33 protein-coding genes and 4 pseudogenes are annotated in these 42,595 nt (G+C 69.7%); 19 read left to right on the top strand and 18 right to left on the bottom strand.

The annotated features are described in order from the left end of the window. Positions 1 to 22 precede the first annotated feature (22 nt). Positions 23 to 1,447 (bottom strand): MFS transporter, encoded by a 1,425-nt coding sequence (locus tag BXA10_RS28640; protein ID WP_084753460.1) that lies wholly within the window; start codon positions 1,445 to 1,447, stop codon positions 23 to 25. 488 nt (positions 1,448 to 1,935) lie between these two features. On the opposite strand from BXA10_RS28640, the gene BXA10_RS28635 reads away from it, so the two are divergent. Beyond that, the gene (locus BXA10_RS28635; RefSeq protein WP_076473958.1) at positions 1,936 to 2,655 is read left to right on the top strand and encodes a hypothetical protein; all 720 of its coding nucleotides are present in this window, start codon (positions 1,936 to 1,938) and stop codon (positions 2,653 to 2,655) included. Positions 2,656 to 2,667: 12 nt separating this feature from the next. Continuing rightward, on the top strand, positions 2,668 to 3,369 hold the full coding sequence (locus tag BXA10_RS28630; RefSeq protein WP_076473957.1) for a cytidylate kinase family protein: 702 nt from the start codon (positions 2,668 to 2,670) through the stop codon (positions 3,367 to 3,369). On the opposite strand, the pseudogene BXA10_RS28625 reads toward BXA10_RS28630, so the two are convergent. Next, a pseudogene (locus BXA10_RS28625) lies at positions 3,366 to 4,068 on the bottom strand (oxidoreductase). The gene BXA10_RS28630 and the pseudogene BXA10_RS28625 overlap by 4 nt on opposite strands. A gap of 5 nt (positions 4,069 to 4,073) precedes the next feature. On the opposite strand from BXA10_RS28625, the pseudogene BXA10_RS28620 reads away from it, so the two are divergent. Further along, positions 4,074 to 4,370 (top strand): annotated as a pseudogene (locus BXA10_RS28620) (winged helix-turn-helix transcriptional regulator); the annotation flags it as partial. A 46-nt stretch (positions 4,371 to 4,416) separates the two neighbouring features. Here the strand turns inward: BXA10_RS28620 and BXA10_RS28615 are convergent. Next, positions 4,417 to 5,310, bottom strand: coding sequence for a hypothetical protein (locus BXA10_RS28615; RefSeq protein WP_217696880.1), 894 nt, complete (start codon positions 5,308 to 5,310; stop codon positions 4,417 to 4,419). A 547-nt stretch (positions 5,311 to 5,857) separates the two neighbouring features. On the opposite strand from BXA10_RS28615, the gene BXA10_RS28610 reads away from it, so the two are divergent. Together BXA10_RS28610 and BXA10_RS28605 are read left to right on the top strand one after the other, a co-directional pair. After that, on the top strand, positions 5,858 to 6,382 hold the full coding sequence (locus BXA10_RS28610; RefSeq protein ID WP_076473956.1) for a YfbM family protein: 525 nt from the start codon (positions 5,858 to 5,860) through the stop codon (positions 6,380 to 6,382). A 198-nt stretch (positions 6,383 to 6,580) separates the two neighbouring features. Next, the gene (locus tag BXA10_RS28605) at positions 6,581 to 7,117 is read left to right on the top strand and encodes a GNAT family N-acetyltransferase (RefSeq protein WP_076473955.1); all 537 of its coding nucleotides are present in this window, start codon (positions 6,581 to 6,583) and stop codon (positions 7,115 to 7,117) included. A 199-nt stretch (positions 7,118 to 7,316) separates the two neighbouring features. On the opposite strand, the gene BXA10_RS28600 is transcribed toward BXA10_RS28605, so the two are convergent. Continuing rightward, complete coding sequence (locus tag BXA10_RS28600) at positions 7,317 to 8,327, bottom strand: glycoside hydrolase family 113 protein (RefSeq protein WP_076473954.1); 1,011 nt, start codon at positions 8,325 to 8,327, stop codon at positions 7,317 to 7,319. A 66-nt stretch (positions 8,328 to 8,393) separates the two neighbouring features. Between BXA10_RS28600 and BXA10_RS28595 the strand changes: the two genes are divergently transcribed. Beyond that, entirely contained in the window at positions 8,394 to 8,975 is a 582-nt protein-coding gene (locus tag BXA10_RS28595; RefSeq protein ID WP_076473953.1) for a TetR/AcrR family transcriptional regulator, read from the top strand. Between the two features lie 425 nt (positions 8,976 to 9,400). On the opposite strand, the gene BXA10_RS28590 is transcribed toward BXA10_RS28595, so the two are convergent. Further along, positions 9,401 to 12,541, bottom strand: coding sequence for a discoidin domain-containing protein (locus BXA10_RS28590; RefSeq protein WP_076473952.1), 3,141 nt, complete (start codon positions 12,539 to 12,541; stop codon positions 9,401 to 9,403). A gap of 96 nt (positions 12,542 to 12,637) precedes the next feature. On the opposite strand from BXA10_RS28590, the pseudogene BXA10_RS28585 reads away from it, so the two are divergent. The 6 genes and pseudogenes from BXA10_RS28585 to BXA10_RS28560 all read left to right on the top strand — a co-directional run. Next, positions 12,638 to 13,132, top strand: a pseudogene (locus BXA10_RS28585) (Rrf2 family transcriptional regulator); the annotation flags it as partial. A gap of 107 nt (positions 13,133 to 13,239) precedes the next feature. Beyond that, complete coding sequence (locus tag BXA10_RS28580) at positions 13,240 to 13,443, top strand: SH3 domain-containing protein (protein ID WP_139338212.1); 204 nt, start codon at positions 13,240 to 13,242, stop codon at positions 13,441 to 13,443. A gap of 350 nt (positions 13,444 to 13,793) precedes the next feature. Continuing rightward, on the top strand, positions 13,794 to 14,081 hold the full coding sequence (locus tag BXA10_RS32780; RefSeq protein ID WP_425436133.1) for a hypothetical protein: 288 nt from the start codon (positions 13,794 to 13,796) through the stop codon (positions 14,079 to 14,081). A gap of 246 nt (positions 14,082 to 14,327) precedes the next feature. After that, positions 14,328 to 14,636: a dihydrofolate reductase family protein gene (locus BXA10_RS31165; protein ID WP_245828611.1), complete on the top strand. Its 309-nt coding sequence runs from the start codon at positions 14,328 to 14,330 to the stop codon at positions 14,634 to 14,636. Between the two features lie 638 nt (positions 14,637 to 15,274). Beyond that, the gene (locus BXA10_RS28565) at positions 15,275 to 15,946 is read left to right on the top strand and encodes a hypothetical protein (RefSeq protein ID WP_076473949.1); all 672 of its coding nucleotides are present in this window, start codon (positions 15,275 to 15,277) and stop codon (positions 15,944 to 15,946) included. 91 nt (positions 15,947 to 16,037) lie between these two features. Next, positions 16,038 to 16,742, top strand: coding sequence for a class F sortase (locus BXA10_RS28560; protein ID WP_425436132.1), 705 nt, complete (start codon positions 16,038 to 16,040; stop codon positions 16,740 to 16,742). 477 nt (positions 16,743 to 17,219) lie between these two features. Here the strand turns inward: BXA10_RS28560 and BXA10_RS28555 are convergent, their stop codons facing one another. Continuing rightward, positions 17,220 to 18,248: a CHRD domain-containing protein gene (locus BXA10_RS28555; protein ID WP_076473947.1), complete on the bottom strand. Its 1,029-nt coding sequence runs from the start codon at positions 18,246 to 18,248 to the stop codon at positions 17,220 to 17,222. A gap of 178 nt (positions 18,249 to 18,426) precedes the next feature. Here BXA10_RS28555 and BXA10_RS28550 point away from each other — a divergent pair, with 178 nt between their 5' ends. The 3 genes from BXA10_RS28550 (at position 18,427) to BXA10_RS28540 (ending at position 20,834) form a co-directional block, all read left to right on the top strand. Continuing rightward, the gene (locus tag BXA10_RS28550; protein WP_076473946.1) at positions 18,427 to 18,912 is read left to right on the top strand and encodes a COG4315 family predicted lipoprotein; all 486 of its coding nucleotides are present in this window, start codon (positions 18,427 to 18,429) and stop codon (positions 18,910 to 18,912) included. 190 nt (positions 18,913 to 19,102) lie between these two features. Beyond that, positions 19,103 to 19,459, top strand: a complete 357-nt coding sequence (locus BXA10_RS28545; RefSeq protein WP_076473945.1) for a YciI family protein — start codon at positions 19,103 to 19,105, stop codon at positions 19,457 to 19,459. Positions 19,460 to 19,589: 130 nt separating this feature from the next. Next, positions 19,590 to 20,834, top strand: a complete 1,245-nt coding sequence (locus BXA10_RS28540; RefSeq protein ID WP_076473961.1) for an RNA polymerase sigma factor — start codon at positions 19,590 to 19,592, stop codon at positions 20,832 to 20,834. 65 nt (positions 20,835 to 20,899) lie between these two features. Here the strand turns inward: BXA10_RS28540 and BXA10_RS28535 are convergent, their stop codons facing one another. Continuing rightward, the gene (locus BXA10_RS28535) at positions 20,900 to 21,583 is read right to left on the bottom strand and encodes an alpha/beta fold hydrolase (protein ID WP_076473944.1); all 684 of its coding nucleotides are present in this window, start codon (positions 21,581 to 21,583) and stop codon (positions 20,900 to 20,902) included. Between the two features lie 54 nt (positions 21,584 to 21,637). On the opposite strand from BXA10_RS28535, the gene BXA10_RS28530 reads away from it, so the two are divergent. Together BXA10_RS28530 and BXA10_RS28525 are read left to right on the top strand one after the other, a co-directional pair. Next, positions 21,638 to 22,615, top strand: coding sequence for a helix-turn-helix transcriptional regulator (locus tag BXA10_RS28530; RefSeq protein WP_076473943.1), 978 nt, complete (start codon positions 21,638 to 21,640; stop codon positions 22,613 to 22,615). An 82-nt stretch (positions 22,616 to 22,697) separates the two neighbouring features. Continuing rightward, positions 22,698 to 23,642 carry an alpha/beta fold hydrolase gene (locus tag BXA10_RS28525; protein WP_245828609.1) on the top strand — a complete coding sequence of 315 codons (945 nt, stop codon included), beginning with the start codon at positions 22,698 to 22,700 and terminating at the stop codon, positions 23,640 to 23,642. A gap of 27 nt (positions 23,643 to 23,669) precedes the next feature. On the opposite strand, the gene fxsT is transcribed toward BXA10_RS28525, so the two are convergent. The 7 genes from fxsT to BXA10_RS28495 all read right to left on the bottom strand — a co-directional run bounded on the left by fxsT (position 23,670) and on the right by BXA10_RS28495 (position 36,212). Beyond that, on the bottom strand, positions 23,670 to 27,593 hold the full coding sequence (gene fxsT, locus BXA10_RS28520; protein WP_076473942.1) for an FxSxx-COOH system tetratricopeptide repeat protein: 3,924 nt from the start codon (positions 27,591 to 27,593) through the stop codon (positions 23,670 to 23,672). A 5-nt stretch (positions 27,594 to 27,598) separates the two neighbouring features. Next, positions 27,599 to 28,762, bottom strand: a complete 1,164-nt coding sequence (locus BXA10_RS28515; protein WP_076473941.1) for a hypothetical protein — start codon at positions 28,760 to 28,762, stop codon at positions 27,599 to 27,601. Positions 28,763 to 28,882: 120 nt separating this feature from the next. Further along, positions 28,883 to 29,695, bottom strand: coding sequence for an AAC(3) family N-acetyltransferase (locus tag BXA10_RS28510; protein ID WP_076473940.1), 813 nt, complete (start codon positions 29,693 to 29,695; stop codon positions 28,883 to 28,885). Beyond that, on the bottom strand, positions 29,692 to 32,046 hold the full coding sequence (locus BXA10_RS28505; RefSeq protein ID WP_076473939.1) for an FxsB family cyclophane-forming radical SAM/SPASM peptide maturase: 2,355 nt from the start codon (positions 32,044 to 32,046) through the stop codon (positions 29,692 to 29,694). The genes BXA10_RS28510 and BXA10_RS28505 overlap by 4 nt, the downstream gene beginning before the upstream one ends. Positions 32,047 to 32,061: 15 nt before the next feature. Further along, a complete protein-coding gene (locus BXA10_RS31155; RefSeq protein ID WP_217696879.1) occupies positions 32,062 to 32,238 on the bottom strand; it encodes a hypothetical protein in 177 nt (58 codons plus the stop codon). Positions 32,239 to 32,476: 238 nt separating this feature from the next. Further along, complete coding sequence (locus BXA10_RS28500; RefSeq protein ID WP_076473938.1) at positions 32,477 to 35,899, bottom strand: tetratricopeptide repeat protein; 3,423 nt, start codon at positions 35,897 to 35,899, stop codon at positions 32,477 to 32,479. A 16-nt stretch (positions 35,900 to 35,915) separates the two neighbouring features. Next, the gene (locus tag BXA10_RS28495) at positions 35,916 to 36,212 is read right to left on the bottom strand and encodes a CU044_2847 family protein (RefSeq protein WP_139338208.1); all 297 of its coding nucleotides are present in this window, start codon (positions 36,210 to 36,212) and stop codon (positions 35,916 to 35,918) included. Between the two features lie 171 nt (positions 36,213 to 36,383). Here BXA10_RS28495 and BXA10_RS28490 point away from each other — a divergent pair, with 171 nt between their 5' ends. Beyond that, complete coding sequence (locus tag BXA10_RS28490; RefSeq protein WP_076473936.1) at positions 36,384 to 36,995, top strand: YdeI/OmpD-associated family protein; 612 nt, start codon at positions 36,384 to 36,386, stop codon at positions 36,993 to 36,995. A gap of 85 nt (positions 36,996 to 37,080) precedes the next feature. Here the strand turns inward: BXA10_RS28490 and argS are convergent, their stop codons facing one another. Then, complete coding sequence (gene argS, locus BXA10_RS28485; RefSeq protein WP_076473959.1) at positions 37,081 to 38,799, bottom strand: arginine--tRNA ligase; 1,719 nt, start codon at positions 38,797 to 38,799, stop codon at positions 37,081 to 37,083. 416 nt (positions 38,800 to 39,215) lie between these two features. Further along, the gene (locus BXA10_RS28480; RefSeq protein ID WP_076473935.1) at positions 39,216 to 40,079 is read right to left on the bottom strand and encodes a helix-turn-helix transcriptional regulator; all 864 of its coding nucleotides are present in this window, start codon (positions 40,077 to 40,079) and stop codon (positions 39,216 to 39,218) included. 191 nt (positions 40,080 to 40,270) lie between these two features. Here BXA10_RS28480 and BXA10_RS28475 point away from each other — a divergent pair, with 191 nt between their 5' ends. Then, positions 40,271 to 41,143, top strand: a complete 873-nt coding sequence (locus BXA10_RS28475; protein WP_076473934.1) for an SDR family NAD(P)-dependent oxidoreductase — start codon at positions 40,271 to 40,273, stop codon at positions 41,141 to 41,143. A gap of 262 nt (positions 41,144 to 41,405) precedes the next feature. Here BXA10_RS28475 and BXA10_RS28470 read toward each other — a convergent pair. Next, a pseudogene (locus BXA10_RS28470) lies at positions 41,406 to 41,688 on the bottom strand (transposase family protein); the annotation flags it as partial. 220 nt (positions 41,689 to 41,908) lie between these two features. Then, complete coding sequence (locus tag BXA10_RS28465; protein WP_076473933.1) at positions 41,909 to 42,430, bottom strand: hypothetical protein; 522 nt, start codon at positions 42,428 to 42,430, stop codon at positions 41,909 to 41,911. Positions 42,431 to 42,595 lie beyond the last annotated feature (165 nt).

The raw sequence follows: 42,595 nt of genomic DNA, 5'->3' as shown, positions 1-42,595 counted from the left end.
CCCAGCCGGCTCTTCGGAGAAGTCACTTCCCGGACCCGCCGAGACCCAGGATAGAACCCTCCTCCCGGCGGTGTCTTGACACAGAGGGGAGCCATCGCCGGACACTCCGAGGGCGGCTGGATGGTCGCGCGCTCCGCAGCGTTCGGATCGCGGCTACCGGATGCCGTGCCGGAGATGTCTTGCCTGAGCACCCGGCCCCGAACACCGGGATAACGCTGCTCGGGGCCGGGTGGGGTTGTTCGGCGGTTGTTTCGCGCAACCGGCGCCAGGCGAGGGTGGTGACCGCTGTCATCATCACGGCCGCGATCCAAAACGGGGTGGTGATCTCCCAGACGCTGGCGAACAGACCGCCGAGGAGGGAGCCCAGCGCGGCTCCGCCGAAGTCCAGCAGTGCGTATGCGCTGCCTACCCGACCGCGCAGATGTTCGGGCACCGCCCGCTGCCGGACGGAGGCGACGGTGATGCCCCAGACCATGGCGTGGATGCTGAATACGACCAGGATGAGCGCGGCCACCCAGGGGGTCGTCGTGGTCGCCAGGGTCACGTGCGTGACGACCTCGATGACCAGGCCGGCACGTAGCACCGTCGTGTTCCCGAAGGCTCGCGTGAGCTTGGCGGCGACTGTCGTACCGAACAGGCCGCCGACCGCGAAGGCGGTCAGCAGGAAGCCGTAGCCGACGTCGGACAGGTCCAGTCGCTGCCGGCAGTAGAGGACGAACACCGCGAACGCGGCGCCGAACGCGATGTTGCCCAGGCCCATGGTGACGGCGAGGGTCCGCAGCAGCCGGTGCCGCCACAACCACCGCACACCGGCGGCGATCTCGTCGCGCAACGAGGCCTGCGGCTGGGGTTGCTGCTCCGGCGCGGGAACCGGTCGGATGCCGGCTATCAGCGCCGCAGCCACAGCGAACGTGAATGCGTCGAGCCCGAATGGTGTGGCGGCGGAGATGGCGAACAACCACGCGCCCAACGGTTTGGCGATGAACTGGTTGCCGATGGTGAAGCTCGCGTAGAGCCGGGCATTGGCGCTGGGCAGCTTCTCGGGTGCGACCACCGACGGGAGTAAGGCGCCCATGCCGGTGTCCGCGAGGGATTCTCCGGTACCGAGGAGGAAGAGCACCGTGTAGATGATGGGCACGGTGACGGTCTCGGTCGCGATGGTGGCCGCCAACCCGGCTAGGGCGACAGCGCGTACCAGGTTGACGGCAACGACCAGCTGGCGCCGGTCGAGCCGGTCGACGTAGGCGCCGCTGATCAGAGCGAACAGCAGCCAGGGCAGCTGCTGGGCGAAGGCGGCTCCGGCAATAAGAGCCGGATTATCGCTGACGGAAGCGACCAGCAACGGGCCGGCGGCCATGGTGACACCGTCGCCGATGTTGGACACCGCCGAAGCGGTCCACAGTTTGGTGAAATCCGCGCCCAGACGCGCGGATACAAGGGCACGCAAAAGAGCTCCTCGAGCCAAGAAGGGGAAACGGTCGTAGGACCGCCCCGCGGCGAGGAGCACTGCACCGCCGGCTAGTTCTTCCGGCGGCGGACGATCAGTGCGCGGTGTGCTCTCGCGGCGAAGCGGGGACCGTGACCATGGCGAGGCGCATCTCAACTCCTAACTGTGGATCAACAACCCAAGCAGGGTAGCCAGGTCGCCGTTGCGGCTCAATTGGATACAGGCATGACCGGACAGGCGACGGCGGGCCCTGTCGCAGTGACCCGTACGCGAACGACTACCTCGCCGTGCCCACCGCATGGTGTGGCAGGAGACGGATGGCTTCTCGTGCTACGCCGCCCATCAGTCCGCCTCCGCATCGGGTCACGCCCGGCGCTGTCCGGCCATGGAGCGCGGACCGCTGGTGTGCGACTTGCGGATAGCACGGGCGGGGTGTCCGGGAATCCTACGTGCCCGCCGCTCGCGGATGATTGCCTACGCTCTACGCCATGACGTCGGACGAGATGGGGCCACACGGGGAGACGCTCAGCCGGCTGGGCCGAGAGGCCAATCATCGAGACGTGGAACGAGCGTTTGTCGCGGCGGGATGGACCGCGTGCGGCGCCGGCGACTGGGCGATCGCGCTGCGCTCGCCGGACGGCACGGCGGCCGCGCGCATCAGCCCGTTCGACCCAACCGGCCCATATTCCGCTGCCCTGTACCGGAAGGCCGCGCACACTCGCCAGGTCCCAGCACTGTTCGCGCACCGCCGTCTGACCGGCGGCGGCGATGTTCAGGTTCTGGAATGGCTTCAACCCGTCCCCGTGGACGAAGCCGTCGCATTCCACCGGGCGGTGGCCGAGAGGGCCCCGGAAGTTGCCGATCTCGTTGATGTCGTGCGCCGTGTCCACGAACAGGCTCGGCGGGAGCTCCCGTGGTGCGGACCGCTGGACCACAATCCGGCCAACGTCATGCGCGCCGCGGATGGGCGACTCGTCGTCGTCGACCTGTTCTACGCTGACGGCCCGAACCTTTACGCGACCGCAGCCACGAATCCTGACCTCGTGGTCGCGCTGATCCCGGAAGCCGAGCGGCGATTCATGACCGAGATCCCGTTGGCCGCCTCCGGGCCGTGGGAGTCGGCGGCACGGGAGTCGATGCGCGCCGGACTCGCGGCAGCCGACGAGCGCAAAGCCGCAGAATCGACACGGCGACCTTCGCGAGACTAGGACGGGCAGGACATGGACCAAGGCACCCGCGACGAGGTGCTCGGCCGCTTGGCTGAGGCAGTCGGGTCCGTCGCAGTCGCACATCCAACCCGGGTTGCCATCGACGGACCGCCCGCTGCAGGCAAGACCACGCTCGCCGACGAACTGGCGGTCGTCCTGCGCGCACAGGGCCGCGACGTCATCCGCGCGACGATCGACGACTTCGTTTTTCCCCGGGCACAGCGTTATCCGCGCGGCGAGTACTCGGCAGAAGGTTGCTACTTCGACGCCCACGACTACGACGCGCTGAACCGGGTTCTGCTCGATCCGCTCGGCCCGGGCGGAGATCGACGCTTCCAACCCGCGGTCTACGACCACACCGCGGATACTGTGCTGTCCCCGCCGGTCACGACCGCCCCGGCCGGCGCCGTGCTGCTCTTCGACGGCGTCTTCCTCATGCGCCCCGAACTGATTGATCGGTGGGACCTGCGCATCTTCGTGTCGACCGCACTAGAAGAGACCGTGAATCGTGCCGTGTTCCGAGAGCATCAGGTGTCATCTCGGGCTGAAGTCGAACGGCGCTGGCGCCAGCGTTACATCCCCTCCCAACAGCTCTACTTCGCTACGGTCCGCCCTACCGATCACGTCGACATCATCGTGCACAACGACGAGCCCCAGCAGCCGGCGTGGGAAACCTCGACACATGGCAAACCCAAGCCGGCGGAGTTCCGCTAACAGCCGATCTTGTCCAGCTCGGCGTGGTCGTCGTCGGAGAGGGAAAGTCCCGCGCCCGCGATGTTCTCGCGCAGGTGTGCCGTGGACGAGGTGCCGGGATCAGCAGGATGTTCGGTGAGCGCTGCAGCAGCCAGGCCAGGGCGACAGACATCGGTGTCGCCTCCAACCGGGCGGCTACGGTCGACAGCGCGAGGACTGCAGCGCGTTGAAGCCGCCGAGCGGGAAGAACGGCACGTAGGCGACGCCCTGGTCAACGAGCGCGTCGATCAGCTCGTCGTCCTGCCGGTACGCGAGGTTGTACATGTTCTGCACGCACACGATCGACGCGATCGTCTGCGCCTCGGCGACCTGTTCCGGCGTCGCGTTGCTCAGTCCGAGGTGCCGGATCAGACCTTGCTGCTGGAGCTCGACGAGCGTCTCGAGCGCCTCGGCGACCGAACCGGGCTGGGGTCCCTCGGCATTGCCGAGCCGGAGGTCGACCAGGTCGAGCACGTGGAGACCGAGGTTGTCGAGGTTCGCGTGCACAGCGCGGCGCAGGCTTTCCGGGTCACGGGCCGGCGGCCAGCCGCGATGCTGGTCGCGGTTCGCGCCGACCTTTGTCACGATGTGCAGCGACTCGGGGTACGGGTGCAGCGCCTCCCGGATCAGCTGGTTGGTGACATGCGGCCCGTAGGCGTCGGCGGTGTCGATGTGGGTGATGCCGAGCTCGACGGCTCGGCGCCGACTGCAACGGTGAACCCCGGCCGATGCGGTACTCGGAGCTGTCGCGCCTGCTCGCCGGCGTCAGCCAGAAGATGCTGACTCAGACGCTGCGCTCCCTGGAACGCGACGGTCTAATCAACCGCACCGTGGTGCCGACCGTGCCCGTCACGGTCACCTACGAGCTGACCGACCTCGGCCTCTCCCTGCACCAGATGCTGCGCGGCATGAAGGACTGGGCCGAAACGCACATGGACGACGTGCTCGCCAACCGCGCGACGTACGACAGCCACGTCGCCTGAGCCCAGCAGACACGACGTCAGCCCAGCCCCGCTGCCTCAAATCGAGTCACTGCATGATGGTGACCGGTGGATGATCCTGCGAGGCGGTGCACCGGTAGACCTGAAGGGTGTAACCACGACCAATTTCGACCTGCGTCGGGGTGTGGTCGACCGACTCGTCCTCAATGAGGGGACGCCAGCTGCGGCTGTCGCCGTCCCATTCGTCGCTGGGGATGGTAAGAAGTGGTTCCAGCGGGGCGCCGCAGCACCGGAGCTCATCAGGGCCCGCCGGGCTCCGGAAGGCAAAGAAGGCGGACCAGCCACCGACCTTCCAGCCGGGAGCGACGGACAGATCGCCCCGGTAACCCGGTTGCTTCTCGTCCGGTGACTGCAGGAGCTTCCGCTCTCGGGAGATGATACGTTCCGCCAGCTCATCATCCAGCTCGTGATAAGCCGGGTATTCGACGACCTGCTCCGGGTACAGAACGCAGGGTTCCGGCACGTAACAGCCCTGACCGGCGAAGGCCGGCTCGGGCGGGTTCATCAGCAGGTTCCGCACGCCCGTGGACCGCCGCCACCGCAGATGTACGGCCGAACGCGCATCCATGATTTCGTCGAACGGGCACCACAGCACTTGAAGCATGTCGGTGCCATCGGGACAGGGCAGATCGGGGACGTCCCGGGCGTAGAGCTGCGCCAGCGGGATGAGCGGCAGCGGCTGCCTCGGCAACAGCGCCGGGTCGTAACCGGCATCGATGCGGTCCACGACCTCCTTCTCGTCGGCGGTGAGCAGATTCGTTCCCGGCAGCCTGGGCCGCTTCCATGCCGCGGCGAGAATGCGTCGACGCGTGCGGACGTCCTCCAACGTCGTCAACTCGTACGGCTCGTGCTCGTCGCTGCATGTCGGCCAGGCCTCGCCTACCGGCCACAGCAAAGGCCCACCCACCGAACTGTCATGCACGGTCGGGTCTCCTGGGCGGGGATGAAGGCGGGTGGCCCTCCTGGACATCCCTGCCAGTTCCGGAAACAACGAGACCACATCCAACGGACGCGGTGGGGTCGTGGGCGTCATGATCCCCCTCTCGATCACCGGCCTGCATCCAACCACGTGGCGCTGACAGGGGAGGATCCGTCACAGAGCCCGCTGGTCATCCCGCCAGACCTTTTGTGACTGCTCTTTAGCGCGACGAGAGGCTCCACCTCTCCGTAGGGGGCGGGTTGCCGCTACCGGCTGCCACCCCCTGGCATCAGGCGCCCATCACCCGTCAGGCGCGGACAAGGCATCCGCTGATCGGCGGGCGGACGTTCACCGAAGGCAGCCGCGCAACGTGTGGGGACGGTGGCGGGGGGCACTCGAATCGGAGCTGTCCAGCCTCGATCAGTTTCAGTTGTCGTCGGCCGAGGTGAATGCCGCGGTGCACCACTTGGCCGGCAGCAGAACAGGTCGCCGCCGGGTCGCCCGCGGTGCGGGGAGTGTCGTAGTCGGTATCTAGGCTGACGCCGTGAGCATGAACGGCAACTGGCTGCGCGTTTCCCCGGACGAACTGGAACGCGCCAGGACCGACCTCGGCTGGGCCTACGAGATCGCCATGACGGCGCGCGACGACAACTCCGGACGCTGGACCGCCACCGACAAGGCATGGAACGGTCTTGATTTCCTACTCGATCGGCTCGGCTTCGAGATTCCGCTGGTGCTGGGAGCAGAGAGCTTCGTGGAGTTGCCGGACGTCGAACCCGACAGCGAGGAGATGTTCGACTTCCTGGAAAACCTCGAAGACGACTGGGGCTACGGGCCGCCCTCCTACCTGACACCGGCCCAGGTAGCCGCCGCGGCGTCGCAACTGGCCACACTCACCGAAGACGACCTCATCCGCGGCGTCGACCCGCAGGAGTTGAACCGGGCCGAGGTCTACCCCGGGACCTGGGAAAAACCCGGCGAGCTGGCTTGGGTGGCCCACTACCTGCCCGACGTCCGAAGCTTCTTCGCCGCATCCGCTAAGGAGGGCGACGCAATCATCTGCTGGCTCGACTGATCCGCACGACGCAGCCCACCGAAGCACTGCGAAATAGGTGGGACGGCGTTCACGGCCAACCCCCCGGACTAGCACTCACACCGGCGGTTCGGAAGTGCCACCAGACCTGAGAAATCAACCGCCGAGCGTGACGCCTACTCACCGAACACGGGAGGACGGCGGCAGGGCCGTGCGTTCGTCCGTGAAAGGATTGCGGTCGTGGCACCTGACGCAACTCCGGACCGCGAGGTTGAACTCGAGACGGAGCGCCTGCTGCTCAGGCCTTGGCGGGTAGCCGAGGCTGTCGTTCAGCGTGAACTCTGGGCCGAACGTGATCCACGAGTGCCGCCGCACCGCCGAATCGACGCGGACGGACACCCCACGGTCGCGGAGCTCGAGGATTCGATCCGCACCAACCAGCTGTGGTCGACCGGGTTGCTGGCGGTCGAGCGGAAGGCCACTCGCGACGTCATCGGCTGCTGCGGGCTAGTCGACAGCGGACGAGGATCGGACGGGGAACCGGAACTGGCGTTCGAGCTGCTACGCCGAGTCTGGCGCCAGGGATACGCAACCGAGGCCTCGTTGGCGGTTCTGGACTGGGCGAGATCCTCCGGGTACGAACGTCTGTGGGCCACGGTCTGGGACTGGAACACCGCTTCTCGCCGTGTACTGGCCAAGATCGGTTTCACCGAGACCGAGAGGAAGGAAGTGGACCCGGTCTACGGTACTACCCTGTTCACCACGAGACGGCTTTGACAAACCCGGCGTTTGGCTTTTGAGGACGGCCCTGAGCAGCGACGGCCATGCCTCAGCAGTCCCCCGCCGAGTTCGTGCGGTGTCTGTCACACAGGCCGGGCGCCTCCGTTGGCGAGATAATCGCCAGGAATGACCGCCGGCCCGGCGTGGGCGTGCTCACGGCCGCGCTGCGCGGTGGGGGCGGGGCGAGATTGCGCGACTACTTCGCGCGGTTCTGGGTGCGCGTGCGGCCGTATTCAGCCAGGGCATGGAACGCGGCCTTCGGCGTCCACGAGCCGTCCGGCAGTACCCGCACGATCCCGCGCGCGGCCAGGTCGTAGTCGTGCTCCGGGTCGCCGGTGGTCGGTAGGTGCCGGTTCGCGAACGTGTATACGAACGCCGCCTCCACCCCACCGGACTCGTAGTCGTGCAGCAGGTCCATGAGGTAGCGGGCCTGGCCCTCCTCGTCACGCTCCAGCTCCGCAGTGAGCTTCGCGGCGCGGCCGCGCTCGTCGTACGTCACCGGCTCCGTCGCGCCCGCGACGTCGGCCGCGCCGCGGAATGTGCAGCAGCCGAACTCGGTCGCGGCATACGGCTTGCCCGCCCCCACCGCGGCCGCCAAGGTTTGCGGGAACGCCGCGGCGTTGGTCGCGTCGCGGTAGCCGGCGTCGCTGGCGATGATGTCGAACAGCGCCCAGTCGACGTCCTCCAGCGGGATCGACGCGTAACCGACGGGGCCGTCGAATCGCTTCCGCACCGCGGGCACCGCCTCGGCGAGGAAGTCGCGTACCGCGGCGCGGGCGGCTGGGACAGCCTCCCGCATCCGCATCGGATCGGTGAACAGCGCCATACGCTCCGCCAGGTCACGGCCGGGCAGGAAACCGTCGGTGAACATGGAGATCTCGGAGCCCGTGAGGTACACGACCGACGCCCCGGCGTGCCGCAACCGCTCGGCCCGCTCGGCGCCGTCGAGCACGAACGCCATGAGCTCGTCGCGGTCCAGGCCGTTGGTGAACGGGCAGTACCACACCTCGAGCCCAGCCTCGGCGGCGAATCGCGAGGCCAGCTCCAGCCGGTCCTGGACACCGCCGGTGATGCGCACCGCGTCGCAGTGCAACTCCTCACGGATGACACGCAGGTCGCGCCGCACGGTCTCGGGGTCGAACGGTTCGTGCGTGGTGGACCCGGCGCTCACGAAGCCGGTGTCGTAGTTCATGCCGAAGATGCGCATGGAGATTCCTCTCGCCTTTAAGGTACGTCGCGTACCCTATAGGGTACGTCGAGTACCCTGCAAGACATGAGCACGAGGCGCCGGGGTGAGGAGCTGGAACGGGCGATCCTGCAGGCGGCGGCAGAGGAACTACGCGAGTCCGGCTACGCGGGGATGACCATGGACCGGGTCGCCGCCCGCGCCGGGACCAACAAGAACGCCATCTACCGCCGGTGGCCGCATCGGGCGGCGCTCGGCATCGCGGCGTACCGCCACCTGTCCGACACCGTGATGCCTAACCCCGACACGGGCACCCTGCGGGGCGACGCCCTCGAGATGCTGCGGCAGGCGAACGAGACATGGTCCTCGCCGCACGGAGCAGTCCTACGCGCCCTGCTGGCGGCTGCGGCGGACGACCCGGCGCTGCTCGCCCTCATGCGCGAACGATCGGGCGCGGACACCATGGACCGCGCCTGGCTGACCATGCTCGAACGCGCCGTAGCACGCGGCGAGGCGCCGCCGACGGCTGCCCATCCGCGCGTCGCAACAACGCCGATGATGCTGCTACGAGCCGAGTACGCGATGCGCGGCATCCCCTCGGTCCCCGACGAGGTACTGATCGAAATCGTCGATGAGGTCTTGCTACCACTCGTACGTGGCCGCGCCTGAACACCCACACGCCGAACGTGGCCGCGCGCCACTCGACGCTCACGGGAAACAGGTTCCGGGCACTCCGGCCCTTGCCTCCGCTCGCCAGAGCCACGATCATCTGCCCTGACATCGGCAGAGCCGAATGCCCGCGCCGGCGAGGCTCGCCACCGGCAGCGACGGGCACACCGGCTGCCCACGGGCTCGACGCGCCATGAGCGCGCGGGACGTGTGCCGGTTCAGGACTTGGGCCGTCGTTCCATCCCCGCCGATTCCCACTCGTGCAGGACCCAACGTAGATCGGCACCGCATCACCTTATTCAGGTCGACCGAGGCCCAACTCGTGGGACGCTCGCTCGTCGGCAGAGCCGAACGTCCGCGGATCCGCGTATGCCCGGTGGACGGCTCCGACACGGACGGCCCCGACGTGGAGTGGAGGTGACGGATCAGGCCGGGAAGACCTCCACGTGGGTCAGCCGCGCGTCGCCGTGCCACCAGTCGGCGACCGCGATCGCCACGTAGCGCCCGGAGGTCCGGACAGCGATGTCGGATTCCGGGCGCGGACGCGCGACGGAGGCGACCTCGACGTAGTCGAGGCCGTCGGCGGAGACCGCCACGGTGACCGGCCGGCGCCGACCGGGGGTCCAGGTCAGGTGGAGCGAGGCGAGGTCCTGGCGCGTTCCGAGGTCGATCACCATCCGGCCGGTCGGACCGGGCTCCCAGGAGGTACCCGGGTCGCCGTCGACGGCCGCCGACGGGTCGGTCATGCCAGCCGGCAGCGGCGACGTCGGGTAGGTCGTCCGGGACCGGGCGAGGTCGCTGGTCGGCGTCACCGGCGCACCGGCGAACTCCACGTCGCGGCTACGACCAGCGGGTACGGTCACCCGACGGGTGGCACCGCTGGCGGCGCACTCCACCTGTACCGACACGATGTCGCCGGCGGGTGCGGTGATCGTGAGGTGGTGGGAGTCGGTGACGTCGAACCGGGTGCCGGCGGGGACCGCCCTCGCGGGCGCTACCGGGGTCGCGGTGAACCGGGGTGGCTCGACGCGGGCGGTGGCGGCGGCGAGGTCGACCTGGTAGTCGGTGGTGCCGGATCCGGTGACCTGGCTCCCGCGGTACAGGCGCGGCGTCGTGGGCTGCGGGAGCGTGACGGTGGCCGTCGTGATGTCCTCGTCGGACAGGTTGAACATGCTGAGGTATCCGTCCGCGTCGCTGACCCGCAACGCCTCCGGCCCGCCGCTCGGCAGTGCACGGGACGCCGCCGCGGCCAGGGCCGAGTGGTTCGCGTCCGCGTACCCCTCGACGATCAGCCGGGTGCTGCCGGCGGCCGGTCCGCTGGAGAGGGTGACGTTGGTGCCGGTCACCGTGATCGGGTTCTGGCCGTTGTGGACCACCAGGCCGGCACGCCCGTCGACGTCCAGCCAGGAGCCGGCGATGGTCGGGCGGTCCGGCACCACCGCCGCGTCGCTCCAGGTGACGCCGTCGAGCGAGGTCTGGATGACGTACCGGGTGCCGTAGGCGGCCTCCCAGTCCAGGCGTACGCCGCTGATGTCCGTCGGCGCGCCGAGGTCGACGGCGAGCCAACTGTCCGGGCGGGCGCGCTCCTCGCGAGCCACCGCCCAGCGGGTTCCGGTGTTGCCATCGGTGGCGTTTCGTGCGGGGTAGGCCGGGTCGGCCGACGAGGCGGTGGTGGGTCGGCCGGTGGCGAGGTCGACGCCGCGGGCGTCGAGCACGGCGAGCGCGAACAGCGAGTAGCCGTACTGGGTGGCGGGGGCCTGGCCGAGCATCCGCACCCACCGGGCTGACCGGGGCGGGAGGTTGACCTGGTCGGTCCCGCCGTCGCCGAGGCCCGATTGTCCGGCCAGGGTGACGGACCCCTGCTCGCCGGTGAAGGTGCGGGTGCCGGTGAGCCCGGGTACGCCGGGCATGTCCAGGTTGAACAGCGTGAGGACGCCCTCGTCTTCCGCGATGCCGGTGGTGGCGTACACGACCGTGCCGGTGGGGAGCGTGGCGTATCCGGCGGTGCCGCCGGCGACCCGCAGGACGGTGGCGGTGGCGTCGACACCGTCGCGCGCCACGGTGTACGCGGCGGAGGTGCGGCCGAGGACGGGCGCGGACTGCCTCGGCAGCAGCGACGCGGCCCGCGTGTCGAACAGCCAGTTGTCGTGGGCGGGGGCCCACAGGAACGACACGAAGCCGGTCTTGCTGACCGCCGCGGCGAAGGCGGTCGCGGTCTGCTGGGCGGTCAGGCCGGCCTGCTCCCCGAAGTCCCTCGTGCCGGCGGCCGCGGTGAAGAACGTGGTGCTGTCGACCGGCTGGACGACACCGCCGTTGGCGGCCCGCCAGGCGTGGAAGAGATAACTGATCGCGACCTCGGCCCGCGCCTCCGGCTCGTACTTCGGTTCGCCGCTGAACTTGGTAAGTCGGTCCTCGGGCGGGTAGTTCAGGTAGGGCATGAGCCGGTCGGCCAGGTCCGCCTCGGCCCGGGCCGCGTGCCGGTCACCCTGGACCTGCGCGAGGAAGGCCAGCGGCAGGACGTCGCGGCCGTACAGGTGGTAGCGGTCCGCGACCATCGGCATGAACGGTTCGCCGGCGTCGCTGGCCATCAGTCGCATGGTCCGCCACAGCTCAGCCCCGTTGGGTTGCCGGGTGAGCGCCTCGGGGAGTGGTTGGCCGGCGGTCAGGAAGTGCGCTGCGGTGCGGCCCGCCGTACGCCAGAGCTCTTCCTGGTAGTGCGGCCCGAAGGAGCCGTGGTTCTCGACCAGGAAGGAGTCGTGGATGTTGTGGGCGGTGTTCCACTGCGCGACCGTCCGCCCGTCGACGACGGCGTGGCTGGCGCGGTCGGCGGGGGGAAGTCCGGTCGCGTTGATCGTCCACGTGAGGAACCGCTCGCGCCACCCGGCGGCGCGGTCGTCGTCCGCCGCCCAGGCCAGGCCGGGCGCGATCGCCTGGGCGTAGACGCCCATCTCTTCGAGCTTGGTGTCACCGATCCAGCCACCGGTCAGGCCGTTCGGCGTCCAGTCGCCACTGAGCGGGTCGTCACCCGTGCCCAGGTCGGAGGCGTACGCGGCCTGTCCGCGGGCGATGCGGTCGACGTTGGTGCGGGTCGCCTCGTCCAGGTCGGCCCAGAGCAGCCGGGCGGCCAGGATGAAGTAGAGCTCGAAGGTGCTGTCCCAGAAGAGTTGCTGGCCCCACTCGGTGCCGCCGGCGAGGCGGTTGGTGGCCGCGTACCGTCGGATGGTGGCGACGGTGCGGCTGTGCAGGGTGTCCCGGTCGACGCCAGCGGCTGCCGCGTCGTATCCGGGCGCGGTGAGCAGGACCGCGTTGCCGAGGACGACCGCGAAGCGGAAGTCCGCGAGACGGTAGGCGTTGAGCGCCGGATCCCACTGCTGCTCCGACCATCGCGTGTGGGCGAGCAGCAGTGCGTGGTAGGTGGCGGCGACCGGGTCGGTGGCCGCGACCGGCGACGTGGGCGCGAGCGGCGCGGCCTGGGCGCTGCCGGCGGGCGAGGCGATGGCGAGGCCGCTGCCGATGGCACCGGCAAGGATGAGGAGCCGCCTGCGGCTCAACGCGAAATCGGACATGGGATGGCCTCGCTTCCCCGTTGACAACGTTGTCTCAGCCCCCAGAGGCTCCGATGATCTTCTCCGGATGTCAAGGGGCGCGAACCCCTTAACCGCGTGCTCGACGCCACGGACACCCGGGCTTGGCGCGCGACGGCCGCCGAACGTAACGGTGATGGCTGCTTTTGCCACACGGGCGGCGAGACTGCCGGGGTGGCGGCCAACAGCGGGATAACGATCGCGGCTCATGCCCTGGCCTGGATGGAACTGGCCAGGCGGCGCGGTCGTGAGGTGCTCACCTCCGAGGAGGTGGCCGCCAGCATCAACACGAACGCGGTCATCGTCCGACGCAGCCTCGGTGACCTGCAGCGGGCCGGCCTGGTGCGGGCACGCCGCGGCAACGGCGCCGGCTACTCCCTCGCGCGGTCGGCGACGGAGATCACGTTGCTGGACGTCTGGCTGGCCGTCTCACCGGAGCCGCTGCTGGCCCTGGACCACGGCAGACCGAACCTGGAGTGCCCGGTCGGACGCGGAATCCGGCCGGTGCTCACCGACCTGTACGACGAGGCGACCGACACCTTCCGGGCGGCGCTCGCGCGCTCGACTGTCGCCGACATTCTGCAAAATAGGGTCCGGTTCCGGCGGCCCCGTCGCGCTGGCGTGGGCGAAACCGCGCCGTATCGGGCATGGCCGGCGGCCACACGGGTAGCCCGCTGGGCATGGAGGCTTCAGTGGCGCACCTGCACGGCGGGCCGCTCGACGGTGTGCAGCGCGAGCTGCCCGACGGTCCCGGCGACCTCGTGGATTTCACCCACGAGACGCGCGACGGGACCTGGTACGTGCAGTACCGCAAGGTTCGTTCGGCCGGCGACGGCTGGCACTACCAGGCCACCGGCGGGATGGAGAAACAGGACGAGGAGTGACATCGGCGGCGCTGGCCTGATCCGGGGTTTCCGTCCCCGGCACGAGGGAAGCCAGCGGCATGGCCGAAACCTTCGCGGATCAGGACCTCAAGACCTTGCGGTCGATCGCGCGCGCAGCGGGAATGCCGGACACGGACCGGATGCCGCACGACGAGCTGGTCGAGATGTTGCGCCGGGCCGGACTGGCCGAGCCGGACGGCGGGCCGGCCGACACCAACCTGGCCGAGCAGGGCGGTGCGCCGACCTCGAGCACGTACCGCGGCGAGGGCGTCGGACGCCGCGAGTCGGCCGGCGGGTCGGGTGCGCAGACGGCCGCCGCCGTCGACCAACCCACACAGGATCCGGCCGGGTTGTCCGGCCTGCCCCGCAGCAGTCTGGACCTGGGTGACGAGAGCACCGGCGGCCGGGCCGCCGAGGAGGCGATCGGGGCCCGGCGGGGCGAGACGGTGGTCGACGACCGCGCCCAGGACGCGCGGGGCGTGCAGGGTGAGGACCAGGACCTGGCCGGGCTGTCGGGCCTGCCCCACAGCAGTCTGGACCTGGGTGACGAGAGCACCGGCGGCCGGGCCGCCGAGGAGGCGATCGGCGCCCGGCCAGGCGAGTCCGGCACGGAGATCGACGACCGCACGCAGCGCTGACACCGCCGGGGGCGGCGGGGCCGGCGCTGGTGATGACGCCGCCACGGTCACCGCTGTAATCCCGCCGAGTGAGGTGAGTCGGACACAGCACCGTTGCCGATGCCCGTCTTTACGGCACGGCATGGTCGGAGCCTGGGATCGGTCGCACCCACGGCGACCCACCGATCCGCCAGGACCGCTGCGACGACAGTACTGCCGGGGGCCAGGGATCGTGCTGGCCGCTCACCCAAGAGCCGCCGCGACGCGGTGGTTTCCCGCACCCTGACCGACACCGACACGCCGGTATGGGCCAAGTCGCAGGTCCTTGACGGCGACCTGGTCGACGCGGTCAAGCGCGAGCGGCGCGACGTGGTCGTCACCGGGAGCCTGAGCGTGGTCCGCCAGCTGATGGCCGCGGACCTGGTCGAGGAGTACCGGCTGCTGACTTTCCCCACCGTCCTCGGCACCGGTCGACGGGTCTTCCCCACCGACGGCCCCCAGCTCGACCTGGAGTGCCTGTCGGCCGCACAGATCGGCGCAGCCGTCCTCACCCGCTGTCGGAGGGCCGCACGATGACCGCGCTTCATCGTCTTGTGCGAGATCCCGACCGAACTCACCGGAGCGGGCCGCGTTGGCCGAACGGGTCGACTGGTACTGGGCCGTTGAGGAGCACCTGCGGGCGGCCGGCCAAGACATCGACCAGGTCCGAAGTGGAACTTCGGCGGCACCGCGATCCTCCTCGGCGCCCGCGTCACTCCAGACGAACTCGCCCGGGTCGTCGCCCTGATGCGCGGCTGACCGCCAGGTAGATCACGGGGCTGGGCGGTGCTGGAAGATCTCCTCGTGGGGTCGTCGCAGGACGTCCAGCCCATTACCTTTTTGATCGTCCCCAAGCCGGTGCCCCTCGGTCGCCCGGCCCGGTATGACTTCCTGCCCCTGTCGTTCGGACGAGCGGCCGGGGGCGGGGTTCACTGACCGTCATCGGTTCGGGCCACCGCGATCCCGTACCTGGCAGCGCCAGTCGTCAACAGCGAGCTGCTACCAGAGCCGGGTGGACATAGCGCCCACTACTGGACAGAAGATGCGAATTAACTTCTTGTGGCATAACGCGGGCTGAATGTTACGGAATCCGGAAGTTCCTCTCGTTAGGCATGAATCCGCCTAACGTTCGACATGGCTCATCGCACTGAGCCCGACCAGAAGGAGTGAGGAACATGTCGACGAGGTTCTTGACCAAGCTCGCCGGCGGGGTGGTGCTGGGCAGTGCTGCCCTGTTGCTCGCCGCGCCCGCCACCGCGCTCGCCGCGGCCAATGAAGAACCCAGTGAGCCCAAGGCCTCGAGCCAGGGGCAGGAGTCGCGGAAGAGGTCAGACGAGAAGCCCAAGACGTTCGACCTGAAGGACAAGGAGGGTAACGGGGTCACCTGCGCGACCACCGAGCAGATCAACGAGCAGAACATCGTCAACATCATCAAGGACAACACCATCAGGAACAGCATCGTCTCGTTCAACCTGCACGCACAGCAGGCGGCGTCGAACTCCATCGGACCTCTGCCCAACACCGTCGTCGTCTGCATCCGTGACATCGACGTGGACGTGGATGTGAAGACCAACCTGCTCAGCGACCTCCTCGAGATGGTCCAGGCCAATCTCGGCGAGGCTGGTTCCCCGGTCAGCGGCGCCCCGGCGCCTGCCGGCGCGTACGCGGGTCCGGACGGAGCCTGGGTGTTGCCGAAGACGGCCGCCGTCGCGGCCGGTGACGGTGGCTCGCTCTCCGACACCAACACCGGTGCCCTGACGGCGATCGGTGCCAGCATGATGGGCGTGGGTGCGCTCGGCGGCCTCGCGCTGCTGCGTCGGCGGTCCGCCAATGGCACTGTCGCCTAAGGCGGCCAGGAGCGCCAGCGGCCGCCACGGATTCCCGTGGCGTGCCGCTGGCATCTTCCTGGTCGTCCTTGTCACGCTCGGCGGAGCAGGATTGATCGGGCTCGCGGCCATGGCTCCCGATCCCGTCCGGCCGCCACAGCCCGACCTCGCCGCCGCACCGCCATCCCTGCCGTCACCGTCGGCGGACGATCCCACCACACCGACCCCGACTCCTACGGCGACGGCGACGGCGAAGCCGAAGCCGAGCAAAGCCAAAGCGTCGCCGACCACCGGGACGACTCAAGGCGAGGCGCGCAGTGTTCGCGGCCTGCAGACGTTGGCCGGGATGCCGCGATCGCAACCCACCCGCATCAAGATCCCGCGAATCGGCGTTGACGCGCCGACGGCTCAGGTCGGGCTGGACAAGAACCAGCAGATCGCGGTCCCGCCGTTGAACCAGCCCAAGACGGCCGGGTGGTACAAGCTGGGACCAAGCCCCGGCGAGGTCGGGACCGCAGTGGTGGTGGGCCACGTCGACTCACGCGCCACCGGTCGGGCAGTCTTCTTCCGCTTGGGCGAGCTGAAGCCGAAGGACACCATCGAAGTGCTCCGCGCAGACGGCAAGAAGGCCCGATTCATCGTCGACGGGGTGGCCCGCTACCCGAAGAAGCAGCTCCCGCTGGAGCTGGTCTACGGCCACACCGGCAAGGCGCAGCTGCGCGTGATCACCTGTGGCGGTGACTACGACAAGGCAGCGCGGTCGTACAAGGACAACATTGTGGTGTTCGCGACTCTAGCCCCCACCCCTGCCAGCTGAGGCCGTGGTCCGCGAGACCCAGGCGGGGTGGCCAACGTTGACTCCGCCACCGACTACCACGCTCGGGCGGCACCGGTGTCAGACTTCGCCGGACGGGGACCAGGTGCAGCGCCCTACCGGCCGGACGACCTGTCTCCGTCCGGCGAAGCTGCTAGCCCTCGTGGCGTCCGGCGACGAGGTCCGCGGCTGCTGGCTGCGTTCGTGGAAGTGACGTACCACTTGCCCTGATGAACGGGTCGCGTAGATGAGGGACGGCCACAGCGCGATCCTTCGAGACGGCCAGGCCGAACGATAGTGCGGCGCGATGGCCGCATATGAGAGCGTGCGCCCTGTTGAACTGCTGTGCGAGCAGATCGCGGGCGCGTCGCCTGATGTGTTGCAGGCGCCGTCTTGCCGGACTGTCGGACGGATTCAGGAAGCGGACGGGCCCGCGGTGGTGTCCGCGGGCCCATCCGGCCCTGATGCCGGCGGTAACGGTCAGCGTCGGTTGAAGAGCTGGCCGCGTACGGCCCCGCCGGGGTGATCGGCGGTGTGCAGGTTGGCGTAGTAGTCCGACGGGTGCTCGGCGATGTCCTTGACGAGCGTGGAGTCGAGGCCGGTGGCGGTACCGGAGATGGCCACGATCGTGGCGGGGACGGCAGTGCCGAACAGCGGGACGACCACAGAGCCGTTGGTGCCGAGTCGCCCCTTGTGGATGTGGCCGAGAGTCGGGTTGATACCTACCCAGGCGAACGAGTAATCGACCTGGGTGTTGCGGGCCTTGACGAAGGCGACCGCTCGTCCGGTCGGATCAGCGACGGCGGGCCCGTCGGCGACCGGGACCTCCTGGTCGCCGGAGAGGAACGCCTTCTCCATTCCCCCGTTCTTCAGCAGACCGAGCAGGTCGGCGGGCCGAGCGAGCTTGCGCAGCTGGCCGCGTACGGCGCCGGCGGGGAACTCCTCGGTGTGCAGGTTGAGGTAGAAGTTGCTCGGATCGGCGCGGATCGCGTCGGCGGTGGCCCGATCGTCGACGGTCACCACACCGGAGGCCGCAGTCGCCGTGTCCGGCATCGGCGTGGCGAACAGCGATAGTTTGATCGGACCGTTGACCTCGGCGCTCCCCTCGTGGATGTGACCCACCGTCGGGGCGCTGATGCCCGTCCAGGAGAAGGCGAACGTGACCCGGTCGCCCTGCACCCGGACGAGGCCGGTGGCGCTGCCGTCGCGGTCGCCGAGGATCCGCCCAGCTAATGCCGGCTGGCCCGGTGCCTGCACGAGGTTCAGGCCGTTCATCTCGGCCGCGAAGTAGCTCGGCTTGAGTTTGGCGCGTTCGATGGCGGCTGACTTGTCCGGCGTGGCGTTCGGCGCACCGTGCGTCATGTCGGCCATGTCATGGTCCGGCGGTGATGTCGCGGTGCTCGCGTGCGTGGCGGCCGACGGCGTGGCCGCCGTCACCGGGCTGCCCGCAGCCGCGACGAGAGTCAAACCAAGCACCAGGCTCGACACAGCGAGAAGGGGAGCTCGCATGGAGCGTGTCCTTTCGGGGAGAGGATGCCGTGCGGGTCTGCGTGGCACGACTCATCGCGGACACGAGCCGGGGAGGCTTCCGGTTCATGATCAATTCTGACGCGACGGATTGAACCGCGGGAAGCGATGACTCGTGTAAACCGCGACCCCATACGTCAACGGCTCGAAGGAGATTCCCATGCGCACTCCGATGATCATCCTCGGAGTGGTTCTGATCGCCACCACCGCCGCATGCGGCAGCACATCCGGCCCCGCCGGCCAGGGCGCACCCACCACCGCGGGACGCCCGGGTGCCGGGGATCAGAATGCGGTGCGCGTCAAGGTGGAGGAGTCGAGCCTCGGGCCCATCCTGACCGATCAGAATGGCCGGACGCTGTACGCGTTCCGCAACGACAAGGGCCGCACCAGCAGCTGCACCGACGAATGCGTCGCCACCTGGCCGGCTCTGATCAGTCGTGAACCCGCTACGACCGGGACGGGCGCTAGCCGAGAACTGCTCTCGCAGACCGATCGAGCGGAGGGAACCAGCCAGGCCACCTACGGCGACTGGCCCCTCTACTACTACGTCGGTGACGTCGGCCCTGGGGATGTCGACGGACAGGGTGTCGATGACGTGTGGTTCGTCGTCGGCGCCGATGGGAAGCTCATCAAGACAATGCCGTAGCGGCCGCCTTTTGACGTCCACGGCAACCGGTCCCTGTAGGCCCGGAGTGCCACGAGCCGTCACGCTCGATTTTCCGGGATGGTGTCGTATCAGGGCCCAGCCGTTCGTGGAGCCAGTGTGCGGCGGCCGGCTGGCCGCCGGACACGAGGAGTCGGGAAGGCCCTCGTCCGGGGACTGAGAGGAGACGAGCATGACGGAGTACCTGATCGCCTTCAACGATGAGTGGGTGCCCGAGCACACGGCGGAGGAGCTACGTGCGAAGGGCACGGCCAGCCGGGCTGTGGTCGCGGAGATGCGCGCCGAGGGTGTCCTGATCTTCACCAACGGCGCGCTCGACCGTTCCACGGCGCTGTGCAGTGTCGAGGCGGTCGACGGCAAGCCCGTCTTCACCGACGGCCCGTACGTCGAGACCAAGGAGCACCTCGGCGGCTTCGCGGTCGTGGACGTGCCCGACGACGAGGCCGCCCGGTACTGGGCCGGCAGGCTCGCGACCGCGCTCGACTGGCCGCAGGAGGTACACCGGTTCCGAGGCCCCGGGGAGAAATGAGCGAGGTGCCCAGGTACCTGCTGTTCGTCTACGGGCCGGCCGGCCGCACTGAGGGGTCGAAAGCGTGCCGCGGCACGGTCGGGGTGCGTCCCTTCCGAACCGAGGAACCGGTCCGAACGCCACCGGCGCCGTGACCGGTCCCAGCGTCGAGCAGGAGATCACCCGTGTCCACCACGAGGAGTGGGCACGGGTGATCGCCGGCCTCGCGCGCCGTTTCGGCGACCTCGACGTCGCTGAGGAGGCGACGGCCGAAGCGTTCCTTGCGGCTGCGGAACGGTGGCCGGGCGATGGCGTACCGCCCAACCCCGGCGGTTGGCTCGCCACCACCGCGACCCGCAAGGCGATCGACCGGCTCCGTCGCGAGTCGCAGCGCGACGCCAAACACCAGGAGGCCCGGCTCATGTACGACGACAGCCCTCCTGAGCCGACCGGCCCGGTCGGGGACGACCGGCTCAGACTGATCTTCACCTGCTGCCACCCTGCGCTCGCGATGGAGGCGCGGGTGGCGCTCACCCTGCGCCTGCTCGGCGGCCTCACCGTCTCCGAGATCGCCCGCGCCTTCCTGGTGCAGGAGACCACGATGGCGCGACGGATCACCCGCGCCAAGGCAAAGATCAAAGCGGCGCACATTCCCTACCGGGTGCCCTCAGCCGACGACATCCGCGAGCGGGTCGCCGGCGTGCTCGCGGTCGTCTACCTCGTGTTCAACGAGGGCTACCTCGCCGGCGAGGGGGACGACGCGGTGCGCGTCGACCTCACCGACGAGGCGATCCGCCTCGGCCGTCTGCTCCGAACTCTCCTCCCGGACCACGGCGAGGTGGTCGGCCTGCTCGCTCTGATGCTCCTCACCGACGCAAGACGGCCGGCGCGGGTGTCCCGCACCGGGGAGCTGGTGACTCTCGACGAGCAGGATCGCGGCGCATGGGACCGCACCCTCATCGCGGAGGGCAAGGCCCTGGTCCATGAGCGGATCGAGGCGGTAGCGGCCGGCGGTGACCCGCCCGGGCGCTATCAGCTGCAGGCCGCGATCAACATGGTCCACACGGATGCCCCGTCCGCCCGGGACACCGACTGGTCCACCATCGTCGCTCTCTACGGGCGCCTGATGCTGCTCGATCCCTCGCCGATCGTGCGGCTCAACCGGGCGGTCGCAGTCGCCGAAGTCGACGGACCCGGGGTCGGGCTCGCCGAGATCGACCGGCTGGCCGAGGTCCTCGACAGCTACCACGCCTTCCACGCCGCACGCGCCGACCTGTTGCGGCGGCTCGGGCGCGGCGGTGAGTCGCGGGCGGCGTACGACCAGGCCATCGGTCTCGCCGGCAATCCCGCGGAACGGGCCTACCTCACCCGCCGCCGCGACCAGCTCGCCGGCTGACCGGCACTCGGAATCAGCCCATGCCGGCCCCGTTCGCACTTGTTGTGCGGCTCGACCGCGCCGGGCTACACCGCGGCCAGGATCCGCGCGAGCTCTGCCGGCCGCGTCACCATCGGCCAGTGTCCGGAATCGATGTCGACCAGTTCGACGTGCTTGGCCCGGGCGAGCTCGGGGACGTCACCCGCAGCGATCCACTCCCGCGCCTGCTCTGGCGTGAAATCGGGGCAGACGATCACGACAGGTATGTCGAACCGCCGCTCATCCGTCAGTCGTACGACGCCCCTGGCCACGCCCGCCGGGGCCGGGATCGTGGCCGCTTCGAACGCACGCCGCGCCTGCTCGTCCAGGTCGGCCGCGTCGGCGCCTTCGAACGGGCCCCAACCCGGGAACGGCATGACGCCGTCGGTGATCTCGAAGAAGTCCGCGTACGGCTGTCCGTCGTTCGATGGAAACCCGCCGATCAGCACTACCTTCGCGACTCGGTCGGGCCGCGCGTCGGCTGCCATCCAGGCCAGGGTGCAGGCGGCGGAGTGCCCCACCACCACCGACCTGCCACGCCCCGCATCCACGGCGGCAAGCACCGCGGTCATCTGGTCGGCCAGCGTCGCCGACCGGTTCCCGTCACCCTGACCGGGCAGGGTGACCGGCACCGGGTGGTGGCCGCTGTCCTCCAGCTCTGACGCGACGCCGGTCCACGCCGATGCGTCGAGCCACAGGCCACCCAGTAGCACGATCTGTTCTGCGGTCATCGCACCAACCTAACGGCAATTCCGGACGATATCCTTCCGGGTATTCTCGCCGTCGTGCCAACCGGTCCGAGTCCCACCGCCCGCGCCCTGCGCGCGCTCGAGATCCTGCAGGAACGTCCCGGCACGACTGCTGACCAACTCGCCTCGCTCCTGGGCGTGACGGAACGGGCCGCGCGGCGCTACGTCGGCATCCTTCGCGAGGCCGGCATCCCGGTCGAGTCGACCCGCGGGCCGTACGGGGGCTACCGGCTGGGCCGCGGCACCCGGCTCCCGCCGGTCGTCTTCACTCAGGAACAGGCCCTCGTTCTGGTCATGGCCGTGCTCGACGGGCAGCCGAACGCCATCGACGCCGACGACCTGGTCGGCTCGGCGCTCAGCAGGGTCATCCGGGCCCTTCCGGAAAGCGTTGGACGGCAGGCAGCGGCGCTACGGGCGTACGCCGCGGCCACCCCCGACCGGCATTCGGCCCGCCCGGATCCCGCCATCACGAGTGCCCTCATCGCCGCCGTCGCCGATCGGCGCCGCGTCATGGTCACCTACCGGGGCGGGAGCGGCGAGGAGCGGGACGTCGAGGTCGATCCGTGGGCGGTCGTGGTGCGGTATGGGCGCTGGTACCTGCTGTGCCGTTCGCTCCGCGCGGACGCGGTCCGCACGTACCGGATCGACCGGATCCGGGCCGTACGGCAGACCCCGCACGCCTTCACACCACCCGACGACCTGGATCCGGTGGCTGCGCTCGAGGAGCATCTGGGCGCGGGCTGGAAGTACCCCACCCGGGTGGTGTTCCACGCGCCGTGGGAGAAGGTGGCACCCTGGATCCGGCCGCCGATGGGCCGCCTCCAGCCGGACGGCGATCGATGCGTACTGGTCGGCAGCACCGGAAATCCCGCGATGTACGCGCAGGAGTGGCTGGCACCCGTCCCGTTCGACTTCTCTGTGGAGGAAGGCCCCGAACTACGTGCCGCGGTGGCGGCGGTCGCGGCCCGTTTCGGCGCGGCAGTCTCGCCCGCCGGTGCGCGGCCCACCCCCTGATCGATTGCTCGGGTACGACCACGACTGACTGCGCGGCATGGCCGGCGGTGATGGCAATGCGAGCTAAGCTCTTCAATTAAGCGTGTTGACGGCGACCGATGGCGGCGGCGCCGCCTCGCGCGGCTTCCGGTTGTGCGGGAAGGGAGCGGACCTGGCAACGGAGGAGCGGTTCACGACGAGTGCCGGCGGCGGCCAATTGTCTGTCGAGATCACTGGCAAGCCCGACGGAGTTCCGATCTTCCTTCTGCATGGCACGCCAGGCAGCCGCAGCGGACCGAAGCCCCGTAGCAGCGTCCTGTACCGGTACGGTATCCGTCTCATCAGCTATGACCGGCCCGGGTACGGCGGGTCGACGCCTCGCCCGGGCCGGACGGTGGCCGGTGCCGCTCAGGACGTCGCCGCGATCGCGCGGCATTTCGGCATCTCACGCTTCGCGGTGGTGGGTCGCTCCGGCGGCGGCCCGCACGCGTTGGCTTGTGCGGCGTTGCTCTCCGAGTCGGTCGCCCGCACGGCCGTACTCGTGGGTTTCGCCAACCCCGAGGCGGCCGGTCCGGACTGGTTCACCGGCATGACCGAGAGCAACCGGAGCGACTTCACCGCCGCGTCGTCCGACCGGCTGCGGCTGGTGGAGCGTCTGCGGCAGCAGGCGGAGCGGACCCGGCGCGACCCGGAGAGCCTGCTGACCCAGCTGGAGGCCGACATGACCTGGCCGGACCGGCACGTGGTGCAGGATCTGGCGATCCGGCGCCTGCTGGCCCAGGCCTACCGGGAGGCACTGCGCGGTGGCCCGCAGGGCTGGATCGACGATGTGCTGGCGCTGCGGCGGGACTGGGGTTTCAGCCTCTCGGCGATCAGCGGGCCGGTGCGGCTGTGGCACGGCGAGCAGGACAACTTCGCGCCGGTCAGCCACACCATGTGGCTGGCCCGGCAGATCCGGACCGCGGAGGTCCACGTCCAGCCTGGTGCCGCCCACTTCGGCGCGGTGAAGATCCTCCCCGACATGTTGGAGTGGTTGTCCAGCTGGTGAGGCGGTGCGGGCGTTCATCGGGTCGACTCAGAACGGGTGCGGGTCGATGACCCGGCGCAGCAGCCGGCCTCGTTTCAGTTCCAGCACAGAGGGGTGGTTGGCGCCGATCCGGGCCGCCACGGCGGTGATCGCCTCCTCCGTCTGGTTCTGGTAGTCGTTGCCGTGCATCCGTCGCAGGATGAGGGCCCGGTTCGCCTCGCAGCGCAGGGTGTGCGGGTGATCGCGGCCCAGCAGGTCGTTGAGCAGGTCCGCGGCGCCGGCCATCAGCTCGAGCGCCTCGGTGTGACGGTGCAGGTCGGCTTCGATGACGGCGACGTTGATCTGCGCGGCGACCGTGTAGGGGTGCTGGGCGGTCAGCACGTCGAGCAGGCCGTCCAGGGACTGCCGGGCCAGCGTCCGGGCCTCGGCGAGGTCGCCTCTGGCGCGGATCGCCGCGGCGTGGTTGTTCAGGCAGACCAGGCCGTGCGGGTGCCGGGCGCCGAGATGCTGCTCGTACGCGTGCCGCACCGCGCTGGTCTCGGCTTCCGCCTGCTCCCAGTCTCCCAGCTCCAGGAGGGTCACCGATCGGCTGAGGCGGCAGGTCAGGGCCTCCGGGTGATCCGGTCCGACGATCGCCACCAACTCCTGGTAGGCCACTTCGAGGAGATCGGTGGCCTCCCGGATACGGCCGGCGCTGCGCAACGAGACGGCCAGGTTGGCCTCGGCCTCGTACACGAAGCGGCTGGTCTCCCCCATCACTGCCGCGTACACGTCACGCACGTGGGTCAGCAGCTCGACGGACTTCTCGTAGTGTCCCGCGTCGCGGAGGTCGCGGCCCAGGGAGGTGGCCGATTGCAGGGTGGAGAGGTCCTGCTCGCCCAGCATGCGTCGGCGCTCTTCGTAGACCTCCTGGTCCAGGCGCATCGCGTCGGCCATCTTGCCCATGAGCCGGTAGGAGACGGCGAGGTTGCTCAGGGCGTTGAGGGTTCGTTTGTTGTCCTCGCCGTACTCGGCGCGCCAGATCTCGTAGGTCTCGGTGTCCAGCGTCAGGGCCTCGGCGTAGCGGCCAAGGCCTCGAAGGTCGCCGCCGAGGCCGGCCGCGGTGATCAGCGTGTCGCCGTGGTCGCGTCCCAGGAGCGCGACCTGCTGGGCGTGGATCGCCTGGTTCAGGTCGTAGGACTGCTGGAACGCACCCTTGTCGCGCAGCATGTTGGCCTTGTTGAACCGCAGCCGCAGGAGTTTCACGAGCAGTTCCCGCCGCTGCGCCTCGTCGTACTCCCCGAGCAGCCGGGTCCAGACGTCCTCGATCCGCCCGGCGACCTCCAGCCCGCCGTCGGGGTTGCCGCGGAGGAAGAAGTACCGGACCTGGTCGACGAGCAGGTCCCGGACGGACTCGTTGGGGCACATCGCTCCACCGGAGATCTCGACGTGCGGCCAGAGTGTGCGGTACTTGCGCCACTCGTCCTGCAGATCCACCTCGCCGAGGGTGCGGGCCAGCGCGGCCAGCAGCAGGTGCACCTGGTGGCGGGTCTCGGCGATCTCCTCGTCCGACATCCGAGACCTGACCACGGTGTGCAGCAGCCGGTGGATCACGATGCGCGCGGCGTCGCGGTCGGTGTTCTGGCTGTCGTACTCGCTGTGCTGGTCGAGGCGCAGCAGGGCGAGGCGTTTGATCTGCTCCACCAGCCTGTTGATCATCAGTCTGCTGGTGACGGTCGGGTCGATCGCGCGCAGGTACTCGGCCATCGCGCTGCTGTAGATGATGTCGAGCGACACCTCGGGAGCCATCACGGAGCACAGTTGCAGCAGGCGGTACGCCGCCGGTCGGCGGGCTTTGAGCTGGTCGAGCGACAGCCGCCACGCCGCTTCGACCCGGCCGATGTCGCTCTCGGAACCGAGCGCGTCGAGGTTGCCCGCCTCGATCGCCTGCAGGTACTCCGACACCGGTGAGCGGGTCTCCACGAGCCACGCGGCGGCCGCCGCGACGGCGATGGGCAGGTCGCCCAGCACCTCGGCGATCCGGTTCGCGTCGCGCTCGTTGAGGGTGGGCAGAAGCCGGCTGAGGTGGTTGACGCTCTCCGTGCGGTCGAAGACGTCGACCGCGATCACCTGCGCCTGCTCGCCCCAGTCGGTGCCCTGGGAGGTGATGACGATGTGGCCCGGGCCGCTGGGCAGCAGCCGTTCGATGCGTGCCGCCTGCTCGGCGTTGTCGAAGACGAGCAGCCAGCGCAGGCCGGCGTCGCCGCGCGACAGGGCGTGCTTCACCGCCTGCGCGCCCTCGGGGACGCTGCTGGACAGGCCGAGCCCGAGCCGCCGGCCGAGGTCGTAGAGGGCGCTGTCGACGTCCTCGGTGGAGTCCGCGTCGATCCACCACACGACGTCGTAGGCGCCACGGAACCGGTGTGCGTACTCGGTGACCAGTTGCGTCTTGCCGATGCCGCCCATGCCTTGCAGGACCACCGGAACGGCGGCATCGCTCTGTGCCCGTAGTTTGCCCCGCAGCAGGTCGAGCAGCGCCTCACGACCGGTGAAGAGCAGGTTGCGCGGTGGGGTCTGGAAGACGGTCTGTGGAGTTCCCGGGAACCGGGGGGCGCCGACGAGGAACTCGGCCTTCGGTGGCGGGAAGCCCACCAGGCGCAGGAGCTGTTCCGCGGCGGCGAGTTCCTCCAGCCGGCTCAACCGGGTCGAGTTGCCGCTGGTCGCCGGCGACGCGGCGGCTTGGGTGGCGCCCACGTACACCGTCAGCGGTCGGCGGGTGTCCCGTGGTGACGCGCTGGGCCGGCCCACGTCGACGGTGTCGGCGGAGGTGTTGACGACCAGTGGACGAGCGACGACCGCCAGTCCCGTCGGTTTGCCGCCCGGGCCGGGATCGTGTACCTGGATGCCGGCCTCGCGCAGGATCCAGGAGATCCACTCGGCCCAGACGATGCCGGCCACCTCGTATCTGAGCGTCACCTCGGTCTCGCGCACCGCCGCCATCCGCACGAACTGCGCCTTGAGACGCATCCGGTCCGCCTCGTCCATGCTGGGCAGCCGGGTGACGCGGCCCTCGGTGATGACCTCGGTGAGTTTCTCGAAGGCGCCCAGCAGGTTGCCGGGAGCCCCCGAGCTGTCCTCGATGGTGGCCAGGGTCTCTTCGTACGCGTAGTAGGCCAGGTACGGCACCTGGACCTCGGCCCAGTACCGCTCCCGGGCCTCGTCGCTGAGGTGCGCCGGTAGCCCGTCGAACCGCTGGCGGGCCACCAGCCGGCCGGTGTCGGCCTTGAGTTTCTCCGCGGGGTCGATGCGCATCGCCACGGGGAGCACCCGGATGCGCCGCGGCAGGGTCTTGCGGCTGATCGACTGCGCGACCTCGGCGGCGCCGTCGATGCCCTGCTCGCTGAGGGTGAAGGAGGCGATGAGGGTGTCGGGCAGGTGGACGGTGCAGATGTCCGCGACGTCGCTGAGCCCGGTGCGGCTGTCGATGAGGGTGAAGTCGTAGGTGCGTTTCATGTCGGCGCGTAGCGCGTCGAAGAACGCGCCGCCGGCGAGCACCTCGTAGAAGTGGTCCCAGTCGAGGCCGGAGATCGACCGGCTGTAGCTGTGGTTGTGCCGGCCGGTCCCGAGGAAGTCGAGCGTCCCGCCGGCGGGCCATCGCCAGTTGATGGAGAAGGCGTGCCGCCGTACGTTCGCGAAGGCGGCGTGCGGCAGCTCACCCGGCGCGGCGGGGTCGCGGGTGGCCGCCTCCGTCGCCGCGCCCTCGTATGCCACGAGCATGTCGATCACACCGCCGGCGCCGCGCAGCATGCCGTCGTGGATGAACGGGCGGTAGAAGCGGTGCAGTCCCGGCGATTCGAGGTCCCAGTCGACGACGAGGACGCGGTAGCCGTTCGCGGCGAGGATCCAGGCGGTGTTCGCGAGCGCCATCGTCCGTCCGGTGCCGCCCTTGAAGGAGTAGAAGGTAACGATCTGACCGTCCCGGACGTCCGTCATGTCTGCTACTCCTCCGGTTGGCTGTTCGAGCGCGGGCGCGGCGGGTACCGCCGCTCCACCAGATGCTCGTCGTCGAAGTTTCGGGTGGCCCGGTCGATCGCGGCGGTGATGACCGCGGCCGGTGCGTTGAGCTCGGTCATGATGCGTGGTCGGGGAACCCACCGGGGGCCTGCGGCGGGCGCCCCCCGCCCGTCCCACAGGTCGGCCCCGGGTGGGCGCACGTCGTCGAGGCTGTCCGGCACGAGCAGCGGCTGCACCCAGGTGGGCAGGGCCCGGAGGAGCTGTTGGAGCTTCGCCCTCCCGCCGTCCGTCTCCAGCGTCGCCGCGTCGATGAGCAGCACCGTCGGACGTTTACCGAGACGGTCGTCGCCGGAGGTGACATCGATTTTCTGGACGTCGAACCGGGCTCCGTTCACGTACTCGGCGACGCGTGCCGCGGCCTGCCGCAGCAGCCCTTCGACGGCGAGGTCCCCTGCGGGTCGTTGCCGGGTCGCCGTTGGGTTGTCGTCGCTGTCGGCGGGGACGCCGAGCGTGGCGATCACGAAGGCCGGCTTCGCCTTGCGTGGCGGTGTGCCGGGCCAGTGGGCGCTCGCCGGTACCTGCCGGCCTTCCGCCACGTCGATGATCCACTCGCTGAGGAACGCCAGGACCCGGTCGTAGGCTTCGCGGTCCGCGTGGCGGCGGCTCAGGGCGGCCAGCCCTGTCTCGGCGTACTGCGGCACCTGCGGCAGCGGGGTCAGGGCGGTGTCGAGGGTCGCCCAGGACGCGGCGGCCGGCGGCACCTCCCACAGCACCGGCAGCAGCCGTTGCTGGGGCGGACGGTCGTGCAGGGTGGACGGTTGGCGGTAGAAGGCGGCCCGCTCGACGGCGGCTTGCTCGTCAGCGTCGTAGCACGCCGACCGCAGCGCCACGAACACGGCGGTGGAGGCGAGGGCGCGGTCGACGCGGTCGGGCTCGATCGGCGGGTCCACGCACGGACGGAACAGCCCGACGGACCAGTCGGCCTTCTCCCGCGACCGGCTGCTGACCGCGTGGGACAGGTCGCGGAACACCACCCGCACGTAGTAGTCGACCTCGATGTGCGGGTCCACGGGCTGCGGATGCGCATGGCTGAGGAAGAAGTAGAACGTCTCCTGCCCGCCGGTCGGTGAGGGCTCCTCCGGCCTCATTGCGGCCTGCCCACGATGAAGCTCGACGAGCCGATCCCCACCGCCACGCCCCCAACCGTCCTGTGCGTTGCGCGGCCATCACAATACGTGAAAGCGTGGGTACATACCAGGAACGGTCGATCACCTGTTACGGGCCATCCAGCCGACGGCGAAGTCGACCGCTCGGCGCATCGGCATGCTGAGGGTGCGCGCACGTCCGACCCTGCCTCGGGTCACCACGACGTCGGGTGAGGTCTCCATCGCCCGCCCGAGGAACTCGAAGTCGCCGTCGTCCAGGTCGAGGCCGGTGAAGTCGCACCGTACGCGCCGGTCGCCGTCGCCGTCGCCGTCGCGGAGGAAACAACAGTATTCGCGTGTCGGCCGCCGCGGCAGGCGGTACTCCGCGAGGTGGAAGGCGGTGCAGGCGCCGTAGCCGACGCCCAGCAGCAAGATGGTCGCGTCCGCCTCGTACAACGCGCCCAGAGGTGACCGCTCGCCGAGGTGACACTCCAGGTCGTGGACGCGCATCAACTCCGCCGCGCCGTGCCCCAGCGCGGCGAACGAGGCCTGCGGATGTGTGCTGCGCACAGCTTCCGGGTCCTGGCGCACGTGCTCGGCGAACACGCCCACGCCGAACGACGGCGTCGTGGCCGGGTCGAACCCCTCGATCCGGGCGATGTGACCGGCCACCTCGGCAGGCGTCATTCCTCGGGTCGCCGCCCGGAAGGCGGGGCTGGAGGTGGAGTTGTTCGGGGTCTGTGCGGACACCACGACCGCCGCCCGCCCGATCACCCGGCGCAGCGCCGCCAGCACCGTGGCCACACCGCCGTCCACCGGACCCACCGCGCGCATGGACGTGTGCACCAGGACGGTACGGCCAGCGGTGACGCCCGCCGCAACGAACTCTTCGCTCAGTGACGCGACGGTGCCGGTCGTCGCCGTCGTCGCCGTCAACTCGTCAACGCCTCGGCGATGCGATCGACGAACCGTTCACCCGCGGGGGTCAGCGCGCCGGATCCGCGCAGCGCGTCGGCCGCTTCCTCCGTCCACTGCCGGTACTGCCGGTGACGCTCGTACGCCACGCTGCCGGCGCCGTCGCGGCGTGCCCGCTGTCGCCAGATGTTCGTGATGGCGAGGTGGGCGTACGTGCCCTGCAGCACCCCCTCGATCGGGCGTGGATCGTCGCGCCAGCCGACCTTCACCCGCCCGCTGTGTCCGGGGTCGAACAGGTCGCAGAGGTCGAGCAGGGCGCCCAGCACACTGTGCTGGAACTCGTGCACGATCATGACCGCGGTGGTGGGGCCGTCCGCACGAGCGAGACCGATCGACGCGAACGCCTGCCGCGCCGTCGAGCTGCGCAGGGTGCCGGCCGGGTCGTCGAGCAGCGGTACCACCGCGCGCAGCCCGGCGCCGACGACGGACGCCTGGTGTGGGACGTCGGCCTCGATGGCCTCCCAGGCGCGCGCCAGAGCCTCACCCCACGCGGCGAGCTGCGGTGGGTGCACCCGCTCGGCTGCCTTCCAGTCGTGGCAGTCACGGTAGGGATCGAGATCCTCGAACAGGATCGAGGATCCGCCGAACGGCAGCCGCCGGCTGCCCTGCCAGCGGGCACCGGTCACCTGCGGCTCGCCCGCGCCCGGCGCGTCGGGGAACGTGATCCGTGCCCGCTCACCGCCGTGACGGACGGTCCAATTGCGCGGTGTCACGGTCAGCGTCGCGGTGCCGGTGGTCGGGGTCGGCAGCACCACCGCGCCGACCGAGGGCAGGTGGATCACGCCGGCCCGCATGGGAACGTCGAGTTCGACGCGGGTGCCTGCCCGTACGGCGGCAGCCGCGGCGACGCAGGCGAGATAGGCGCCGGTTCCACCATCGACACCGCCCGGTCCCGGCTGCGCCTCGGCGGCCCAGGCGCGGACGTACGGGTGGGCGAGCGTCTCCTCGACCGCCTCGGGTGCCTCCTGGTCCAGCCGCGTGAGCACCTCCCAGCCGGGCCGGGTGGCCGCAGATCCGGGGTCGGCCACCCGCACGAGCAGCGCCCGCGTGATCGCCAGGTGGGAACCGTTGAGGAACCGGAGGTCGTCCTCGTCGGTGCACCCGGAGCCGATGCGGTCCAGCAGACCGTCGGGCAGGTCCGCGCCCTCACGGTCGACCTCTGGTGGGGTGGGGGCCGATGCGGCTCCCGTCCGCGTGTTCATCGACACGATCAACTCCTTGAGGTCGGCGCAGTACACCGACGGGTTGTCGAAGCCGGCACCTTCGCGGTACCGGTGCGCGAACAGCCCTCCGCCGCACTGGCGTACGACCGGGCAGGCACGGCACGTCGCCGCCAGTCCGTCCAGGCCGGTCTGCCGGCGGGCGACGCCGGGTAGCGCCGACACCTCGTCCACTGCGTGGGTGAACACGCTCATCCCGGTGGCGGGTGCGCCCGGGTAGGTGATCTTCAGCGAGTCGACCTGTTCCCAGGTGCCGTCGGTCTCGATGGTGGCGAGGTCCGCCGGGTCGAGGCCGACCCACTCGTTGCCGCTGTGGCCACCCGCCCCGGTGGACAGCAGCGACGTGAACAACCGGATCGGTATCGGCCGACCGTCGGCGGTCCAGCGGTCGTAGACGGTCAGGAGCCACCGCGCGTACGGCGTGGCCTGGCCGGGCGGTCGTTGCGGCGGGATCGCCCAGGTGGCGTGCGGCAGCAGCAGGTCGACCAGCGGCGGTTCCTCGGCCCGCAACGCCTCGTAGACGGCGACGGGGTCGTTGGCGATGTCGACCGTGCAGAGGATGCCCGCGAACTGCCGCCGGTACGCAGGCCGGCGCAGCAACCCGATACCGCGCAGGACCTGCGGGTGGCTGCTGCCCCCGTGCGGGAACCGGCGGTGGCGGTCGTTGGCCGGGCGGTCGCCGTCCAGTGAGACGCCGACGCGGACGTCGTACTCGGCGAAGAGGTCGCAGTACTCCTCGGACAGCCGAACGCCGTTGGACTGCATCCGCAGCTCGAGCCGGCTGACGGGTTCGATCCGTCGCCGCAGTACATGAAGGATCTCCCGCATGCGGTGCGGACCGAGCAACAGTGGTTCGCCGCCGTGCAACACGACGGTTACCGCGGGCAGGCGGTGCGCCGCCGCGTGTTCGGCGATCCGTCCGGCGGCCGCCGACGCGGTATCCAGATCCATGTACCGAGGGCGGCCGCGCCAGCTCTGGTCAGCGTGCTCGTAGATGTAGCAGTGGTCGCACGCGAGATCGCAGCGGCTGTGGACCTTCAGCACGTACTGGCTGATGGGCCAGGTCGCCGGCGGCGATCCGGGGACGGTCACGACGGTCGACGCATGTCAGGCGACGGATCCGAACCGAGCGACCTCAACAGCACCCGTGGCATTTTCGCGGTGGCGCATGACCTTCCTGACGATGTCCGTCGCCTGGTCGACAGGGATCTCGTGCAACGGTGTACGCCGCACCTCACCGAGCGACTCGGTCATGGTCGCCCGCTGCTGCTCGAAAGTCTTCACGAGGTCGCTCTTTTCTGCTTTTCTACGACGAATGCCCTGGTCGGTCGGCGACGATCCGGCGCAGGGCACCCCGGTAATCGGAGGCTGGCACTGTGTGGGATGGTGTGGAGGTCACGGCCTGCAGCCACATCGATGGACGGCCGAGCCTCCGTACCTCAGGATCACCCGGAGGTATTGACGACAACACTATCCATTCGGTCGAAAGTTCGCATCACCCCACGCGGCTGACCGATAACGGCTACCACTGGTCATCGCGCGGGTGCGACTGCCGTAGCTGGTCCAGCAGGTCCCGCGCGGACCTGCTGAGCGACCCGGAGCCCTCGAACAGCTCGAGCGCCTCCCGCGCCTCCGCGATCGCCCGTTCGCTGCCGGCCTGATCGGCGACCCGGCTGTACCACCGCAGCGACCCGGCCAGCTCCTCGGCGAGCTCCACGCTCCCCTGATCCCTGACCCACAGGCCGCGACGGAAATGCACCGCCGCACTGAACAGCGTCTCCGCGTCGACGGAGATCGCACCCGCGGCGGCGTCCAACGCCACCATGCCCAGGCGTTCGTAGAAGGTCGCCAAGATACGCGCGAACGACGGATTGTCCGGCTCACCGGCGAGCAGCCGTTCGGCCCGGCTGCGGCCGAGCCGGTAGAACTGCGCCGCCTCCGGGTTCCTCCTGCGCCGGAGCGCGAGATCACCCAGCCAGAGGTAGAAGAACAGGCCGTCACGGGCGAAGCTCACATCACGCGGCTCCGCCGCGAGCAGATCCTCGGCAACCGCCAACCCCAGTTGGTAGAGCCGTTCGGCCTCGTCCAGCGGCCCCTCGCGGGCCGCCAGCTCACCGAGCCCACCGTAGGAGACCACCAGGTCGTGGGCGAACAGCGTGTTGCGCGGTTGCGACGCATGCAGCCGCTGCCGAATCTCCAACGCCCGCTCGTAGTGACGCTGCGCCTCACTGAACCAGCCGGCCTCGAAAGCGAGCTCACCCAGACGGTGATACGAATTCGACAGGTCGCGGGCGTACGTCGTGTTCTCCCGATCGTCGCGCCACAGCCGCTCGCGGATGCGGTGCCCCTGTTCGTACAGCCGTCGCGCCTCGCCGGGTCGCCCCGCCTCCATCGCGAGATCACCCAGCACGTCATAGGAGATCGACAGGTCACGGGCGTACGTGGTGTTCGCCGGGTCCTCCGCGCACAGGCGCACACGGATCGCCAACACCTCCCGGTACCGGCGCTCCGCCCGCCAGCTGTCACCCGCCTCACGGGTGAGTTCGGCAAGACCGTCCAGAGAGACCGTGTAGTCCCGGGCGAGGTCGCTGTCGTCGGGGTGCCGGCTCACCAGCCGCTCACGAATCGCCAACCCCTTCTCGTACAGCCCGCGGGCGCGCTCGATCTGCCCGAGCCGGAACGCCAGTCGACCCAGCTTGTTGTAGGAGATGGACAGTTCACGGGCGAGGCGGTCGTCGTCCGGGTGCGCCCGCGACAACCGCTTACGAATGGACAGACCGCGGCCGTAGAGCCGCTCGGCGCGCTCACTCTGACCGGAGTTCCGCGCCAGATCGCCGATCCTGCTGTACGACACGGACAGCTCGAGCAGCTCGACATCGCCGGCCGGGGCCGCCCGGGCCAGTTCCTCCATCCGCGTGTCGACGGCACCGCCGAGCAACCGTTGCAGGCCGATCGCCAGATCCAGCTTTCCCGGCCGGTCGGCGGTGCCCTCGGCGCGCGTCTCGGCCCGCTCGACCAGCTGCCGGTGCCGATCGAACAATGCGGCCGCGACGCAGCCCACGACCGCCGCGTTGGTGACGACCAGCCGGGCCAACAGGTCGAGACTCCGCGCCACCTGGGCCCCGTCGTCGAGCCCGAGCACCGCCCCGAGCAACTCCCTGCCGCCGTCGCGTTGACCCGCGAGCACCTCGGCCACCAGCGCCTCTCCCAGCAGATCGGGCCGTACCGGATTGATGTGCAAGGCCCCGGCGTAGAGCTCGGACAGCCAGGCCGCCGTCTCGCCGCGCAACGCGGCCCGCGCGCCCCCACGCAGCTCCGGAAGCACCCGCAGCAGCGCATCGGCCTGCTCGTCGGTCTCCGCCCCGGCGAGGGTGGCCACGGCCACCGCCGCGCGCCGCGCTCCCTCGGACAGCGCGGCCGGCGCACGGCTGTTCCAGTACCGCGCCTCGTGATCGAGCGCGCGATCCACCGGGGGCCGGTCCCGCGTCGCGGGACTACCTGACAGCGCGCGGTCGAACGCCTCGAGCAACACCTCCAGCGGGACCTCGTACCGCTTGCTGGCGAGGTCCGGCACCGGCACCGGCGGCGTCAGCTCCTCGCCCAGCCAGGCACGCCGGAACGCCCGGAAAGCCGCCTCGTAGAGCTCGCGACGCTCTGGCAGCGAGATGCGGCGGATGGCAACCGCGTCACCGCTGCTGTTGAGCACCTTCCGCAGCGCCGGCCCCGCCCCTTTGCCGATCTCACGCAGGACGTCACCGCCGCCCAACGGGTAAGCGGCGGCCGTGCGCGTCAGGAACACCACCCGCACCGGTGCGAGCGGCGTGGCGTGGGCGCGAAGCTTGTCGAGCAGCGAGCGGAGCGTGTCGACCGCGATCGCCTCGACGTAGTCGATGACGATGAGCCGGGGCAGCGGCAGGCCCGCGACGTCCTGCACGGCGGCCGGCAGCGCGGTCAACTCGGTCCACCGCACGACGAGCCAGTCCCGCTGCGCCATCACCCGGCACAGTTCGATCGCGTGGCGTGTCTTCCCGGCACCGCCGACGCCGGCGAAGCGCCACACCTCCATCGCGGTGGGCTGCTCGCACCAGCGCACCGCCCGCCGAAGGTCCTCGTCGCGCAACCGGTAGGGCACGACACGCGAGTCGGCCAGCAGCATCTCCGCCGGCAACGAGTTGCGCTCCCGCTGGAACCCGTCCCAGTCCGGCCACAGCTCCTCGGGAACAGTGACCGGGACCACCGCGTGCCAGGTGCTGCGATCGGCCAGCACCGCTTCGGTCCCCTGCCGGACCAGGCTGCGCCCGTGATGGATCAACTCATCGGGGACGCCCGGCATCTCGCCGAGCAGCGCGGAGATCGGCGCCGCCCAGCCGCCCAGGTCGCTGGAGCGATCCCGCGTCCCGGTCATCACACCCACCACGGCGCGGCGGGTCGGGCACAGCAACGGCGCACCGGACAGGCCCGGGGCCGCCTGGCCGAGCTTGAGCCGGAAGAACCCGTCACCGTCGACGCCTTCGAAGGCGAACCGGGCCGGCGCGCCGTACGACGGCCCGCGCAGCTCGCGAGGCGGAAAGCCGTAGGCGTGACAGTCGTCGCCCAGGGGCTCGCCGTTCGCCGCCCACACGCAGGGATGACGGCTCACCCACGGCTCGCTGTCGTGCAATCGCAGCAGTGCCAGGTCCGGAAAGGGCCACAGCGCTGTGCCGTCCGGCACCTCGGAGGACGCCACCACGTCGGCGCGCACCGCCACGTCGCCCACATCGCCGGCCGCGGGTGTCACGACCACCTTGTGGAAGTCTCCCCGGGCGCGATCGAACAGGACGTGGGCGGCGGTGACCACCCAGCCGGGCGCGATGAAGAACCCGCTGCCCAGCAGGCCGCCGGCGAGGGCGTCCACGCGCACCACGTGCCGGCGCAGTTGCCGGGAGTTGACGGCCGCGCCACTCATCGGGGGCCCGATCCGGTCACGAACCGTCTCTCCACACCAGAGTGATCTTGAAGGTGGCGGATCCGTCTCCCGACACGATCAGGCCGGTGAGCGGACCCGCCTTGGCGGTCAGCGACAGCCCGAACTCCACGGTCGCCTCCGCCGGCTTGACCTGCTGCCAGACCTGCGTCAGCTCGACAGCGACCGCCTGCACCGTCTCGCGCACCCCGTCGAAGGAGAGCAACCTCCCCGCGCCGACGGTCTCCGGGCCGCTTTCCTCCGTCAATTCCACGAAAAACTCCACGTCACCGGCCTGCACCGGCTCCACGCGCACCTTCCGAGGATGGTCCGGCTGCATGACGTCCCCCGATCGACGAAATCGGCTCACGTTGACTGGTCGCACGCGCAAAGATGCCACAGGCAGGCAAGTGTCCGGATTGGACGCTTCCGCCACCTGGGCCGGGGTCTGGCACCGGTCCTCGGGCAGCAGGGCTAGCCTGCCATCATGGCGAGCGCGGAACTGGATGAGTTGATCGTCGCGGACGCCGACGCGCTGCGCGCGTGGTTACTGGCCAACCACGCCACATCGCCCGGCGTATGGCTCGCCCTGACCAGGAAGGGCGGCACAGTCACGACGCTGACCTGGCAGCAGGCGGTCGACGAGGCCCTCTGTTTCGGCTGGATCGACGGGCAGGCCCGTAAACGAGATCAGGAAACCTCCTGGATCCGGTTCACCCCGCGCACGCCGCGCAGCTCCTGGTCACAGCGCAACGTCACCCACGTGGCCCGGCTGGAGGCGGAGGGACGAATGCTGCCCCCAGGCCGCGCCGCGGTAGAAGCCGCGAAGGCGGACGGGCGGTGGGCGGCGGCCTACGCCCCGTCGTCGGAAGCCGAGGTGCCGGCCGACCTGCTCGCCGCCATCGCCGCCGACCCCGCCGCCCAGGCCATGTTCGACGTACTCACCAAGACCAACCGGTTCGCCCTCATCTACCGCCTCAATGCCGTGAAACGGGCGCAGACCCGGGAGCGGAAGATCGCCGAGTTCGTCGCCATGCTGGCCCGCCACGAAACGATCCACCCGCAGAAGGCCAAGCCTACGAACCCGCCGTCCTCCTGATCGCGCGCGCTGCTCTACCACGCATCGCGCGTCACGCAGCCTTTACGGCGGCCGGGGGCGTCGTCTCCAGACGTCACGTACCTGATCACATCCGTTCCGGGGTCCGGATGCCGAGTAGGTAGAGGCCTTGCCGGAGCACCCGGGCGGTCAGGTCGCAGAGCACCAGCCGGCTCTCCCGGACCGCTGGGTCGGCCCGCAGCACGGGACACCGCTCGTAGAACGCGCTGAACGCCGCGGCCAGCCGGTACAGGTACCCGGCGAGGTGGTGGAATTCGAGGTTCACCGCCACCTCGCCGACCACCCCGCCGAAGCCGATCAACTCGAAGGCGAGTGCCCGCTCGGCCGGCTCGACTAGCAAGATCTCCGCTTCCGGCTGGGCCGCCACCCCGGCCCGTCGGAAGATCGACCGGATCCGCGAGTACGCGTACTGAAGGTAGGGCGCGGTGTTGCCGTCCAGCGAGAGCATCCGCTCCCAGTCGAGCACGTAGTCCCGGTGCCGGTCACTGGACAGGTCAGCGTACTTGACCGCGCCGATGCCGACCTCCCGGCCCACCTCGATCGCCTCAGCCTCGTCCAGCTCCGGGTTCCGCTCCCGGGCCAATGCGGTGGCCCGAGCGATCGCCTCCTCCAGCAGCCCGACCAGCTTCACCGACTCGCCGGCCCGGCTGCGCAGCATCCGCCCGTCCGACCCGAGGATCGAGCCGAACCCGACGTGCTCGGCCCGGGCCGGCGGGGCCAACCATCCGGCCTGCGCGGCGGCGGCGTAGACCATCTCGAAGTGCTGCCGCTGTGGCAGCCCGACCATGTAGAGCAGCCGGGTCGCGCCCAGCGTGCCAGTCCGGTGCCGGATCGCCGCGAGGTCCGTCGCCGGGTAGCCGTACCCGCCGTCGGACTTTCGCACGATCAACGGCAGCGGCGCGCCGTCCCGCCCGACGAAGCCGGGTGGGAACACGCACGCCGCCCCTTCGCTCTCCCGCAGCAGTCCCAGCCGGTCCAGGTCCTCGACCACCGGGCCGAGCACGTCGTTGTAGCTGCTCTCACCGTGGAAGTCCCGCTCGGTGAGAGTCACGTCGAGGAGGTCGTACACGGTCAGGAAATGCCGCGCGGACTGCTGCACCAGCAACCGCCACAGCCGCAGCGTCGCCTCATCGCCACGCTGCAACGCCACCACCCGCCGCCGGGACCGTTCCCGGAACGCCTCGACAGCGTCGAATTTGGCCCGAGCCGCCTTGTAGAACGAGTCCAGGTCACCCATTGACAGACCCTGTGCCGCCTCGACCTCGCCCAGGTCGACCAGGTGCTCGATCAACATGCCGAACGGCGTACCCCAGTCGCCCAGATGGTTGGCCCGCAGCACCCGGTGCCCCAGCCACTCCAGCAGCCGGGCCGCCGCGTCGCCGATCACCGTCGATCGCAGATGCCCGACGTGCATCTCCTTCGCCACGTTGGGCGCTGAGTAGTCAATCACTACGGTCTCCGGCGAGGCCGCCACCGGCACTCCCAGCCGCGGGCTGGTGGCCAGCGCGGAGACCAGCCCGGCCAAGGCCTCGTCGGCGACGGTCAGGTTGAGAAAGCCCGGCCCGGAGACCTCCACCACACTGCACAGGTCGGCCAGCTCGGCGTGCCGCAGCACCTCGGCGGCGATGGCGCGCGGTGACCGGCCGAGCCGCCGGGCCAGTGCCAGCGCCGCATCGGACTGGAAATCAGCCCGTTGAGAGCGCCGCACGACCGGGTCCGCCGGCTCGTCCGCCACCTTCGCGAACGCCGGTGCCAGCCGGTCGGTAAGGAGTTTCTCCAGATCCATGGGTACGCCGCCGATCTCGCTCGGATCCGCAGCGCGGATCACCGGATGAGGATGCGGGCGGACCGAGGACGATCGACGATGACCGGCGGCTCGATCCGCCGGTCGCAGAGAAGGTCGCTCAGCGCAGGCGGTCGTTGGAGCGCCGGCGTCGCAGCGCGCCGAACAGGACGTCGTGGGACGCCGCCGGGAACACGCGCGAGCTGATCATGCCGACAGCCTAGCGGGACCGGCCGGCGGCCGCGCAACGCCTTTTTCCCGAACCGACGAACGCCCGACTCAGATTGGGCAGGTGGCTCGCCACTCGGCCAGCAGCTTCACCACGTCGGAGTGTCGATCTTCTCGGACAGTCCCGGCCATAGAACAGGTCTACAACCACGATGCTGAATCGGAGGAAGGGCACTTTCGGAACGGGGATTTCAAGCCACCGGCGTGTTCGCCCACTGGGCGAGCAACTTCAGTGCCTCGTGGGATGAGCTGTCCGGTTCGGCGGTGAACACCACGAGGTGCTGGTCGGACTTGCCGCTGACGTCGAATTGCTGCGAATCGAGGGTGAGCGGACCGACCAGTGGATGCTGGTAGATCTTGCGGCGCAGTGCCGCGCCGGTCACGAGGTGGCCGCCCCACCAGGTGCGAAAGTCCGCGTCTTTGACGGAGAGAGTCCCGACAAGTTCGGCCAGGCGCTGATCGCTCGGGTAGTTCCGGGCCTCCATACGTAGATAGGCGACGCATTCCTGCGCGGCCCTGGCCCAGTCGGTGTTCAATACCCGGTAAGCCGGATCGAGAAAAGTGAGCCAGACAAGGTTCCGGTGCCGCTCCGGCAGTGCCCCATAATCGGTGAACAAGGCAGCGGCCAGGGGATTCCAGGCGAGGATATCCAGTCTCCGGCCGAAAACGTAGGCGGGAACTTCGTACAGGCTATCGAGCAATCGCTGGGTCTGCGGGTCAACCCGCGACGTGGTCTGAGTACGGAATCCTGGGCGCTGTTTCGGCCCTGCGATCGAGTGCAAGTACTCCCGGCCGTCGCGGTCGAGACCAAGCGCGTCCGCGAGGGCGTCGAGGACCTCGGGTGACGCACTGGTGACGCGTCCCTGCTCGAGCCGGGCCAGATAGTCCGCGCTGACATTGGCCAGCTGGGCGACCTCTTCACGGCGCAGCCCGGGAACGCGGCGCCGCCGGCCGCCGTCGGGTAGGCCGACGTCGTCCGGCCGGATACGTGCACGACTCGCCCGCAGAAACTCGGCAAGCGGATTGCTCACGCTGGACGCCGGGCGCTTGGACATGAAACCCAATCTACCCCCGGGCCTCGGCGGATACCTGGGACTGTCTTTCCCATGAAGAACCGAACCTGGCCGGCCCGATTTGCCGCGATGAAACTAGGACGCACCAGCAAGCCATCACTTGCCCGGACAGCAGCAAAGCCCATAGCGGGCACGGATGTCCGGGCCGGGACTAATAGGAGAGGAAGCCCTCCATGTCGAAAACGATCGTGGTGACCGGTACCGCGACTGGAATAGGCCGGGCCATCGTCGAGAAGTTCGCCGCCGAAGGCTGGAACGTGGTCGCGACGGTCCGCAAGGAGGCCGACCTGACGGTGCACGACGAGTTGGAGCGGGTCAGGACGCTGCTGCTGGACGTCGATGACGAGCAGGCGGCAGGCCCCTTCGCGCAGACCGCCGTGGAGCAGTTCGGACAGGTCGACGTCTTGGTCAACAATGCGGGTTTCTACCAGATGGGGCCGGTGGAGGTGAGCAGCATGGACCAGATCCACCGGCAGTTCCAGACCAACGTGTTCGGACTGATCGCGCTCAGCCGGGCCTTCCTGCCGATCTTCCGCGCCCAGCGCTCCGGCACGATCATCAACATCTCCTCGTTGACCGCCGAGCAGGGTTATCCGTACAGCGCCGTCTACGCCGCCTCCAAGGCAGCCGTGGCGACGCTCAGCGAGGGGATGAGCCTGGAGGTGGCCGCCTTCGGCATCGCGGTCAAGGCCGTCCTGCCCGGACAGCACTCCACCCGCATTTTCACGAAGATCGACATTGCGCAGGACGTCCCTGCGGACTATCAGCCTGGAATCGATGCGTTCTTCTCCAAGAACGCGCCAACCGGCTCCGACCCGTCGATCACCGCCGACGTCGTGTACCGAGCCGCCGTCGACGGGGACAACACCAAGGTGCGTTACTACTCCGCGCCGGACTCGGCAGCCATTCCCAGCGCCAAGCAGATCCTGGGCACCGACGGCTACTGGGCGGAGTTCCGTAACGCCGTCCTCGCAAAGCCCAGTCCGCTGTTCACCGCGCTGATCCCGGGACCGGGCGAGCAGCCGATCGAATGGAAGATCTCCTGACGACGCGCTGACTCCGCTTGGGGCAGCAGGCGGCTCGATCAGTTGGCCGGTCCCGGCAACCGCCACCGGGACCGGCCAGCGGCCGTCAGCCATCGCTCCCACAGAGTTGACAAGAGTCGTTGAGCCGCGGTCTTCTTCGCACGCGAGACGGAGCGGTGAACCGGGCTGACGTGTACCGGTTCATCGACGCGGAGAAGACACCTACCCGGTCCGTCTGCTCTGCCGCCTTTTCGGCGTCACCCACAGCGCCTTCTACAACTGGCTGTTCACGGAACGTGCGACGGCAGCCCCGCGTCGGGCGTACCAGAGGGCGCACGCGTACCCGCACCACCACCGGCCGAGCATCGACCGACACGTCCGCGACGGTCCGCTGGTGATAACCGTGCACCCGACCCGTCACCGCCTCGCAGCCCGGACAGGCCACCATCCCTCCAGGAGTCCGGGCCCGCACCAGAATCCGCTCACCCTCGTCCGTGACATCGTCGATCACCAGCGGCGACAGCCCCGAGAAACACCAGCTTCGTAAGATCACCGGTCCTGCACACATGACCTCAACGACATCGACCACCCTCGGTAACCACCGAATGTGAGACAGAGCCGATTTTCTGGTGTCGGCCGGGTGGCGTGCGTCGCGAGCCGCTTCTGGGCCGGGGAGCCTCGCCAGCCGTGTGCGGAGTCGAGCAGGTGCGCGATGGTGCGGCCCAGTGTGTAAACCGTGGTCCGCTGGTCGATGCTCGCACCCCGGACGAACTCTTCCGGGGCCATTTAGCGCCGGGATCCGGGCAGGCGGTCGGCGTCGAGAGTGAAGGGACCGGGCCGGTACTCGTCCAGGTCGACCAGCCACAACCGCCGGCTGTCGAAGTCGTAGAGGAAGCAGCCGTCATAAAGATCGAGCGCGACGTAACCGGCCGCCGTGACCGCCACGTGCGCGTCGAGGATCGTGGTGACAGCCGCCTCGACCTCGGGGAGCGGCAACTGCTGGAACCGGGCAAGTGCGGCCCGGTTCGAGTCGTGCCTGGTGGCCTGGTTGAGAACCGTGCCGTCGTGCCAGGGGTAGACGAGCACGGGTCCGTCCGGCCGGTCGAGGACCCGTGCGGGGCGGATGATCGCCGGGTGCTGAACCGCGGTGTGGAAGTGCGCGGCGCGGACAAGTGAGAGTCGGGCCTGCACGCTGGTGGCCTTCTTCACGAACCAGCGGCGCCCGGCGTCCTCGACGCCGTAGGACAGGCATCCCGAGTCCTGGTCGTCGAAGACCGTGAACGCGGACGCGAGCGGCAGGTCGACCACGCAAGCGAACCTACGCCCCCGGAAATGAGCTACGCGTTGGAGCTTCTCGTCCTGGCCCTGGTGCGGCCTTCCTAGTACGGCAGTGACAGTTCGTGAGCTGGCTGTTCAGGGGTCAGTCGATGAGCCCGTTGGCTCGTGCTTTCCACAGCTCTTGCCGCGCTTGTT

This window comes from Micromonospora avicenniae, assembly GCF_900156065.1.
Lineage (GTDB): Bacteria > Actinomycetota > Actinomycetes > Mycobacteriales > Micromonosporaceae > Micromonospora > Micromonospora avicenniae.
The sequence above is the reverse complement of the archived record's forward strand: the minus strand, read 5'-3'. Positions and strand labels throughout refer to the sequence as shown.

Excerpts from the sequence above, each read along its gene's own strand:
- BXA10_RS28635 (WP_076473958.1), top strand. The coding sequence starts at position 1,936 with ATGACGTCGGACGAGATGGGGCCACACGGGGAGACGCTCAGCCGGCTG.
- BXA10_RS28630 (WP_076473957.1), top strand. The coding sequence starts at position 2,668 with ATGGACCAAGGCACCCGCGACGAGGTGCTCGGCCGCTTGGCTGAGGCA.
- BXA10_RS28610 (WP_076473956.1), top strand. The coding sequence starts at position 5,858 with ATGAACGGCAACTGGCTGCGCGTTTCCCCGGACGAACTGGAACGCGCC.
- BXA10_RS28600 (WP_076473954.1), bottom strand. The coding sequence starts at position 8,327 with ATGCGCATCTTCGGCATGAACTACGACACCGGCTTCGTGAGCGCCGGG.
- BXA10_RS28595 (WP_076473953.1), top strand. The coding sequence starts at position 8,394 with ATGAGCACGAGGCGCCGGGGTGAGGAGCTGGAACGGGCGATCCTGCAG.
- BXA10_RS28590 (WP_076473952.1), bottom strand. The coding sequence starts at position 12,541 with ATGTCCGATTTCGCGTTGAGCCGCAGGCGGCTCCTCATCCTTGCCGGT.
- BXA10_RS28580 (WP_139338212.1), top strand. The coding sequence starts at position 13,240 with ATGGAGGCTTCAGTGGCGCACCTGCACGGCGGGCCGCTCGACGGTGTG.
- BXA10_RS28565 (WP_076473949.1), top strand. The coding sequence starts at position 15,275 with ATGTCGACGAGGTTCTTGACCAAGCTCGCCGGCGGGGTGGTGCTGGGC.
- BXA10_RS28555 (WP_076473947.1), bottom strand. The coding sequence starts at position 18,248 with ATGCGAGCTCCCCTTCTCGCTGTGTCGAGCCTGGTGCTTGGTTTGACT.
- BXA10_RS28550 (WP_076473946.1), top strand. The coding sequence starts at position 18,427 with ATGCGCACTCCGATGATCATCCTCGGAGTGGTTCTGATCGCCACCACC.
- BXA10_RS28545 (WP_076473945.1), top strand. The coding sequence starts at position 19,103 with ATGACGGAGTACCTGATCGCCTTCAACGATGAGTGGGTGCCCGAGCAC.
- BXA10_RS28535 (WP_076473944.1), bottom strand. The coding sequence starts at position 21,583 with ATGACCGCAGAACAGATCGTGCTACTGGGTGGCCTGTGGCTCGACGCA.
- fxsT (WP_076473942.1), bottom strand. The coding sequence starts at position 27,593 with ATGACGGACGTCCGGGACGGTCAGATCGTTACCTTCTACTCCTTCAAG.
- BXA10_RS28515 (WP_076473941.1), bottom strand. The coding sequence starts at position 28,762 with ATGAGGCCGGAGGAGCCCTCACCGACCGGCGGGCAGGAGACGTTCTAC.
- BXA10_RS28500 (WP_076473938.1), bottom strand. The coding sequence starts at position 35,899 with ATGAGTGGCGCGGCCGTCAACTCCCGGCAACTGCGCCGGCACGTGGTG.
- BXA10_RS28490 (WP_076473936.1), top strand. The coding sequence starts at position 36,384 with ATGGCGAGCGCGGAACTGGATGAGTTGATCGTCGCGGACGCCGACGCG.
- argS (WP_076473959.1), bottom strand. The coding sequence starts at position 38,799 with ATGGATCTGGAGAAACTCCTTACCGACCGGCTGGCACCGGCGTTCGCG.
- BXA10_RS28480 (WP_076473935.1), bottom strand. The coding sequence starts at position 40,079 with ATGTCCAAGCGCCCGGCGTCCAGCGTGAGCAATCCGCTTGCCGAGTTT.
- BXA10_RS28475 (WP_076473934.1), top strand. The coding sequence starts at position 40,271 with ATGTCGAAAACGATCGTGGTGACCGGTACCGCGACTGGAATAGGCCGG.